Annotated in this window: 50 protein-coding genes (1 of these 50 only partly in view); 29 read left to right on the top strand and 21 right to left on the bottom strand. The window is 34.0% G+C overall.

Annotated elements, in window-relative coordinates; genetic code table 11:
- The first annotated feature begins 84 nt into the window (after positions 1 to 84).
- From lptB to CGC49_RS00725, 7 genes are all read left to right on the top strand, one after another.
- The gene (gene lptB, locus CGC49_RS00755; RefSeq protein WP_042006509.1) at positions 85 to 822 is read left to right on the top strand and encodes an LPS export ABC transporter ATP-binding protein; all 738 of its coding nucleotides are present in this window, start codon (positions 85 to 87) and stop codon (positions 820 to 822) included.
- 454 nt (positions 823 to 1,276) lie between these two features.
- Entirely contained in the window at positions 1,277 to 2,110 is an 834-nt protein-coding gene (gene prmA / locus CGC49_RS00750; protein WP_042006511.1) for a 50S ribosomal protein L11 methyltransferase, read from the top strand.
- Positions 2,111 to 2,120: 10 nt separating this feature from the next.
- A complete protein-coding gene (locus CGC49_RS00745; protein ID WP_042345277.1) occupies positions 2,121 to 2,411 on the top strand; it encodes an ATP-dependent Clp protease adaptor ClpS in 291 nt (96 codons plus the stop codon).
- 47 nt (positions 2,412 to 2,458) lie between these two features.
- Complete coding sequence (locus tag CGC49_RS00740) at positions 2,459 to 3,865, top strand: aromatic amino acid ammonia-lyase (RefSeq protein WP_095912648.1); 1,407 nt, start codon at positions 2,459 to 2,461, stop codon at positions 3,863 to 3,865.
- Positions 3,866 to 4,133: 268 nt separating this feature from the next.
- Complete coding sequence (locus CGC49_RS00735) at positions 4,134 to 5,804, top strand: murein L,D-transpeptidase (protein WP_095893152.1); 1,671 nt, start codon at positions 4,134 to 4,136, stop codon at positions 5,802 to 5,804.
- Between the two features lie 17 nt (positions 5,805 to 5,821).
- Positions 5,822 to 7,072 (top strand): ABC transporter permease, encoded by a 1,251-nt coding sequence (locus CGC49_RS00730; RefSeq protein ID WP_042345271.1) that lies wholly within the window; start codon positions 5,822 to 5,824, stop codon positions 7,070 to 7,072.
- Positions 7,065 to 7,457 (top strand): thiol-disulfide oxidoreductase DCC family protein, encoded by a 393-nt coding sequence (locus CGC49_RS00725; protein WP_095911636.1) that lies wholly within the window; start codon positions 7,065 to 7,067, stop codon positions 7,455 to 7,457. Before CGC49_RS00730 ends, CGC49_RS00725 begins: the two co-directional genes overlap by 8 nt.
- Positions 7,458 to 7,471: 14 nt before the next feature.
- On the opposite strand, the gene CGC49_RS00720 is transcribed toward CGC49_RS00725, so the two are convergent.
- The 3 genes from CGC49_RS00720 to CGC49_RS00710 form a co-directional block, all read right to left on the bottom strand.
- Complete coding sequence (locus tag CGC49_RS00720; RefSeq protein WP_095893150.1) at positions 7,472 to 8,479, bottom strand: lysylphosphatidylglycerol synthase transmembrane domain-containing protein; 1,008 nt, start codon at positions 8,477 to 8,479, stop codon at positions 7,472 to 7,474.
- An 18-nt stretch (positions 8,480 to 8,497) separates the two neighbouring features.
- Positions 8,498 to 8,848, bottom strand: a complete 351-nt coding sequence (gene panD, locus CGC49_RS00715; protein ID WP_042006632.1) for an aspartate 1-decarboxylase — start codon at positions 8,846 to 8,848, stop codon at positions 8,498 to 8,500.
- A gap of 1,000 nt (positions 8,849 to 9,848) precedes the next feature.
- The gene (locus CGC49_RS00710) at positions 9,849 to 10,355 is read right to left on the bottom strand and encodes a helix-turn-helix transcriptional regulator (protein WP_095911635.1); all 507 of its coding nucleotides are present in this window, start codon (positions 10,353 to 10,355) and stop codon (positions 9,849 to 9,851) included.
- Positions 10,356 to 10,722: 367 nt separating this feature from the next.
- Between CGC49_RS00710 and CGC49_RS00705 the strand changes: the two genes are divergently transcribed.
- The 10 genes from CGC49_RS00705 (at position 10,723) to CGC49_RS00655 (ending at position 23,004) form a co-directional block, all read left to right on the top strand.
- Positions 10,723 to 11,748, top strand: a complete 1,026-nt coding sequence (locus CGC49_RS00705; protein WP_369800761.1) for an aldose epimerase family protein — start codon at positions 10,723 to 10,725, stop codon at positions 11,746 to 11,748.
- Positions 11,749 to 11,783: 35 nt separating this feature from the next.
- Complete coding sequence (gene bioA, locus CGC49_RS00700; protein WP_095911634.1) at positions 11,784 to 13,064, top strand: adenosylmethionine--8-amino-7-oxononanoate transaminase; 1,281 nt, start codon at positions 11,784 to 11,786, stop codon at positions 13,062 to 13,064.
- A gap of 326 nt (positions 13,065 to 13,390) precedes the next feature.
- Positions 13,391 to 14,434 carry an endolytic transglycosylase MltG gene (gene mltG / locus CGC49_RS00695; protein ID WP_095893146.1) on the top strand — a complete coding sequence of 348 codons (1,044 nt, stop codon included), beginning with the start codon at positions 13,391 to 13,393 and terminating at the stop codon, positions 14,432 to 14,434.
- Between the two features lie 78 nt (positions 14,435 to 14,512).
- Positions 14,513 to 16,921 carry a thiamine pyrophosphate-dependent enzyme gene (locus CGC49_RS00690; RefSeq protein WP_095911633.1) on the top strand — a complete coding sequence of 803 codons (2,409 nt, stop codon included), beginning with the start codon at positions 14,513 to 14,515 and terminating at the stop codon, positions 16,919 to 16,921.
- Between the two features lie 659 nt (positions 16,922 to 17,580).
- Positions 17,581 to 18,408 (top strand): dihydropteroate synthase, encoded by an 828-nt coding sequence (gene folP, locus CGC49_RS00680; protein WP_042347908.1) that lies wholly within the window; start codon positions 17,581 to 17,583, stop codon positions 18,406 to 18,408.
- Entirely contained in the window at positions 18,401 to 18,994 is a 594-nt protein-coding gene (locus tag CGC49_RS00675; RefSeq protein ID WP_095911631.1) for a hypothetical protein, read from the top strand. Before folP ends, CGC49_RS00675 begins: the two co-directional genes overlap by 8 nt.
- Before the next feature lie 51 nt (positions 18,995 to 19,045).
- Positions 19,046 to 19,831: a diadenylate cyclase gene (locus tag CGC49_RS00670; RefSeq protein ID WP_042006574.1), complete on the top strand. Its 786-nt coding sequence runs from the start codon at positions 19,046 to 19,048 to the stop codon at positions 19,829 to 19,831.
- 184 nt (positions 19,832 to 20,015) lie between these two features.
- On the top strand, positions 20,016 to 21,287 hold the full coding sequence (locus CGC49_RS00665; RefSeq protein ID WP_095911630.1) for a DUF2851 family protein: 1,272 nt from the start codon (positions 20,016 to 20,018) through the stop codon (positions 21,285 to 21,287).
- Between the two features lie 92 nt (positions 21,288 to 21,379).
- Entirely contained in the window at positions 21,380 to 22,342 is a 963-nt protein-coding gene (locus tag CGC49_RS00660) for a Gfo/Idh/MocA family protein (RefSeq protein ID WP_042006576.1), read from the top strand.
- A 2-nt stretch (positions 22,343 to 22,344) separates the two neighbouring features.
- Positions 22,345 to 23,004 (top strand): YggS family pyridoxal phosphate-dependent enzyme, encoded by a 660-nt coding sequence (locus CGC49_RS00655; protein ID WP_095893142.1) that lies wholly within the window; start codon positions 22,345 to 22,347, stop codon positions 23,002 to 23,004.
- Positions 23,005 to 23,123: 119 nt separating this feature from the next.
- Here CGC49_RS00655 and CGC49_RS00650 read toward each other — a convergent pair whose 3' ends face one another.
- The 9 genes from CGC49_RS00650 to lpxD form a co-directional block, all read right to left on the bottom strand.
- Positions 23,124 to 24,470 carry a TlpA disulfide reductase family protein gene (locus CGC49_RS00650; protein WP_095911629.1) on the bottom strand — a complete coding sequence of 449 codons (1,347 nt, stop codon included), beginning with the start codon at positions 24,468 to 24,470 and terminating at the stop codon, positions 23,124 to 23,126.
- 192 nt (positions 24,471 to 24,662) lie between these two features.
- The gene (locus CGC49_RS00645) at positions 24,663 to 25,826 is read right to left on the bottom strand and encodes a class I SAM-dependent methyltransferase (protein ID WP_095911628.1); all 1,164 of its coding nucleotides are present in this window, start codon (positions 25,824 to 25,826) and stop codon (positions 24,663 to 24,665) included.
- Between the two features lie 86 nt (positions 25,827 to 25,912).
- Positions 25,913 to 26,305, bottom strand: coding sequence for an orotate phosphoribosyltransferase (locus CGC49_RS00640; RefSeq protein ID WP_095911627.1), 393 nt, complete (start codon positions 26,303 to 26,305; stop codon positions 25,913 to 25,915).
- 155 nt (positions 26,306 to 26,460) lie between these two features.
- Positions 26,461 to 27,489, bottom strand: a complete 1,029-nt coding sequence (hemE, locus tag CGC49_RS00635; RefSeq protein WP_095911626.1) for a uroporphyrinogen decarboxylase — start codon at positions 27,487 to 27,489, stop codon at positions 26,461 to 26,463.
- Positions 27,490 to 27,645: 156 nt separating this feature from the next.
- Positions 27,646 to 28,395 carry a triose-phosphate isomerase gene (gene tpiA / locus CGC49_RS00630; protein ID WP_013998166.1) on the bottom strand — a complete coding sequence of 250 codons (750 nt, stop codon included), beginning with the start codon at positions 28,393 to 28,395 and terminating at the stop codon, positions 27,646 to 27,648.
- A 179-nt stretch (positions 28,396 to 28,574) separates the two neighbouring features.
- Positions 28,575 to 29,141, bottom strand: a complete 567-nt coding sequence (gene efp, locus CGC49_RS00625; RefSeq protein WP_042006589.1) for an elongation factor P — start codon at positions 29,139 to 29,141, stop codon at positions 28,575 to 28,577.
- Between the two features lie 38 nt (positions 29,142 to 29,179).
- Positions 29,180 to 29,971 (bottom strand): acyl-ACP--UDP-N-acetylglucosamine O-acyltransferase, encoded by a 792-nt coding sequence (gene lpxA / locus CGC49_RS00620; RefSeq protein ID WP_042006642.1) that lies wholly within the window; start codon positions 29,969 to 29,971, stop codon positions 29,180 to 29,182.
- Between the two features lie 10 nt (positions 29,972 to 29,981).
- Positions 29,982 to 31,376: a bifunctional UDP-3-O-[3-hydroxymyristoyl] N-acetylglucosamine deacetylase/3-hydroxyacyl-ACP dehydratase gene (locus CGC49_RS00615; RefSeq protein WP_095911625.1), complete on the bottom strand. Its 1,395-nt coding sequence runs from the start codon at positions 31,374 to 31,376 to the stop codon at positions 29,982 to 29,984.
- Positions 31,377 to 31,390: 14 nt separating this feature from the next.
- Positions 31,391 to 32,410 (bottom strand): UDP-3-O-(3-hydroxymyristoyl)glucosamine N-acyltransferase, encoded by a 1,020-nt coding sequence (lpxD, locus tag CGC49_RS00610; protein WP_095911624.1) that lies wholly within the window; start codon positions 32,408 to 32,410, stop codon positions 31,391 to 31,393.
- 407 nt (positions 32,411 to 32,817) lie between these two features.
- On the opposite strand from lpxD, the gene CGC49_RS00605 reads away from it, so the two are divergent.
- From CGC49_RS00605 to CGC49_RS00590, 4 genes are all read left to right on the top strand, one after another.
- Positions 32,818 to 33,492, top strand: coding sequence for an alpha/beta hydrolase (locus CGC49_RS00605; RefSeq protein WP_042006644.1), 675 nt, complete (start codon positions 32,818 to 32,820; stop codon positions 33,490 to 33,492).
- Between the two features lie 36 nt (positions 33,493 to 33,528).
- On the top strand, positions 33,529 to 34,398 hold the full coding sequence (locus CGC49_RS00600; RefSeq protein ID WP_042006594.1) for an ion transporter: 870 nt from the start codon (positions 33,529 to 33,531) through the stop codon (positions 34,396 to 34,398).
- Complete coding sequence (gene miaA, locus CGC49_RS00595) at positions 34,391 to 35,296, top strand: tRNA (adenosine(37)-N6)-dimethylallyltransferase MiaA (RefSeq protein WP_095911623.1); 906 nt, start codon at positions 34,391 to 34,393, stop codon at positions 35,294 to 35,296. Before CGC49_RS00600 ends, miaA begins: the two co-directional genes overlap by 8 nt.
- 140 nt (positions 35,297 to 35,436) lie before the next feature.
- The gene (locus tag CGC49_RS00590; protein ID WP_206675634.1) at positions 35,437 to 36,444 is read left to right on the top strand and encodes a PTS transporter subunit IIC; all 1,008 of its coding nucleotides are present in this window, start codon (positions 35,437 to 35,439) and stop codon (positions 36,442 to 36,444) included.
- Between the two features lie 70 nt (positions 36,445 to 36,514).
- Here the strand turns inward: CGC49_RS00590 and CGC49_RS00585 are convergent, their stop codons facing one another.
- From CGC49_RS00585 to glyA, 3 genes are all read right to left on the bottom strand, one after another.
- On the bottom strand, positions 36,515 to 38,065 hold the full coding sequence (locus CGC49_RS00585; protein WP_095911622.1) for a DUF4301 family protein: 1,551 nt from the start codon (positions 38,063 to 38,065) through the stop codon (positions 36,515 to 36,517).
- A 254-nt stretch (positions 38,066 to 38,319) separates the two neighbouring features.
- Positions 38,320 to 41,718: a T9SS type B sorting domain-containing protein gene (locus CGC49_RS00580; RefSeq protein WP_095911621.1), complete on the bottom strand. Its 3,399-nt coding sequence runs from the start codon at positions 41,716 to 41,718 to the stop codon at positions 38,320 to 38,322.
- Positions 41,719 to 41,876: 158 nt separating this feature from the next.
- Complete coding sequence (glyA, locus tag CGC49_RS00575) at positions 41,877 to 43,151, bottom strand: serine hydroxymethyltransferase (RefSeq protein WP_095893132.1); 1,275 nt, start codon at positions 43,149 to 43,151, stop codon at positions 41,877 to 41,879.
- Positions 43,152 to 43,522: 371 nt separating this feature from the next.
- Here glyA and CGC49_RS00570 point away from each other — a divergent pair, with 371 nt between their 5' ends.
- Both CGC49_RS00570 and gmk read left to right on the top strand, forming a co-directional pair.
- Positions 43,523 to 44,377, top strand: coding sequence for a YicC/YloC family endoribonuclease (locus CGC49_RS00570; RefSeq protein WP_095893131.1), 855 nt, complete (start codon positions 43,523 to 43,525; stop codon positions 44,375 to 44,377).
- Between the two features lie 8 nt (positions 44,378 to 44,385).
- A complete protein-coding gene (gene gmk / locus CGC49_RS00565; protein ID WP_042006607.1) occupies positions 44,386 to 44,955 on the top strand; it encodes a guanylate kinase in 570 nt (189 codons plus the stop codon).
- Between the two features lie 103 nt (positions 44,956 to 45,058).
- Here gmk and alr read toward each other — a convergent pair whose 3' ends face one another.
- Entirely contained in the window at positions 45,059 to 46,180 is a 1,122-nt protein-coding gene (alr, locus tag CGC49_RS00560; protein ID WP_042006609.1) for an alanine racemase, read from the bottom strand.
- A gap of 278 nt (positions 46,181 to 46,458) precedes the next feature.
- On the opposite strand from alr, the gene mscL reads away from it, so the two are divergent.
- From mscL to CGC49_RS00545, 3 genes are all read left to right on the top strand, one after another.
- Positions 46,459 to 46,842: a large conductance mechanosensitive channel protein MscL gene (gene mscL / locus CGC49_RS00555; RefSeq protein ID WP_042006648.1), complete on the top strand. Its 384-nt coding sequence runs from the start codon at positions 46,459 to 46,461 to the stop codon at positions 46,840 to 46,842.
- 194 nt (positions 46,843 to 47,036) lie between these two features.
- Entirely contained in the window at positions 47,037 to 48,347 is a 1,311-nt protein-coding gene (locus tag CGC49_RS00550) for a methylmalonyl-CoA mutase family protein (RefSeq protein WP_095911620.1), read from the top strand.
- On the top strand, positions 48,311 to 49,045 hold the full coding sequence (locus CGC49_RS00545) for a hypothetical protein (RefSeq protein ID WP_095911619.1): 735 nt from the start codon (positions 48,311 to 48,313) through the stop codon (positions 49,043 to 49,045). Before CGC49_RS00550 ends, CGC49_RS00545 begins: the two co-directional genes overlap by 37 nt.
- A 14-nt stretch (positions 49,046 to 49,059) precedes the next feature.
- Here CGC49_RS00545 and CGC49_RS00540 read toward each other — a convergent pair whose 3' ends face one another.
- Entirely contained in the window at positions 49,060 to 51,627 is a 2,568-nt protein-coding gene (locus tag CGC49_RS00540; protein WP_232745188.1) for a BamA/TamA family outer membrane protein, read from the bottom strand.
- A 37-nt stretch (positions 51,628 to 51,664) separates the two neighbouring features.
- Here CGC49_RS00540 and CGC49_RS00535 point away from each other — a divergent pair, with 37 nt between their 5' ends.
- From CGC49_RS00535 to CGC49_RS00525, 3 genes are all read left to right on the top strand, one after another.
- A complete protein-coding gene (locus CGC49_RS00535) occupies positions 51,665 to 52,393 on the top strand; it encodes an RNA methyltransferase (protein ID WP_095911618.1) in 729 nt (242 codons plus the stop codon).
- 95 nt (positions 52,394 to 52,488) lie between these two features.
- Positions 52,489 to 53,472 (top strand): hypothetical protein, encoded by a 984-nt coding sequence (locus CGC49_RS00530; RefSeq protein ID WP_042006618.1) that lies wholly within the window; start codon positions 52,489 to 52,491, stop codon positions 53,470 to 53,472.
- A gap of 83 nt (positions 53,473 to 53,555) precedes the next feature.
- Positions 53,556 to 54,638: an anhydro-N-acetylmuramic acid kinase gene (locus CGC49_RS00525; RefSeq protein ID WP_095911617.1), complete on the top strand. Its 1,083-nt coding sequence runs from the start codon at positions 53,556 to 53,558 to the stop codon at positions 54,636 to 54,638.
- 18 nt (positions 54,639 to 54,656) lie between these two features.
- Here the strand turns inward: CGC49_RS00525 and CGC49_RS00520 are convergent, their stop codons facing one another.
- From CGC49_RS00520 to CGC49_RS00505, 4 genes are all read right to left on the bottom strand, one after another.
- On the bottom strand, positions 54,657 to 54,896 hold the full coding sequence (locus CGC49_RS00520; protein ID WP_095911616.1) for a hypothetical protein: 240 nt from the start codon (positions 54,894 to 54,896) through the stop codon (positions 54,657 to 54,659).
- A gap of 130 nt (positions 54,897 to 55,026) precedes the next feature.
- Positions 55,027 to 56,649 (bottom strand): ABC-F family ATP-binding cassette domain-containing protein, encoded by a 1,623-nt coding sequence (locus tag CGC49_RS00515; protein ID WP_095911615.1) that lies wholly within the window; start codon positions 56,647 to 56,649, stop codon positions 55,027 to 55,029.
- Between the two features lie 242 nt (positions 56,650 to 56,891).
- Positions 56,892 to 57,416, bottom strand: coding sequence for a hypothetical protein (locus CGC49_RS00510; protein WP_095893124.1), 525 nt, complete (start codon positions 57,414 to 57,416; stop codon positions 56,892 to 56,894).
- 4 nt (positions 57,417 to 57,420) lie between these two features.
- Positions 57,421 to 57,671, bottom strand: the 3' portion of a protein-coding gene (locus CGC49_RS00505) for a hypothetical protein (RefSeq protein ID WP_042345215.1). Its footprint extends 235 nt past the window's final position; only the last 251 of its 486 coding nucleotides appear in the window; its start codon lies off the right edge, out of view; it ends in the stop codon at positions 57,421 to 57,423.

The raw sequence follows: 57,671 nt of genomic DNA, 5'->3' as shown, positions 1-57,671 counted from the left end.
TGGTACTATTTGGAGTGTATTGTTCTAACAGATACCATTAGTATTGCTCGAAAAATTAAATTTATTGCATATTTTTTACATACGATGAAGTTAATAGTCAATGATATTATCAAAATCTATAAAGGAAGAAAAGTTGTTAAAGGCGTTTCTTTGGAGGTAAATCAAGGAGAAATTGTTGGGCTTTTAGGGCCTAATGGAGCGGGTAAAACAACATCTTTCTATATGATTGTGGGGTTGATTAAACCCAATGGAGGAACTATTTATCTTGATAGAGAGAATATTACTGACTATCCGATGTATAAAAGAGCTCAGCGAGGTATTGGGTACTTGGCACAAGAAGCCTCCGTTTTTCGTAAATTAAGTATTGAGGACAATATCAAAAGTGTGTTGCAATTGACCAAGTTATCTAAAAAAGAACAACAGATGAAAACCGATTCATTGATTGAAGAGTTTGGTTTGGGACATATTCGCAAAAACCGAGGTGATTTATTATCAGGAGGTGAGCGACGTCGTACTGAAATTGCACGAGCATTAGCAACAAGTCCAAAATTTATTCTATTGGATGAACCTTTTGCAGGAGTTGATCCTGTGGCTGTAGAAGATATTCAACGTATTGTTGCACAGCTTAAAAATAAAAATATTGGTATCCTAATCACCGACCATAACGTACAGGAAACTTTAGCGATTACTGATCGTACTTATCTTATGTTTGAGGGAGGAATTCTCAAAGCGGGAGTTCCTGAAGAGTTGGCAGAAGATCAAATGGTTAGAAAAGTTTATCTAGGACAAAATTTTGAATTGAGAAGAAAAAAGTTATTTTAGTAAGGAGTTCCCACTTGTATTTTTTTGAACTATTAGCGTTGTTGAAATAGTTAGGAATACAATGTTTATGTCTTCTTCATTTTCAATACTCGAAAGAGTTACTCCATAGGTCGTTTGTAAAATGTGATTAATCCAAATTAATTATGTTTCTGATTATTAGTAGATTGATGTATCATTTAACTTACTCTTAATTAGTTATACGTTGATTCGGTATATTTTTTCTGGGAAAAGCAATAGCAAGAATCTGATTTTTAGGGGTTTATTTTTTGTAAAATTAGAGCCTTTGTCCAAAATGTTTATGTGGAATGGGTAATCGAGTGTCAAATAAGTTCTAAAAATTTAAGACGAATTTGGTTTGTGTGTATTATTTTAAATATGAAATAGTTATATTAGAATGTTCTGCAAATCATATTTTCAAAATAGACTTGTATAAAATAGTAAAGAAGTATTACAAATGAATTATATAGAATATGATTTCAAAATAGAACCTCAGGGAGTTGCTTCTGAGATTCTGGTGGCTGAGTTAGCAGAATGGGGTTTTGAGAGTTTTGTTGATACCGAACGAGGGATTTTGGCCTATATTCAAGAAAGTTTGTGGAATGAACATATTTTAGATGAGATTTATATTTTAAAATCGGAGGAATTTCTCATAACTTATTCATTCCGAACTATTGAGCAAGTAAATTGGAATGAAGAGTGGGAAAAGAATTTTGATCCCATTTCAGTAGATGGTTTGTGTACGGTTCGGGCTCCTTTTCATCCAAAAACAGACACTAAATATGATATTATTATCGAACCCAAAATGAGTTTTGGAACAGGACATCATGAAACGACTTATATGATGTTGCAGTTTTTATTACAGACCGATTTTAGCGGAAAATCGGTACTTGATATGGGTTGTGGTACCAGTGTTTTGGCGATTATGAGTGAAAAACGAGGTGCGACCAAAATTACGGCAATAGATATTGACGATTGGTGTGTTGAAAATTCAATAGAGAATATACAACGAAATGATTGTAAGTGTATTGAAGTGAAGTTAGGTGATGCTTCTTTATTAAAAAACGAGCATTTTGATGTGGTAATAGCTAATATCAATCGAAATATTTTATTAAATGATCTCTCGTTGTACGCAGCGACTCTATCGCAAAATGGAATGGTGCTTCTCAGTGGATTTTACAAAAGTGATATGCCAGTAATCCTTGAGGAATGCAGTAAACATGGTCTTTCATTTGTTGAAAATTTAGAACGTAATGAATGGGTAGCAGTAAAATGTGTCAAAAAAGATTAATTTTTGTAATATGCTAATTTTCAATCATAAAGAGCAAACCCAAACTGAAACCGAAACGCTTGTTGAGGAATTATTGGATAGGGAATATCATCTTGTTTTATACAACGATGATGTAAACACCTTCGATCATGTGATTGATACATTGGTACGAGTTTGTGATCATACCTATGAACAAGCCGAACAATGTGCTATTATAGTGCATTACAAAGGAAAATGTGATGTAAAATCAGGAACCTACAAGACCTTAGAACCGATGTGTACTGCACTTTTAAATGCCGATTTAAGTGCTGAAATTGAGTGATTTGTATATTCTTGTCAAAAACTGATCGAATTAAACGAAAAATTGAAATGAATCACTATATATCTAACGATACATTATTTTTAGAAAATATTGAAAATCTCTTAATTGAGGATGTAAAACTCAAATTATCGGAGGAGGCAAAAATAAATATCCAAAAAAGCCAAGATTTTTTGAGTAGATGGTCTCTTGAGCATCAAAAACAAAATATTCCTAACGAAAATCCTGATTTTCAGTGTCGTTTATTGAAATCCTATGCCTGTGGTGTAGGTACTGCCATTCCTGATGAGGTGGTAAAATTGATGTTATTTTTAAAAATACAGTCTTTTTGCTACGGATTCAGCGGTATACGTCTAGAAATTATTGAACGATTTTTGGATTTTTTTAATTACAATGTATTGCCGGTTGTTTATTCAAAAGATACACCAGATGATCGTATTTCATTGGCTCACTTGTCTTTACCGCTTATTGGCGAGGGTGAGGTACGCATTAAAGGAAAGATTTTTTCCTCCTGTGAGCTGGAAGAAAAATTTGGTTGGAAACCGTTGCATCTGAAAGAAAAAGAAGCCGAAATCTTGTTAGGAGGTACACAATTGACAACTGCTTATGGAGCTTTTAATATGATCAAAGCTCTTAAATTGTGTGAGTTATCGGATTTTATAGCTTCGGTTTCTTCACAAGTTTTCGGAGTGAGTGACTTGTTCTTCTCAGAACAAGTCCAAATCGTTCGTCCACATAAAGGGCAAATTCAAACAGCAGAATCGCTACGCAAATTTCTGAAAAACAATGAAATAAATGTGGAACGTTCAGAGTTTGATACAGCTCCCGAGGCTTTTCGTGCTATTCCACAGGTGCATGGGGCTGTCAAAGATACGGTAGCCCATGTTCGAAAAGTTATTAAAACCGAAATTAATTCTGTAACGGATAATTTGTTGGTTTTTTCTAAAGAAAACCAACTGATTTCCAGTGGAAATTCACATACTTTACCCTTGTCATTAGGTTTAGATTTTCTTGCTATAGCATTGACAAGTTTGGGAAATATGTCAGAGAGACGTATTTTTCATCTTATTTCATCAAGAGAAGATGAAAAGGAGGATTTTTTCTTAGATTTATCTGTTTTTCAACGTATAACAGAGAGTATTTTAGCTGAAAATAAGCGGTTATCTACCCCTGTAAGTGTTGAGAGCCCTATTTTTACCGAAAAGACGACTGATATTAAAGGAATGGGAGGTAGTTCGGCTGTAAAATGCTTGCAGGTTATTGAAAATATTGAACAAATATTAGCTGTTGAGTTATTAGTCGCGGTACTATGGTCAATAAATCAAAAAATGACCTTCACATCTTCTGTTTTGAATGAGTATATTGACTATTTGGAGTTACGAGCTGAAAAAATATCCCTGAAAAAAAGTATCGAAAAAACCATACAATTTTTTAAAATAGAGAAGAATGAAAACTAAATGGTTGTGTTATAAAAAGTATGATGGTAGTTTTGATTGTCAGGCTGAGCGTAGTCGAAGCCTCGTAATTACAGGGCTTCGACTACGCTCAGCCTGACAGAAATATCCACTTTATTAAAAGTATCATACTTTTTACAACACTTCCAACTAAATTATTGAATTTAAACGCTTTGTAACTGAAAAACGTATCTCAGTATCGTGCTCAATATGAGTAATTTACTATCGGAAATGAAAAATAAAAACATTAAAACTTAAAAATAAATAATAGATGAATAAATGTTTGTTGGTTCTTTTAGCGGGTTTTCTGCTTTTTCAAAGTTGCAAAAATAACCCCAATCCAAAGGAATTAATTGATGAAATCAAATCACGTGAAGTATTTGAAAATAACGAAACAATCTCATTTTCAGATACAACACAACTGTCCTTTGAGAGAATAGCCATAAAAGATAAAGAGGTTTTGGCGGAATTGAAAAGTTTTTATTCCCAAAATGGCTACAATACACGTTGGCTTTACGAAAAAAAACCGACTCCGTTGTTTTATGGTTACATGAAAGTATTAGAAAAATCAGAAAATTACGGGCTGAATCCAGAAACGTATCGCCATAAGGCACTGAAATATTTGGTGGATAGTCTTTATTCCAAAACGATTGATTTTACGGAACTTGAACAAGCCGATAGAGAAATAACGGCTTCTTTTTTATTGTTAACGAAGCATTTAGGTAGCGGACGTGTATCTAAATTATCACATGGTCAACACATTTGGAAGCCAACCAAACGCAACCGAAACGATGTTGAAATTCTATTGAAATTGGAAGATACGGACGATTTGGTAACGGTGGTTGATGCCCTACATCCGAGTCATCTTCTCTACAAGCGAATGAGTGAAAAATACGCTGAATTGAGAGCTGATACTCAGCCGGATTCAATCATTAAAGTTGCTTTTGAGAATCCAAAGTTATTTGTTGATGGGTATAAGCATTCGGCAGTGGAGGCTATGCGGCATAATTTAAAACAGAAAGGTTATGAAGTCACTCCGTTGGTTTCGACAAATGTGGTTGATACCGTTTTGTTAAATGCCCTCAAAAAGTTTCAGGAAACCAAAGACATTACCCCTGATGGTGTTCCAGGGAAGACAACTCTCTATCACTTAAATATGACCAAGGCTCAAAAAGTGGAACTTCTAAAACTTAATATGGAGCGTATGCGTTGGTTAAACAATGATTTGGGTGATGATTATCTCATTGTGAATATTCCTGATTTTAAGTTATTTGTATATCATAAAGATTCAATGATTCATCAAATGAATGTGGTAGTAGGCAGGGAATATACCGCAACTCCTGTGTTCGTTGATTCAATTCGTCATGTGGAATTTCGACCTACTTGGACGGTACCACAGAGCATTATTCACAATGAAATGATTCCGCAAATGGTATCAGAAAATGATGCCGAAAAATACCAAAAACGGGGTTATACCATCTATGAAAATGGTGAAAAGGTTGATCCTAATAGTGTAGATTGGACAAACCCTGAAATCAGAAAACGTAAATTTCGTTTTGTAGAAGCTCCATCAGCTCGCAACTCGTTAGGGTTGGTAAAGTTTATATTAACCAACGATATGAGTATTTATTTACATGACACTCCTTCAACACGATTGTTTTCACGTGAAGAAAGAGCTTTTAGCCATGGTTGTGTGCGTGTGGAACAACCTGCCGAATTGGCGTATTTACTGCTTAAGAATCAAGATGAATGGACTCGTGAGAAGGTAGACCAAGCAATGCAATCGGGGCCCAATCAAAATCGTATTACTCTAAAAAACAGATACTTAATCAGTTTGTTGTATATTACCGCTTGGGTTGATGAAAATAATCAGCTTATTATCAAAAATGATATTTATGGTTTTGACCAACAGCAACTTAAAGAGTTGAAAGTATATGAATAGACTTAAAATTTCGTAGTATGGCAATCCGATTTACAGTTATTCGAGAAAATATAAAAATTGCTTTAGAGTCAATCAAAAGCCAGTTGTTGCGTACAATTCTTACGGTGCTAATCATTGCTATCGGTATAACGGCATTAGTCGGGATTTTGAGTGTTATCACAGCACTCCGCAACACTTTGGAAGGTAACTTTTCAAAAATGGGATCCAATACATTTTCTATTACACGCTATCAGTATACCCAACGAGTTCAAGGTAGCGGAGCTAATGAGAAGATAAATCCGCCCATTAGTTACCAAAATGCAATAGCGTTCAGAGAACAATTACAAAATCCGTTTGCACAAATCAGTATTTCATTGTTTTCATCTGCTTCGGTTGAAGTTAAATACGAAAATCAAAAAACCGATCCTTCATCAAAAGTGATTGGAGTGGATGAGTTCTATATTAAAAATTCGGGCTTAGAACTTGACAGTGGTCGGGATTTCAGTAAGTTAGATATTGAGAATAATGCAGAAGTTTGTATTATTGGAGCTGATTTTACAAAAAAATTATTAAAAGATGTCAATCCTATTGGTAAGGTTATTTCTATTAAAGGACATAAATTTACAATTATTGGCGTATTGGAGTCAAAAGGTTCTACATTTGGAAATAATGAAGATATGCAAGTGTTGATTCCATTAGGGATTGCTCGTTCGGTTTTTACGCTCCAAAATCCGAATTTTGCAATAAAAGTAAAGGTAAATGATAAAGGTAAGCTAGATGTCGTTATGGATGATGCACTTATTGTTATGCGTAACATTCGAAGCCTTAGACCATTGGATGAAGATAATTTTGGTATGGAACGCAGTGATGATTTATTGCATCGTATTGAAAGTATCACACAAGGCATTGGAATTGCAGGGTTTGTGATTGGATTGATTACTATTTTAGGATCGTCGATTGCTTTGTTGAATATTATGCTCGTTTCTGTAACTGAACGTACCAAAGAAATTGGTATTCGCAAGGCTTTAGGAGCTCATCGTAAGGCAATTACAATGCAATTTTTCACCGAAACAGTTATCATTGCACAATTGGGAGCCATGGCAGGAATTGTTTTAGGCATAACATTAGGTTACTTCATTTCACTCGTAGCAGATTTTGATTTTATAATTCCATGGGGAGTCATTTTTGTGGCCATTTTGATAGCCTTTGTAGTAGCCATTATTTCAGGGTTATACCCTGCGATGAAGGCTTCCAAGTTAGATCCTGTTGAAGCTCTTCGTTATGAATAATTCTTTTTTGATTTTTGATGGTGATTGCCTTTTTTGTAATCGGATAGCTTATCATTTAGCAAAATCCGACAAGCGGGATAGTTTTAAATTTGTGTCAAGCACCTCTGAAACGGGACAGTATTTTATCGTGAAATATCAATTGCAAAAGTTTGTAGATAAAACAGTTATAGTTCGAGTAGGGGAGGTGTTTTATATGAAATCAAAAGCCATTTATATGTTTTTGAAGGAAAGCAATATGTATCCATTGCTTCGATTTCTTATTTGGATAACTCCTACATTTATAGCTGATTTTGTGTATGACATTATTGGAAAACATCGTAGGAAACTCATTAAAAAAGAATGCCCCATACTGCCTCCTGAAATTCGTAAAAAGTTTTTGAATTAATTTGGTTCAAGGCTCTACGAGTTGCGTGTTTTCGGTATTTTTCTCATTCTTAGAAAGAAACATTTTTCATCTTCTCGATATCTATTTAATAACGGGAGTAAAATAAAAGAAATTCCTCCGAAAAAGAGAGTCATAAAGAACTGTGCTGTCCATACAATCCAACCAAAAGCGGTACCTGACACTAAAGGTATGCCAAAAAGTAGTAAAATTTCTGCTATAAAAAAGGGATATGAACCAAAGCCACCATTAGTAAAAGCTATGGCAAAACTGCCTACTACAAAGGATGTTAGTACCGTTCCTATGCTAACGTAGGAGGTCTCAGGTAGAGCAAGAAACGGAAGATAGAACATCAAAACGTACATTGTCCAAATGAAAATTGTATGCAATAAAAAAGCTCCTCGTCGCCGTAGTTTAAGTATGGAAAAAATACCTTCTTTAAGTCCTGCTACAAAATTGCGTACCTTTAAAGCAATGAAATGTGTTGATTTATAGACCCATATAGAAAATAATACTCCAAGAACTAATACAATTCCTAAAAGAAAAATCAATTTTTGGAAAGGAATTATAGACAGTAAAAACTCGCTAATTAAATTAAATTGAAGTAGAAAAGCAGTCAACGTGAACGATAGTAATAGGATTAGATCAACTACTCGTTCCGAAATTATGGTTCCTATACTTTTGTCAAAAGGAACACCATCATAACGATTTACTACCAAAGCTCTTGATATTTCCCCAGATCTTGGGATAGTAACGTTTACTAAATATCCGATAAAAACTGCCATTATCCGATTATAGCTACGAGTTTTGTATCCCATAGGGTTGAGTAATAATTCCCATCGTAAAGCACGTGAGACATTGCTCAAAAAACCGAGTAAAACTGATAATATAATATAAAAATAATCCGCTTTTAAGAATTTTTCTTTGATTTCATTCAGCTGCTCATCAGTGAATTGGCTGTAGGCATACCAGCACAGAAAAACACCTAAAAATAGCGGAAGGATAGTTTTTATTAACTTCATTATCAGTATTTTATGTTTTATTTATTCTATTTTATTTGTCTTTTCATTGGGGAAAATAATCCAAGGTTTAAAGGTCTTAGCTTCCTCAAAATCTAAAATTCCGTAGGAAATGATGATAATGATATCGCCTCGCTGTACCTTCCGAGCTGCAGGCCCGTTAAGAATTACCTCTCCCGAACCTCGTTTTCCTTTAATAATATAGGTCTCTAAACGTTCACCATTGTTTACGTTTACGATTGCAACTTTCTCTCCTTCAATCATATTGGCCGCTTCCATCAAATCTTCATCGATTGTGATGCTTCCTACATAATTTAGGTCAGCTCCAGTAACTGTAACTCGGTGAATTTTAGATTTTAATACTTCTATTTGCATTTTGTAAATCATTAAAAATCGGGCAAAGATACTAAAAAAAGAAATAATTAAAGTTTTCCATAAAAATTTTATCACAAATTTGAATTCGTATGATTGTTATTCCTTTTAAAGAGTAGGGGACAGCGATTATTCTTGTTAGATAGAACCTCTTCGATGAAAAATACATTGGATAATACAACCTCAGCAAAAAAATATTGACCAAAATAAAAAATAAAAATCCGTTAATGGAAGTCGTTTTTTCAGGATTTATTTTATAAAGCTGACTGCGAATATATCTGTAAAATTTTACAGTTTAAATAATTGGTAATAAGTAATTTATATATCAATATATAAATAATAACTTTAATATATATAAAAATATGTTTTTGAAGAAGTATTAATATAATTCAAACATCTGTAAATCAATTATTTAAAAATAAACATCAAAATAACTGCCAAAATGTCATATATTAATAAATTGTTACTAATATTAAAGTATTAATTTATAAATTAATATATAAGTGTTTTATAATCATTATTTTATATATAAAAAATTTTATTTCATTTTTTCATCTTATTTTATTAGGAAAAATAGTATATATTTCAAATGATTTTTATGAGGTAAAAAATAAACTTACGTTCGTAAAAACCATTTTTGGACGCTGAATTAGTATGGAAAATAACTTCTTACTATGTTATCTAGGAAAGAAAAAGCGAATAAAAAAAGGGAAGTAGATTTCTAATCTTGATATTTTCCTATTGTAGCAGTTCTGATGAGCAGACATCATCTGAGAATAGGAATTTTGTAAGATGAAACGTGAGGTGTTTATCACAGCATGACATATTTAGGAAAGCATAAAAAATTGATGTCAAGTGTTTGACCTGATGTAATACCACCTACAATTTGTTTTTACATGTACAGACTTTAGTACCAATAACACGAGAGAAAAGAGGTAGCACAGTAAATTGTCACCATCCCAATGAATTTAAGTGCAAAAAAAGATTTGTTTACAAAAGTAAATTAATTTTCGAAAACCTCAAAGCTATTATCGTCATAAAAAAAGATAATCTTCTTCAATTGTTTTTTATTGTTTACTTTTGTAACAAGTGTGTTTTCTACAACTTTGGAGATTGGTGAAATCTGTTGATAAGAAATTTCGCTTTCAGGTTCTTTTACTTTTGCTACGTTTTGAGGTGGGTTTTGTTTTCTTTTAGTAGTAGCAGATTGTTCGGGTTCATCACCAAAAAGATTTGTTTGCATAATAGACTTTTTTTCTTCAATTTTAGTTACAGAATTTTCTTTAGAAGGGAAATTACCTTTTCCTTGTGTTATCCAGTGAAAATTAACTTCAGGAAACTGCTCTATGAGCTTCATTATGAACTCTAAACTAGGTTTATTACGTTCAGACAATAAATGCGAAATACTTGATCGTTGTATGTCAAGTATATCAGCTAAAGAAGAAGCATTAAGGTCATAGTGTTCCATAATTTCTTGTAACCTTTTAACGAAATCAGGGGTGTTTATCATTGTAAAATCTTTTTTAAATTAAAGATGGCACAAATGTAAACTATTTTTTTGAAACATACAAACATTAAAAGTAATAAACAAAGTTTATTGCGAGTACCTTAATTTACAATTGTAACATAAAACTATCGATTGTATTTATGTATACGAATGTAAACAATGAATTAGATTTATTTAATAAGTACAATTTTGATAATTAATTTTCTTTCACAACTATCCTAAACTTTTTTCATAAAAATTGCCTGAGAATGCCTTATATTTGTAAAAATCTAACTCCCGTCCGAAAGTTTTTAATTTTGGGACGGGAGTATGTTTTTGTGTAAAATCTTTGCAAAATCCCAAAAAAAGGTGTACATTCGTCCGAAAAAATATAATGAAACAGATACATAAAAAAACTTTCGGAACATACGCAGGTAAAAACGTAACACTCATCACGTTAGAGAATAGTAAAGGTATGGAAGTCTCCATTATGAACTACGGAGGTATCATCACTTCTATAAAATATCCTGTGAATGGAAAAAAAATAGAAACAGTCTTAGGATTTGATACTTTTGAAGAATACTTAAGTGAGGCTTATCGCAAGGAATATCCTTATTTCGGGGCTATTATTGGACGAAATGCAGGGCGTATTAAAGGAGGAAAAACAACGCTTAATGGTAAAGAACTTCAGTTGACGGTGAACCATGGAGCAGCTCAATTGCACGGTGGTTTTCAAGGATTCGATAGTAAAGTTTGGGAAATTGTTGAAGTTGGTGATAGCCAGAATTTATTCGTAGTCTTAAAATACACTTCACCAGATGGAGAAGAAGGCTTTCCAGGCGAAGTCGTAGTAACCGTTACTTATTCACTCAACGATGATAATGAACTTCGTGTGGATTATCATGGAAAAACGGATAAACCAACTATTTTAAACCTGACACAGCATACGTATTTTAACTTTAATAGTGATTCAAAAAATATATTGAACCATCTTTTACAGGTCAATGGAAATCGCTACTCGCCATTGAATCCCGACTATTCTCCAACTGGTGAATTGCTTCTTGTAGAAAATACACATTTAGATTATAGAAAACCAGTAACTGTACATCCAGATATAGACAATGCTTTTCCTCGTCAAGTATCTGAAAATGAAGTTGTAGGTTCGTTGATATGTGAAGAAAGTAACATCCGAATGGACGTAAGAACCAATCAGCCTGTACTGCATATTTATGGAGGATACTACGTGCCAGAGCTACATCCAGAAGGCAGAAAATCAACAGGACAAAACGCAGGAATATGCTTTGAATGTCAAGGATTTGCTGATGCTCTGAACTATCCGCAGTTTCCGTCAACGCAATTGAATCCTGAGGATGAATATTCCTATTTTGCAACATTCCACTTTTTTGAAAATAAATAGGTCAAAATGCTACCTATATTTTACATATTTTTAAAATGAATTTACAACAACGAGACGAACGCCATCTATGGCATCCTTACACTCAACATAAAACAGCCATGTATCCCATCGGTATTGTTAAAGGAAAAGATGCCTTACTTTGGGATGAAAACGGTAAACAATATATAGATGCTATCGCCAGTTGGTGGGTAAATGTATTCGGACATGCTAATCCTCATTTAGCCGAGGCAGCTTTCAAACAACTCTCGCAACTGGAACATGTGCTCTTTGGTGGATTTACTCACGAACCAGCTGTAAAACTCGCCGAAAAACTAATTGAATTATTGCCTGAAAATCAACAAAAAATATTCTTTTCTGATAATGGTTCAACGGCAGTAGAAGTAGCTATAAAGATGGCTATTCAATATTTTTTTAACAAAGGACAAAAAAAGCATGTTATTGTAGCCTTTGAAAACGCATTTCATGGTGACACCTTCGGAGCAATGGCAGCTTCAGGGATTTCTTTTTTTACCGAATCTTTTAAAAATCAGTTACTTGAAGTGGTTCGTATTCCAATTCCTGAAAAAGGAAAAGAACAGGATTCGGAGAGAAAATTAGCTGAAGTCATAAAGAAATACAATCCTGCGGCTTTCATTTTTGAACCTTTAGTACAGGGAGCTGCGGGTATGCGAATGTATGCACCTGAAGCATTGGATAGATTAATTCAAATAGCTAAAAATGAAAAAGTTATCACAATAGCTGATGAAGTAATGACAGGATTTGGCAGAACAGGAAAAATATTTGCCTGTGATTATTTGAATGAAAAGCCAGATATCATTTGTTTGTCCAAAGCCTTAACAGGAGGTACGATTCCACTTGCAGTAACTTCAACTACTCAAGCTATTTTTGATGCTTTTTGTAGTGATGATGTTAATAAAGCATTTTTTCACGGGCATACCTATATGGCAAATCCTACAGGTTGTGCTATTGCTTTGGAAACCATTCGAATTTTGCAAACTAATGATTGTAGCCAAAACATACAGCGAATATCAGATTTGCATAAACAGTTTATAAATAAAATGAAAAGCAGCTCAAAGACAAGCGGTTGGCGTAGTTTGGGAGTAATTTTAGCTTTTGAAGTGAACACTAATGCAGGAAATGAATACTATGGCAGTATACGCAATCAGCTATATGATTTTTTTATTTCTAAAGGAATTATCTTGCGTCCTGTTGGAAATACAGTATATGTATTTCCTTCCTATGTTATTACAAATCAGCAGTTAACGCAGGTCTACGATGCTATTGAAGAAGCCATTGAAAAATTTGGAATTGAATAAATAGGGAAATACATATTTAGCACTTGTTTGAAACTATCAGTTTCGGTGGTTATTTTTCAATTTTCATTAATTTGTAATCACTCCCGTCCGAAAGTTTCTAATTTTCGGATAGATATTTTGCTATAATACTTTGATATTGTGCGTTTTATCTTCGGTAATATTGACCATTTCAGGCAGTCCAAATTGGTCGTTCTAAATGGGGAAATTTTGAGTTCGCCTAATGCTATATCCTTTATTTATCAATAAACCTTTGGTAAAGCCAAATATTCTTGTAAATTTGTGGCATATTATTTTTACGTAGAATATAAATTTCAATATATAACGACATGTATTTCAAGAAAATATTAATCGCTATTTCAATTATTGGTTTAATTATTTTAGGTTTCTTTTCCTACTCAATTTACAATCTTATTTTAGCTCCTAACACCAATTTTGAGGAGCGTGAAATTGAAATATTCATTCCAACAGGAGCTTATTTTAGCGATGTTACGCATGTGCTAAATCCATATTTGTCTGATATAGAATCATTTATACAGGTAGCCAAGCAGAAAAAATATGTTGATAACATCAAGGCGGGTCGTTATATCATCAAAAAAGGAAGTAGTAATAATGACATAATCAATGTATTACGCAGTAAAAATAGACCTATAAAATTGACTTTCAACAACCAAGAGACGTTAGAAAATTTAGCAGGACGGGTTGCACAGCAAATTGAAGCGGATAGCATTTCGCTGTTGAATGCTTTCTTAGATCCCCAATTTTTGACTGAAAATGAATTTACATCGAAAGATGTGTTAGGAATGTACTTACCCAACACGTATGAATTTTTTTGGAATACTTCAGCTACGCAGTTTAGAGATCGTATGCTCAAGGAGTACCGTCGTTTTTGGAATTCAGACAGAATAGAAAAAGCTAAAAATCAAAATCTTACGCCAAAGCAAGTGAGTGTTTTAGCTTCGATTGTGCAAAAAGAAACAGCGCAAGTATCGGAACAGAGTAGGGTAGCGGGGGTTTATATCAACCGTTTAAGAAATAATATGCTCCTTCAAGCCGATCCTACGGTTATTTATGCCATCAAGGAACACACTGGTAAGCATGATACTATCATAAAAAGGGTGTTAAATCGTGATTTGACAATCGACTCTCCGTATAACACCTATAAGCACGCAGGACTGCCACCAGCTCCTATTGCCATGTCGGATATTTCAGCAATTGAAGCTGTATTAAGCCCTGAAAATCATGATTTTTTCTATTTCGTAGCAGATGTTGAAAAACCTGGGTTTCACAAGTTTGCGTCTACCTACTCGCAGCATCTGATTAACAGTCGAGCTTATCACGAGTGGATTAATGCACAAGGAATTAGAAGATAAACGGATGAAGCATACCTCAAATTCTTTGCTTATATCATAAAATTATATTACCTTTGAGGTCGCTATATTTTCAGAATTATGACACGAAAAAATAAAATACAAACAACAATTCATTTATCGAAAGAAGATATTTTAACAGACTATAGAACAGCAGTAATTAGCCGTGAATGTAGTCTTCTGGGTAGGAGAGAAGTCCTTACCGGAAAGGCCAAATTTGGTATTTTCGGAGACGGAAAAGAAGTACCTCAGTTGGCAATGGCTAGAGCGTTCCAAGATGGTGATTTCAGAAGTGGGTACTACCGTGATCAAACTTTTATGATGGCTATTGGAGCATTTACTATTGAAAACTTCTTTGCAGGACTCTATGCTAATCCTGATATCGAAGCAGATCCAACCAGTGCAGGACGGCAAATGGGAGGGCATTTTGCCACTCACAGTTTGGACGAGAACGGCAATTGGAAAAATTTATTACAACAGAAAAATAGTAGTAGCGACATTTCTCCCACTGCTGGACAAATGCCACGTTTACTTGGATTAGCTCAGGCTTCAAAAATATTCAGGGAAGTACCCCAAACAGAAAAAGAAAAATTTTCAAACAACGGAAATGAAGTAGCTTGGGGAACTATCGGAAATGCCAGTACCAGTGAAGGTCATTTTTTTGAGACCCTCAACGCTGCAGGGGTGTTGCAAGTACCTATGGTAATTTCGGTTTGGGATGACAACTATGGAATTTCGGTACCTGCTAAATATCAAACTACTAAAGAGAATATTTCCGAAATATTGAAAGGATTCCAGCGTGATGAGAATAACAATGGTTATGAAATTTTCGTTGTGAACGGATGGGATTATCCTGCTTTGTTGGAAATTTTTGAAAAAGCTGGAAAAATTGCTCGTGAAGAACATGTCCCTGTACTGATTCACGTTCGGGAACTCACACAACCTCAAGGACATTCAACCTCTGGATCGCACGAACGTTACAAAAGTACTGAGCGACTGGAGTGGGAACGTGAATTTGACTGTAATCTGAAAATGCGTCAGTGGATTGTTGAGAGTGGCATTGCTACCGAAGAAGAAGTAGCATCCATTGATGCTGAGGCTAAGAAAATGGTTCGGGATGGGAAAAAACGAGCTTGGGAAGCTTATCAAAATCCTATTTTCAGGGAAAGAAACAGTTTAATTGAGATTATAGAATTATCTGTAAATGAATCATTTAAAAATTATAATGCTGTTCAAAGCATAAAAAACCATTTAGCTTCTATTTCTACCATTTCACGCCGAGATGTAGCAAGTGCCGCACGTAGAGTATTGCGATATGTTGCCACTGAAACGACAACTAACGCAGAAACCTTACGTAGTTGGATCAATGATTATTTTGCTGAAAATCAACCGAAATATAGCAGCCATTTGTATATTGAAAATGGAAAAAATCCAACATTGGTCACAGAGGTAAAACCTATCTACAAAGAAAATGCTGAACTGGTTGATGCTAGGGTAGTGCTACGCGAAAATTTTGACGGATTATTTGCTAAATATCCGAATTTACTCATTTTTGGGGAAGATACAGGAAACATCGGTGATGTAAATCAAGGATTGGAAGGTTTGCAAAAGAAATATGGAGAGCTGAGAGTTGCTGATACTGGTATTCGTGAAGCTACCATTATTGGACAGGGTATTGGTTTGGCTATGAGAGGGTTACGTCCAATTGCCGAGATTCAATATCTAGACTATATTTTATATGGATTACAAACGATGAGCGATGATTTAGCTACGGTACATTATCGAACCTTAGGTCGGCAGATGGCTCCGCTGATTGTCAGAACTCGTGGACACCGTTTGGAAGGAATTTGGCATGCAGGTTCGCATATGGGAGCTCTGTTGCATTTATTGCGTGGCGTACATATTCTGGTACCTCGAAATATGACCAAAGCGGCAGGTTTTTATAATACCTTATTAGAGTGTAACCAACCTGCAGTAGTCATCGAATGCCTGAATGGATATCGACTTAAAGAGCAGTTACCGAGTAACTTAACAGAATTTAAAACTCCTGTAGGAGTAGTAGAAACGGTACGTGAAGGAAAAGATATTACGATAGTTTCCTATGGTTCAACATTACGAATCGTCTGTCAGGTTGCTGAAGAGTTGTCTGAATTTGGAATTGACGCGGAAGTTATTGATATTCAGTCTTTATTGCCGTTTGATTTGAATCATGATATTGTAAAAAGCATAGCTAAAACGAATCGTTTGCTAATTATTGATGAAGATGTTCCAGGCGGAGCTTCGGCATACATCATGCAAAAAATATTAGAAGAGCAAAATGCGTATCAGTATTTGGATTCTGCACCTCAAACTCTTTGCTCAAAAGATCATCGACCTGCTTATGCTAGTGATGGAGATTATTTTTCAAAACCGAATGCAGAAGACATCTTCGAAAAAATTTATGAAATCATGAGAGAGTCAAATCCTGCAAAATTTCCAAAAATTCTTTAGTTCAGTAGGAAATTTAAAATAACGTTATTAAAATCTCCAAGGTTTATCATAAGGTAGAATTTAGGAGATTTTTCTTAATTTTAAAAATTCTATTTTACATAATGTAAATTATAATACAAAAATATGAAAAGAAAAAAATATTACAAAACAACGATAATCAGATAAAATTATATAAAATGAACTCGTCTTGACTTTTTATTTTGCTTAAATTACTATCTCAAAGTACCAAAAATATGAAAATCATTAAGTTAAATCTTCTTTTTATGGATTTTTAACGAAAGAATCATTATATTTACTTTTCAATGATTATTTTTTTCAAATAAGTCGAGATACCTTCAATGTTTAAAAAGAAATGTCACTTAAATTCCATTAGTAAGTACAATTTTTTGGGATCGTTTTTCTCTTTTTTCTTTGGGCTGGCTCAAAGAGCAAAATTCTTACAAAAACTTCAATCAATTTCAATGATTTTTATACGGAACTGCGGAGGAATCAGGTCTAAAATTTGTCCGATTACTGGTTTATTTGTACCTTTGCTTCGTTTGGATGGTACTATAATTGATAAAATTCGGGATTTTTTTAATATACAGTATTCTCAAGTAACTTTTATTTAGAAAGTTTCGGACGGTTATGAAAGTATTTATAAAAGAAAACATATACAAATGACAATCAATTGCAAAGGAATTTTAGTTTCATTAGAACGTCCGAAAGTGATGGGAATTTTGAATGCTACACCCGATTCATTCTATGAAAACAGTCGGATTACAGAAACAGAGGTGTTGAAAAAAGCTACGCAAATGCTGGTAGATGGTGCTGACTTTTTGGATGTTGGTGGATATAGCTCACGTCCAAATGCGGATGAAGTTTTAGAAATTACTGAATCACAACGCGTTGTTCCAATCATTCGTAGTCTAGTCAAAGAGTTTCCAAATTTGCCAATTTCCGTGGACACATTTCGTAGTGAAATCGCACGACAATGTTTGCTTGAAGGTGCGGCAATGGTAAATGACATTTCAGCAGGACAGTTGGATGAAAAGATGTGGGATGTTGTGGCTGAATTCCAAGTTCCTTACATTGCAATGCACTTGCGAGGTACTCCACAAACTATGAATCAATTTACTGATTATGAAAATATTGTCACTGAAATGATTCATTATTTTTCCAAAATAAAAGCTAAAGCACAGCTGTGGGGTATCAATGATTGCATCATTGATCCTGGTTTCGGTTTTTCAAAAACCTTAGATCAAAACTACGAAGTTTTACAAAAAATGGAATTATTCCAATCGTTGGACTCACCTATTCTGGTAGGATTTTCAAGAAAATCAATGCTATATAATCTTTTGGGAGTCGATTCTTCTAAGGCTTTGAATGCAACCACGGTAGTTAATACAATAGCTCTGATGAAAGGAGCTTCTATTTTGAGAGTTCACGATGTTAAGGAAGCGGTAGAATGTGTAAATATATTTAATAAAACATCTGAAAATGAATAGATTAATTATTTTAATACTTGCTCTTTTACTTTGGTCGTGTAACGAACGTAGCGTACAGTTACCCCAACTTTCACAGGCTCAACTTCCTACCGAGGTTACGGATTATTCACCCATCTATATCTTTTTTAATGAAAATTCTGGATTAGCCGACTTGAACAGAAAGAACATGATTTCAACAACCCATTGGGTATTTAACATTGATAAGCGATTGCCTCTGTCTGAAGTAGGAAAAACAATGTTAACAATGCAGAAAAAACGGGCTACGATGAGTTTTCACAGTAATCCTGATGCAAAAAACTATTTCACTATAGCCGATATGCATGATCATAAGTATAAATTTTTAGAGTTTACTACTACCCAATTTGAGGTAATTACTGAAATACAAAATCAAGATAAAATATTAAAAATAAGTGATTTAAAAAACATAAAACACCTTATAGAAACACTAAAATCTAATCCAAGTGAAACAATTTGCATGGATGGGAGTATATCGTTTCAAGATTTTGTTGTATTTTTACAGAAGATACAAGAAGTAGGTCTTTTTTTTAAGACAATAACCATTCTTGATATTGATAAAGTCAAATAAAGAAAGGTAAAAAAGGTTCTACTAAAAACCTAATCAGAAAGTAAAAAGGATATGAAATTATTTGAGATTTTAGATTTTTCAATAGCCGATGCTATTGATATTCTTTTAGTTGCGATGTTGCTTTACTATGTGTATCGGCTTATTCGTGGTACAGTGGCAATTAATATTTTTTTGGGAATTGTCATCATCTATTTAATTTGGAAAATAACGGAAGCCTTACAGATGCAATTGCTCAGTAGTATTTTAGGTCAATTCATTGGTGTGGGGGTTTTTGCTCTAATTGTTGTTTTTCAGCAAGAAATACGAAAATTCTTACTTACCATAGGTTCAACAAATATTACAGCACGAAACAAATTTCAAAAGTTTTTTGGCTTTTTGCGTCTGACAAAAAAAGAATCCGCATTGGATGTGAAAGGATTGATTGCCGTATGCCGAAAATTAGGGGCTAACAATACTGGAGCGTTAATTGTACTGGAACGGAACATGTCATTAGAATTCGTTCGAGAGACGGGCGATAAAATGAATATCGAATTTTCGCAACCCATAATTGAAAGTATCTTCTTTAAAAACAGTCCTTTACATGATGGTGCTATCATCATAAAGGGAAATTTTATAGTAGCAACCCGTGTCATTCTGCCTGTAGCAGGAGAAAATAAATTGCCTAAACATTTCGGATTACGACACCGAGCGGCTGTATCTATTTCGGAAAAAACGGATGCTTCAGCATTAATCGTTTCAGAAGAAACAGGACGTATTTCGTACGTAAAAGGAGGAGATTTTATCAAATATAAAAATGATGAAGAACTCTTCCTTTTGATTAATAAGGACTTAGGATAAAATCAAAATTTTCAGATTTGATACTTTGAATTTTTGATAACTAACCTCTGAGGATTGAATCTCTACTCCTGTTACTTTAAATATTTAAAATAATATACTGATTTACAACAACTTAGATTCATGTTTTTATTAATCCATAATTTAGGTTAGGAATTACTTGGATTTTGTTAATTAAGATTGCTCTATGAAAGAAGATTTTTTGCAGTACCTTTGGAAACATAAAATAGTTCCTCAAGTTTCTACGCTCACTTCTGGTCAAAATCTTGTTATACATTCTTTTGGAACACCAAACAGACTTTCAGGGGCTGATTTTTTTAATGCTCAATTACAAATTGATGAACAACTATGGGCAGGAAATGTGGAGTTACACGTAAAATCATCCTATTGGTATGCCCATCGACATGAGCAAGATCCTGCTTATCAAAACGTTATTCTACATGTGGTTTGGGAACATGATGTGGAAGTTTTTGATTGCAATCAACGTCCTATTCCTACTTTAGAACTTCGACACGTTATTGATCAAAATATCGTAAAACGATACGAAATCTTATTTTCTAAATCTCATACATTCATAAATTGTGATAAAAACTATAAAAAAGTACAAGAATATATCTCTTTTTCATGGAATGAGCGTCTTTTTGTTGAAAGATTAGAGCAAAAATCCTTTTTAATTGATAAATTATTGACAGAATCACATTCAGATTGGGAGAAGGTATTGTTCTTAATGCTTTTAAAAAGTTTTGGAGGGACTGTTAATGGAGAAAATTTCCTAAATATTGGGAAAACAATTGACTTTTCCATTATTCGGAAAGAGAAAAATAACCCGCTGTATGTAGAAGCTCTACTTTTTGGACAAAGTCAATTACTTTCAAAACCTACTGAAGGTACATATTTCCAAACACTATTGGCTAATTATGACTACCTAAAACGAAAATATAATCTGAAAAACAATAATTTGCATCTTGAATTTTCCAAACTCCGACCACAAGGTTTTCCAACCATTAGGCTTTCGCAATTGGGACAAGTATATGAAAAAAACGAAGGATTATTCTCAAAAATAATAGAAACTAAAAACATACAACAGCTCAAAACTGTACTTACTGTCGAAACATCGCCTTTCTGGGAAACACACTATACCTTTGGAAAAACGTCTAAAAAAGTAAAAAAGAAAATCAGCAATTCGTTGATTGAACTGATTTGGATAAACGTCATATTGCCTGTTAAATATATATACTTCAAATATTTAGGTAAAGACATTTCTGAAGAACTTATGGAAAGTCTACGGCAAATGAAACCTGAAAAAAATACGATTATTGACCATTTTGAAAATATAGGAGCATATCCAACTTCAGCATTTGATACTCAAATTTTATTACAACAATATAACCAATACTGCAAAGAGAAAAAATGCTTGAATTGTGCAGTAGGGATATCTTTATTAAAAGAAGAAAAATAGAGAATCTACTATTCTTCTGTTATAAAATTAATGATTGTCAATAAATATTTTACTAATATTTTTTATATCTTTGTAACTTTAAAACATAATAAATGAAACTAAAAGCAGGAGTTTTAGGAGCTGGACATTTAGGAAAAATACACCTACGATTGTTGAATCAATCTGAGAAATATGAATTAATGGGGTTTTATGACCCTGATAAAGAAAACGCTCAAAAGGTAAGTCAAGAGTTTGGTTATCACTGTTTTGATAGTATTGATTCGCTGATTGAATCTTGTGATATGGTCGATGTGGTTACCCCTACTTTGAATCATTTCGAATGTGCTGAGCGAATCATTACGAGGGGTAAGCACCTGTTTATAGAAAAACCAATAGCTAACACGGTTGAAGAAGCGGAACACATTATCGCTTTGGCAAAAAAACATAATGTTAAAGGTCAAGTCGGGCATGTAGAACGGTTCAATCCTGCTTTTTTAGCAGTGAAAAACAGTATTAACAATCCAATGTTTATTGAAGCACATCGTTTAGCTGAATTTAACCCTCGTGGTACAGATGTTCCCGTTGTGTTGGATTTAATGATTCACGACATTGATGTAATTCTAAGCATTGTACAATCAAAAGTAAAACATATTTCTGCAAGTGGAGCTTTAGTTATCAGTCAATCACCAGACATAGCCAACGCTCGTATTGAATTTGAAAATGGTTGTGTTGCAAATCTTACGGCAAGTCGTATTTCAATGAAAAATATGCGAAAATCACGATTTTTCCAGAAAGACGCCTATATATCAGTTGATTTTTTAGAGAAAAAGGTCGAAGTAGTCAAAATGAAAGACGCTCCCGAAATAGCAGGTGATTTCGATATGATTTTGCAAAATGCAGAGGGTGAAAAGAAACAAATATATTTTGAAGTCCCTGAAATTAAGGGAAATAATGCTATTCTAAACGAATTGGAAGTATTTGCCGATGCTATAAATAATAATACTACACCTGTTGTAACCCTAGAACAAGGTACGGAGGCTTTGCGAATAGCCAAACAAATCATCGAAAAATTGTAGATATGAATATTGCTGAGAATCTGAAAGGACTACAACAATCAATCCCTGAATGGGTTACGCTAGTTGCGGTCTCTAAATTCAAACCAATTGAAGATTTGCAAATAGCCTACGATGCTGGGCAGCGTATTTTTGGGGAAAGTAAAATTCAAGAAATGACCCAAAAAGAGGCTCTTATGCCAAAAGATGTACAATGGCATTTTATCGGGCATGTACAACGCAACAAAGTAAAATATATGGCACCTTATGTGAGCCTGATTCATGGTGTTGATAGCTTAAAACTGCTTGAAGAAATTAACAAACAAGCACTTAAACACAATAGAATTATTGATTGTCTGTTACAAATTCACATAGCTCAGGAGGAAAGTAAGTTTGGATTTGATCCTCAGGAAATTTTTAACCTTTTGGAAAATCCTACATTTGATAAATTACAAAATATACGTATAAAAGGTATCATGGGAATGGCTACCTTTACAGAAGATAAAAAACAAATAGCTTCTGAATTTCAATCACTTAAATCTGTTTTTGACTTACTAAAAAACAAACAACATCCTCTTTTGAATGTTGAAATTTTATCCATGGGGATGAGTGATGACTATCCAATAGCCATTGAGTGTGGGAGCACCATGATTCGTGTGGGGAGCAAAATTTTTGGATCTCGATAGAAAACTTTTACTCAGAAAATACTACTTCAGAAGTTACAAAATAGATTGATACATAAAAAACTGTCTACAGAAAATTTTCACTTCTATAGACAGTTTTTATTATTTTGTATGATATTGGATTATAAGTTTTTAACCAATAATTCTTTAATTTCAGGAGATGATGGTCTCGGTGCGTCTGCAGATATTATTTTACCTTCTTTATCTAATAGAATGAATCTTGGGATAGACGAAACGGAATAATCTTGTATAAAATTTTGCCCCTCTGTTGTCATTTCAGCATACAATTGGATACCTTGTAATTTGTTTTCTTTCATATATCCCAACCATTTATCTTTATCTTGGTCAATAGAAATGCTCACAAAAGCAATATCTTTCCCATGAAATTCTTTCTCAAGAGCTTGTAATGCAGGAATTTCATTGAGACAAGGCTTACACCAAGTTGCCCAAATATCGATATAGACTAATTTCCCCTTCAAATCATCCAATGAAGTCTTTCCTCCTTTAAAATTTTCGTATTCAAATTTTGGAGAAATAACTCCTGCTTTTAAACTTTTCAATTTTTCCAATTCGGCATAAAGTTGCTCAGCATGTTTCAAATAATCTTCTTTGGTAACATTATCTTTTATAACCTTGTAAATGAATTCATTAGTTTCAGAACCATTCTGTGGATTCAAGGTAAAAACCAATTGCTCAGCAAACACACTTCTAATTTTAGCCGGTTTCACAGCTTGAATTTCTTCAGCCATAGCTTTCCAATCAGGCTCTTGGTTCATCATGTATTTCCCGAAGAAATTTTCCATAACCAATGATTTGTATGTTTCAAACAACTCAAAATCAGTTTCGTTGGTGTAATCTACTTTATCTAATTCGGCTTTAAACTCAGCAGGCATCTCAATTTGTCTTCCACTGAATTGAGACTTAACACGTGGGTACAATGCTTTCAATTGCAAGTCAAAATAATGGTTTGATTTCTCTTCCAACTTAACAAATTCTTTTGGAAGCCCTTTATAGTTTGCTAAAAATTCATCATTTTGTTTTTTGATATCAGCAACTGTCGTTTTGAATCCATCCAGCTCCTCACTCAAGATTGTTTCTAAATTTTGTCGAGTTTCATTTATTTTTTTGTTTTTCTCACGTAAAAAGACTTGTATGATGGTGTCTTTTCCTGAGAAAGTTACTTTTTCAAGACTGATATTAATCCCTAATTCGTCTCCTTTTTGCAAATACAAAGGAACCATAGCCGTTTGTTGAACTAACAAATTGTAGTAGTTCGTACTGATTGTTAAAGTATCGGCAAACGTTCCATCAGATTTTACATTCAACGTATGACGTTCTGTTCCACCGATAAGTTCTACTGGCATTCCCATATAGCCATCTATTTTTCCTGAGAGAATTACATGGTCAGCCTTCTTTCCACACGCTACAAATCCGAGAGTAGCGAATGATACAATAAATAATTTTTTCATTTTCTGTATGTTACAATTAATATTAAAAAATCGGTGCAAGATACAATATTTTTCCGATGTATCTTATTTCTTTCCTAAGAAATTTTACTCCGAATCCGTATTAGAAAAATAAGCATTAAGAAACTCATTACCATAGAAGAAATAAAAAGTTGATATACAACAACGGTTATTGCATTATGAGATTATAGCTTATTAATAGTTACCTTCCTCTAATCTCCCTAAAATTATTTCTTTTCCTGCTACAGATTCTGTAAAAATTAAATAACGATTACCTCCTTCTTTAATTTTGTATTTTTTCTTGATTTCTTCCACTGAAAGAGGATAATTTTTGGAGATAATATTATATTTAGCTCCTTTTTCGATATTTTTTGCAGAAATTACTTCTGATTTAAGCGTACGACCTGGAAAATTAGGTGTTTTTATATCAGATGTATATAGATGTGTATTTGGGTGTAGCTTTTCTAGTCCAAAATGAACAGCTATATGACTAAAAGCTCCCGATTTGAGCAAAGCATTATTCGGAATATAGATAAAATTCTTCACTTTTGAGAAAGCAACATTTTTTTCATACTTTTCATCGAAGAAAAATGTAAAAATGGGATCTTCATTGCCTAAGTTTATACATCTACACTCTGTTTTTGCTTCTATCTTATACCTATTTTGTGTGATAAAAATTTCTTTAACTTCGTTTTTTACTGCAATAATATCTATTCGCTCCACGAAAGGAAGCGTTTGTATCAAATAGGTCAAGTCAATCAACGGGGAGAGCTTTACTAATATTTTATCGGAAATATTCCACAACTGTGGTTGCAACTCCAAAAGATTGGGAGAAAGATCTTCCAGCAAAAATTTCTTCTTGTTATGAATATCTCGACGAGCGGGATCAATATAAATAACATCATATTTTTGTTGGTTTTCAGCCAGAAAATCAGTTGCATTTTGCAGATGAAAATTTGCATTCCTACCTAATATTTGCCAATTGTGTTTAACCAAGGACAGAAGTTCTGGATTTTGTTCTACCAAATGCACTTCTTCAAATCTTTTTGATAGGAAAAAGGCATCAATTCCCAGCCCACAGGTGAGGTCTAAAAATCGTTTTCCTCTAAGATTCAAGGATTTAAATTCGGCTGTTTGTTGCGATGAAGCTTGTTCCAAATTCAGCTGTGGAGGAAAAATAATATTCTCATGGAGCAAAAAAGTAAATTTTCGCGAAGCCACGTTTCGTCCCACTATTTGCTGAGCTAATTCTTTATTGGTAACAGATTCAAAGATAGGCTTTTTGAGTAGTAGTTCTGAGATATTTATATCCTGATTAGTAAGAATGAAATTTTGAACTTTAGGATCTAAAATATTCATATATAACAAATTATACACAAACTTTATCCGATTTAGGAATGTTCTATTTTTAGGTTAATAATACTGTCAAATACTATTGTTTCTAATCAGAGTTCCTGCATTTTAGTAGCTAATGTTTCAATAAATTTTGAAATCGGATTTTTGACCATCATTGCCATCATTGGATTAAAACTTCCTTCAAATAGTAATTGAACTTCACTTTGATATTCAGCTATTTGAACAATGTTAGTAATCAGCGTAAAAGGTATTTTATCTCCTACAGCTCCCATAACAATTTGTGTATAAGGTGTTTTGCTTTTTTTCTGCAAAGCAATTTCAGGCATTCCTTTCAAAGCAAAAACAAATGAATTTTCATCAATAACTTCAAATTTACTGATAGATTCAGGCATTAATTTTTTAAAGTTACGAAGATCTTCCAACATCGTAAACAGTTCTTGAGGGTTTTTGGAAACCACTACTTTTGGGCTTTCTAAATTCATTTTATGACTTTTATAAATAGATATATATAAAACAAGATTTACAAAAAAAGTACTTTCATTGTAAATCTTATTATCATATTGAAAAACAATGTTTTACAAAAAGTTTCTTAAGTAATATCTTACCTAAGTTGTTCATAATCCCAGAAAAACTTGCTCTATTTTTCTCTGTAAGATTTTACCGCCTCCACAAAAGCTTTTGCGTTTTCAACAGGAATATTTGGCAGAATTCCGTGTCCTAAATTGACGATGTAGTTGTCTTTCCCAAAATCGTCAATCATTTGATGTACCATTCTTTTGATTTCCGAAGGCGGAGAGAGCAATCGTGAAGGGTCAAAATTTCCTTGCAACGTAATTTTACCTCCCGTAAGTTCTCGAGCTATTTTCGGAGTACACGTCCAATCCACACCAAGTGCGGAAGCTTTGGATTTTGCCATTTCAGGAAGGGCAAACCAACAACCTTTTCCAAAAACAATCACTTTGGTAAGTGGTGCTAACGCTTCCACAATCTGATTGATATATTTCCACGAAAACTCTTGATAATCAACGGGAGAAAGCACTCCCCCCCAACTATCAAAAATTTGTACCGCATCAACTCCTGCTTTAACTTTTTCTTTCAGATACAAAATGGTCGTGTCCGTAATTTTTTGTAACAATTTGTGTGCTGTTTGTGAATCTGTAAAACATAACTCCTTGGCAATGTTGAAGTCACGTGAACCCTTCCCTTCTACGGCATAACAGAAAATCGTCCAAGGAGACCCTGCAAACCCAATAAGAGGCACACGATTACCAAGCATTTGTTTGGTAAGCTTAATGCCCTCCATCACGTATCCTAAAGTTTCCTGAATATCGGGAACTATCACATTTTCAACATCTTTGGCAGAACGAATCGGATTAGGCAGCCAAGGTCCTACTCCTGATTTCATTTCCACTTCAATATTCATCGCTTGTGGAACAACCAAAATATCTGAAAATAAAATAGCAGCATCAGTTCCTACAATATCAATAGGTTGCACTGTAATTTCCGCAGCTAATTCAGGAACTCGGCAACGCGTAAAGAAATCATATTTATCGCGTAAAGCCCTAAATTCTGGCAAATATCTACCCGCTTGACGCATCATCCAAACCGGCGGACGCTCCACAGTTTCGCCATTCAAGGCTCTTAAAAATAAATCGTTTTGTAACATATTTAGGCAATAGGCAATAGGCAATAGGCAATAGGCTTTCCAAAATATTAAGATTTCAAATCCCAAAATCCAAGTATTTGAAAACTTAGCACTTGTATCTTGGTCTTGTTAACTTAAAACTATTGCCTATTACCTAATTACTTCTCCCTCAAAAAATTAAATTCCGTTAATAATTGCGATAAAATCATCGGCTTTGAGTGATGCTCCTCCAATAAGTCCGCCATCAACGTCTGCTTTTGCAAAAATTTCTTTGGCATTATCAGGTTTTACGCTACCTCCGTAAAGAATTGAAACGCTGTCAGCTACTTCTTTCCCGTATTTATCAGCAAGTGTCTTACGAATAAATGCGTGCATTTCCTGAGCTTGTTCAGGTGAAGCGGTTTCACCCGTTCCGATTGCCCAAACAGGTTCGTAGGCTAAAACGATATTTTTCCACGCATCAGCAGACAAGTGGAACAATCCATTTTTAATCTGATTTTCAACTACTTTAAAATGATTATTTGCTTTTCTATCTGCCAATTCTTCTCCGATACAAAATACCATTCGGATATTGTGTTTCAAGGCTGTGTCTGCCTTTTTAGCCAAAGACTCGTCAGTTTCGTTAAAATAAGCACGACGCTCCGAATGTCCTAAAATTACAGTTTTTACACCTATGCTTTTTAACATTTCAGCTGAAATTTCACCTGTGTAAGCTCCGTTTTCAGCAAAATGCATATTTTGAGCAATCACTTCAACAGCAGTTCCTTTTGCTGCTTCAGTTGCGGGAATTAAATTCACAAAAGTAGGAGCTACCATCACTTCTGCTTCTGTTTTAGGTAATTTTTTTAATAAATCAGCTATCAATTCTGTTGATTTTTTCAGGTCATTGTTCATTTTCCAATTTCCTGCTACAATTTTTTTTCTCATATCTTGTATTTTTACGATAAATAACTAATGTAAAATTAGCCACAAAAATACAATTTTTTATGAAATACATCAAGACATCCCGAAATTTATTTTGAAGCGGGAATGAATTGATATATTTGAAGAGAAATAAAAAAGCTACCCTTTTTGGATAGCTTTATCTTATAGACGATTTTAGGTATTTAATCTTTCATACGTTCAACATACGTACCTTTTTCGGTCTCTACCTTAATGCGGTCACCCTCATTAATAAAAAGAGGTACGTTTACGATAGCTCCTGTTTCAACTGTAGCTGGTTTTGTCGCGTTTGTTGCTGTATTTCCCTTTACACCCGGTTCTACATGAGTCACTGTAAGAATTACGTTTGCAGGCATTTCTACTGACAATGGAGATTCATCCTCAGCATTAAAAATAATCATTACAATTTCACCTTCTTTCAACAAATCAGGGCTTTCTAACATGTCTTTTCGAATATGTACTTGGTTGTAATCTTCGGTGTTCATAAACACAAAATTATCTCCCTCCTCATACAGATATTGGAATGAACGTGTCTCAACACGTACATCTTCAATTTTGTGTCCTGCTGAAAAGGTGTTATCCAAAATTTTTCCCGTAGTAACGCTTTTCAATTTCGTACGAACAAAAGCTGGTCCTTTTCCAGGTTTAACATGTAAAAACTCAATGATTTTGTAAATGTCATGATTGAAACGAATGCACAATCCTTTTTTGATGTCTGCTGTTGTTGCCATTTATTTTAGTTCTTGTTTCTATAAATTTTTAATATTTTTTAAAGTGTTGATACTCCCATGTATCCTTTCATAATCCCTCGTGATGAATTTCGGATAAAATCTAAAATTTCATCTCGTTCAGGAGTAGCCTCCATTTCAGCTTCCACGATGGATAAGGCTTGTCCGATGTTGTATTTTTTTTGGAAGATAATTCGGTAAATATTTTGGATTTCACGTATTTTTTCAGCGGTAAATCCTCGTCTGTGTAGCCCTACTGAATTAATACCAACATAGGACAACGGTTCACGAGCTGCCTTCACGTATGGAGGTACATCCTTTCGAACTAACGACCCTCCTGTTACAAAAGCATGATTACCGATGTTTGCAAATTGTTGAACAGCTACCATACCTGCCAGAACCACAAAATCGCCAACAGTAGTGTGTCCGGCCAATGTTGTGTTATTTGAAAAAATGCAATGATTTCCTACAAAACAGTCATGAGCAATATGGCTGTATGCCATAATCCAACAATTTTCACCTACCACTGTTTTCATTTTATCAGAAGTTCCTCGATTGATAGTCACACATTCGCGGATGGTAGTCCCATCACCGATGATGGCTACAGTTTCTTCATTCTGAAATTTTTTATCTTGTGGGATAGCCGAAATTACAGCACCAGGAAAGATCGAACAGTTTTTTCCGATACGAGCTCCTTCCATAATGGTTACATTTGAACCTATCCAAGTACCTTCACCAATTTCTACGTTATTATGAATAGTCGTAAAAGGTTCTATAACAACATTTTGAGCTATTTTTGCCCCTGGATGTACGTATGCTAAGGGTTGATTCATCGCTTTGAGATTAAGATTCTTTAACTTTAACAATTTGAGCCATTAGCTCTGCTTCGGTCGCTAATTTTCCATTTACATAAGCATATCCTTGCATATGACAAATACCTCTTCGGATTGGGGTAAGCAATTCCAACTTGAAAATTAAGGTATCTCCTGGCATTACTTGTATTTTGAACTTCACATTGTCAATTTTCATAAAATAAGTTAAGTAATTTTCAGGATCTGGCACAGTACTCAGAATTAAGACCCCACCAGCTTGAGCCATTGCCTCAATTTGCAATACTCCTGGCATGACAGGAGCTCCAGGGAAATGCCCTACAAAAAAAGGTTCATTCATTGTTACATTTTTCAAACCAACTACGTGCTTATCTGAAAGTTCATAAATTTTATCGACCAATAAAAACGGAGGACGATGTGGTAATAATTTTGATATATCATTGATATTCAGTAAAGGAGGTTGGTTGATATCAATTGTAGGAACATTGTTTCTACGTTCATTTTTGATAATTTTGGACATTTTCTTTGCAAACTGTGTGTTCGTAAAGTGTCCTGGCTTAGTAGCTATAACTTTTCCTCGGATGCGTGTCCCAACCAAAGCTAAATCACCAATAACATCTAATAGTTTGTGACGTGCTGCTTCATTGGAATAGTGCAAGGTTAAATTGTTCAAGATTCCATTTGGAGTCACAGAAATGTCCTCTCTATTAAAAACCTTTTTCAACTTTTCGATGGTCTCTTCTGAAATCTCTTTGTCTACATACACAATGGCATTGTTCAAATCACCACCTTTGATAAGCCCGTGATCAATAAGCATCTCCAATTCGTGCAAGAAACTGAAAGTACGTGCATTAGCGATAGTATCTTTAAATTCAGACAATCGATACAAATAAGCGTTCTGGGTTCCCAAAATTTTTGTACCGAAATCAACCATGGTTGTAACCTGATATTCATCGGCAGGAATTAAGGTTATTTCACTTCCTGTTTCTTCATTTACGTATGAAATAACTTCTTTGACAACATATTCCTGGCGAGGAGCATCTTGAGCTTCAATACCCGCTTTTTCAATGGCTTCCACAAAAAGACGAGACGAACCGTCCATAATAGGGGGTTCAGAAGCGTTTAGCTCAATGACAACATTATCCAAATCCATCCCTACTAAGGCTGCTAAAACGTGTTCACAGGTTTGAATTCGTACACCTTTTTTCTCTAAAACAGTACCTCTTTCGGTATTGGTTACGTAATTTACATCGGCTTCAATGACAGGATTTCCTTCCAAATCAACACGAACAAACGTAAATCCATTATCAATAGGAGCAGGTTTTAACGTCATTTTTACGTTTTGCCCTGTATGCAATCCAACTCCTTCTAAAAAAACTTCCTTAGATAAAGTATTTTGGTTTACCATACTTTCTTTATGTCTTATTTAATTTTACTTTCTAGTTGTTCTATTTTTTTTAAAATATCGGGGAGTTTTCGGAAAACCACGTACGCTTTATTGTACTCCGCATAGCTCAACGCGGGGGTTCCTTGCAAGGTTTCCTCATCCTTAACATTACGACCAATTCCTGTTTGAGCTTGAATTTTTACGTGATTTCCTATAGTCAAATGCCCAGCAATGCCCACTTGTCCGCCAATCATGCAACTCTCCCCTATCTTGGTTGAACCTGCTACCCCTGTTTGCGCGGCTATGACTGTGTTCTTTCCAATCTCAACATTATGAGCGATTTGCACTAAATTATCTATTTTTACTCCTTTTCCAATAACAGTAGATCCTAAAGTAGCTCTATCAACTGTTGCTCCTGCACCAATATCAACATAGTCTTTAATGATAACATTACCTATCTGTGGTACTTTGTTGTAGAATCCTTCTTGAACAGGGGCAAATCCGAATCCATCAGCACCCAAAACCACTCCGGCGTGTAGAGTGCAATGCTTTCCAATAACTGTTTCTGAGTAGATTTTACAACCAGCAAAAATAGTGGTATTATCATCAATAGTTACATTATCACCAATATAGGTGTTAGGATATATTTTTACATTGTTTCCAATTTGTACATTTTCCCCAATATAAACAAACGCACCTACATAAATATTTTCTCCCAAAGTTGCTGATGATGAAATGAATGAAGGATTTTCAATGCCCACTTTGTTAAGTTTAATTTGGTTGTAATATTCCAATAATTTTGAAAAAGCGGAATAGGCATCTTCTACTTTCACCAGCGTCACTTCAAGCGGACTATCTGGGTAAAATGACTTATTAACTATAGCAATAGATGCTTTGGTAGTATATATGTGGTGTTTGTATTTTGGATTTGCCAAAAAAGTGATACTCCCCTCCTCGCCTTCTTCAATTTTTGCAAGTTTATAAACTTCAACATTCGGATTTCCTTCAACCTCCCCGTTCAGTATATTGGCTATTTGTAAAGCTGTAAATTTCACCTTGATTTATATAATTAATTGACTATTAATTTTATACAAAGAAAAAGAACCGAAGAATTAGGATTCTTCCTCTTTAAAACACACGGTTTTCGCAACAAAAGTATAAAAATTATTTAAAAAAACAGCGTTTTAAAGAAACTTATTTACAAGTTTTCTTCCCGAGTGAAAATAAAACTAATAGGCTTTATAGTATGGTTCTAAAAAAATTTCTTCTTTGTTATGAGGCGTAGTCATGTATTCAAAATTACGACTTCTTTTGTTCTAAATGTATATTTTTTTCTGAATATCTATTCAAAAATATTTTTTACTACATATTTTTTCCTTACCTTTGTGTTTAGTTTTTTCCTCAGTGGACAACCGAAAAGATAAATACTAACTTAAAATAATAAAAATAAAAGGATAATATGATGAAGATGGAAAACCAACTTCCGTTGGAATATGTGATGCGAGAGCCTTTGAAAAAAGCAAGACGTTCGCCTGTGATTTTTATGCTACATGGATACGGAAGCAATGAAAAAGATCTATTCTCTTTTGCAGATGAATTGCCTGAAGAATATGCAATCATTTCTATTCGAGCACCTTATGAGCTATCTACGTTTGGCTATGCTTGGTTTTCGCTTTATTTTGATATTGAAAATACCCCACATGCTGATAACGAAGAAGCGATAAAATCACGTGATTTAATAATGCATTTCATTGAAGAGGCATGTAAATTACATAAATTGGATGCGAAAAATGTAACTTTAATCGGATTTAGCCAAGGGAGTATTTTGAGTATGGCTATTGCAATTTCTTATCCCCGAAAAATACGCAATGTTATTGCATTGAGCGGGTATTTGAACATGGATATTCTCAAAGAAAGTTATAAAAAACAAAAGCATTTTCCAATAAATTTCTACGTATCACATGGAACTAGTGATCAGGTAATTCCAATTGATTGGGCGAGAAAAATCCCTGAATTTTTAAAGAAAATCAAAGCTGATTTTGTGTATGAAGAATTTCCTGTGGGACATGGTGTGGCTCCACAAAATTTCTATTCATTCCGAGAATGGTTGAAAAAGCGAAGTGCTGCTGATAATTAACGGAATTAACTTACAAATAACATATTAAAACAAAAGATGCGAGGTGTTTTTAAATCTAAATACGACATTTTAAAGCAAAAAGCTTACGTAATTATCTACGGAACAAATACCCCTTTGGGGAAGCTTTTTGATATAGTACTGCTCATTCTCATTTTTTTGAGTGTGATCATGGTGATGTTGGAAAGTGTGAAAGATATTGACCATCAAGCACATGGCGTTTTAGTATTTTTGGAATGGGTAATCACCGTTTTTTTTACTTTGGAGTATATTTTACGAATTATCTCTAATAAAAAGCCTTTGCAATATATTTTTAGTTTTTATGGGATCATTGATTTGATTTCGATTCTCCCAATGTACTTGTCGTTTTTTATTCCAGGCTCAAAAGCACTTTCGGTAGTAAGGGCATTACGTTTGTTACGGGTGTTCCGTATTTTGGATCTGGTCAGCTTTACCAATCAGGGAAATGAGTTAAAAATGGCTTTGCGTACTAGTAGGAATAAGATTATTGTGTTTATTTATTTCGTATTAGTAATTTGTGTGTTATTGGGTTCAGTAATGTATGTTATTGAAAGTGAGGAAAGTGGTTTTACAAGTATCCCTAAAAGTATTTATTGGTGTATTGTAACTTTAACTACGGTAGGGTATGGCGACATTGCTCCTACCACCATTCTGGGACAAATGATAGCTTCGTTTGTAATGATTTTGGGGTATGGTGTCATTGCTGTTCCAACAGGGATTGTAACGGCTGAGTTTTCACGTACTAGGACTAAATTCAGAGCTACTATTTCTGAACAGAAAACCGATCAAGTTCAAAAAAAATGCCAATCTTGTGGACACACAAATCATCAGAGACAGGCGAAATTCTGTTGCCAATGTGGAACTTCGTTGAAAAATGCCGATGTTTAAAGAAAAGAAACTTATCACAGTTGTAGGGCCTACAGCCGTTGGAAAAACACGTTTAGCAATTACCTTGGCTAAACATTTTAACACTGAAATCATTTCGTGTGATTCTCGACAATTCTTCAAAGAGATGTCTATCGGGACGGCCGTTCCTAATTCATTTGAGTTGGAACAGGCTCCGCACCATTTCATCCAACATAAGAGTATCCACGAGCCTTATTCTGTAGGTGATTTTGAGCGTGATGCTATTGAACTACTCAATCAATTATTTGAAAAGCAAAATATTGTGATCATGGTTGGTGGCAGTGGCTTGTATGTCAATGCTGTTACACAAGGACTAGACGATTTTCCCGAAGTTTCGTCGACAATTCGTGAGGAACTCAATCAGAATTATGCACAGCAAGGAATTGGCTACTTGCAAGAGCTCCTTAAAAAATTAGACTTTCAGCAATATCAGAAAATGGATATTCAGAATCCACAACGAATGATACGTTCTCTAGAAGTTTGCTTGGCAAGTGGAAAACCATACTCTTCATTTTTGAAACAAACGGAAATAAAACGTAATTTTTCAGTCATCGAAATAGGGTTGACTGCCGACAGAGATATTGTTTATGATCGTATTAACCAACGCGTGGAATTAATGCTTGAACAAGGACTGCTATGTGAAGCTCAGGATTTATATCCGTACAAGCATCTAAACGCTTTGCAAACTGTAGGTTATCGTGAGTTGTTCGATTTTTTTGATCGTAAATGCTCTTTTGATTTTGCAGTTGAAGAGATTAAAAAAAATACCCGTCGATTTGCTAAACGACAATACACATGGTTTCGGAAAAATACAAATGTACAATGGTTTGATTATAAGGTAGATATAAGAGATGTTTTTGAATATTTACTTAACTATTAATTCAACAATGTATTTTCAAAATTGCTGAAATTTTTAAATTTAAACGTTATTTTACTGTTTTTCAGATAGAAATGTGAAAACTAAAATCGTCAAGTTATTTCATATTTGAGTTTAAATAGAATAAAGAGCCGATGTACAATATGATAGCAAAATTTTTAAAAGAAAAAAATATAGAAATCAGCTTGAAACGCTATGGCATTGATGCTCTTAATGCTATGGCATTAGGGCTTTTTGGATCGTTAATTATTGGTTTAATTCTCAAAAATATAGGAACTTGGACAGGTTTTGATTGGTTAGTTGGTGCAGGAAATCAAGCACAATCAGCAATGGGAGCTGCTATTGGTGTTTGCGTAGCTCATAGGTTATCGGCTTCAATTTTAGTTATTGGAGCTACTGCTGTGGTCGGATTGTCAGCTGCTTCGTTAGGTGGCCCTATGGGATGTTTTGTAGCTGTACTTTTTGCAGTAGAATTCGGAAAATTAGTTGATAAAACAACTAAAATTGATATTATAGTTACGCCCCTCACTACGATATGTATAGGGTTGGGAATATCACAACTTATTGGAGAGCCTATACAGTTGGTAATGAATAAAATAGCAGAGTTCATCACATGGTCAGTAGCTTTACATCCTGTAATAATGGGAGTTATAATTTCGGTGGTTATGGGAGTAATTTTAACCTTACCGATTTCGAGTGCAGCAGTAGCTATTTCTTTATCTCTCAGTGGCTTAGCTGCAGGGGCTGCTACTGTAGGATGTTGTGCTCAAATGGTAGGATTCGCCGTGATGGGCTATAAAGAAAATCGAATGGGTGGATTATTGAGTATAGGATTGGGAACGAGTATGTTACAGATGCCTAATATTATTCGAAATTGGAAAATATGGCTTCCTCCCATCATAACAAGTGCCATTTTAGGCCCTGTTGCTATACTTGTTTTTGGTATGCAAAACGTACCCTCAGGTGCAGGGATGGGTACAAGTGGGTTGGTAGGACAAATTGGCACTTTTGATGCAATGGGAAGTGGTTGGCAAGTAATTTTAGCTGTAGTGTTACTGCATTTCCTATTTCCTGCTTTAATATGTTGGTTATTAAGTGTTTGGTTTCGTAAAAAAGGATGGATCAAAGAGGGAGATTTATTGTTAAGATAGGAAAAAGAGACTTTTGGGTTAATAATAAATATCCAAAAATCTCTCTTTTCTATTAAGAATATTCGTTTTTTTATGCCTGATGCGTTTTCTTAAGTAAATCGTTGACTGTTTTCACAGGGTTAAATGTGATAAGTGGTACTTCAACAAAAATAGTAATCCAATTTGCCATCGAACCATTCCATAATCCAGGGCGTTCAAGGGCTTTTAGTGGTTTCCCCATATAGGTTTTGTTTGTAATAAAAGCTTGTTTGGGGTCCACGAACTGATGTAAGTCGAACTTTTCTCCTTTAAAGTTTTTTGTGCCACAAACCAAATCTACTGGATTAAAATGCGTAGCTTGTTGGAAAATTTCTTTCTGTTGCGGATTATTCAGGTCAACTTGAGCTGATTCAATAATTTGTAAACTTAAATTTCCATCCGAATTTCTAACCCAGAAAGGGCCACCTCCTGGCTCACCTTCGTTTTTTACCATTCCACATACACGAATCGGTCGGTTGAGTTGCTCTTCTATAAATTCTAAAGCGTAATGACGTTTAAATTTATACAGATAATCAGGCACATAGATATTTATTTCCTTTAAGAAATTTAGAATTTTAGTTACTTCTTTCTTCTTAACTTTGTTATTTTCAATACGCTTTAGAATGTGAAAGACATCGGACTGCACTTCCCGAAGTTTTCCTGCCAAAGCCTCTTTGTAGAAAACCGTTTCGTCTGTGTATTTTTTAACTACCACATTGTCAATATTTTTAATGAAAATAACATCAGCATCTACCTCATTGAGGTTGTCTAGTAATGCTCCATGCCCTGATGGACGGAATAATAGGTTTCCATTTTCATCTCTGAAATATTCATTGCTTTCCGTTACAGAAACCGTGTCTGTATTTGGTTTTTGGTAAGAAAAATTGACATCAAATTTGATATTATAGCGTTCTTCTAAATTGGGTTTGATGTCGCTCAGTTCTTTATTGAAAGCATCGGTATGCTGTTCGGTAATTGTAAAGTGAAGATGAGCTAATTCCTCACCTGAAGCATACATCACAGATTCCCTAAAATGCTCCTCAAAGGCGGTAGCTATTTTTTCAGAATGTTTATGAAAAGGAAGTAATCCTTTTGGAAGATTACCATAGTTCAATCCGTTTTCTCCAAGTAAGGTTGAAACTAAAATATGTTTTTGATTATCTTCGTTTTGGGAATGAAATTCTGGGATATTTTTTGCAATATAATCCATCAGAATGGGATAAAATGCAAATTTTTCCAATCCATTGAAAAAAACTTCCATTTCTTTATCACCTTTTCTTTTGATGTAGGCTTTAAAAGATTCTTTTTCAGGATCAAAATTATCTTTAAAAGCAAAAAGTGATTTAAACATTCGTGTAGCAGCTCCTGATGCGGGAACAAATTTTAAAATTGAAATACCTTTTTTCTTTTTTTGGTAAATAGCGGCATATTTAGCGGTTTCTTCCTTCGAAAAAGAGATAATTCCATTACCGATAGTGGCTGCAGATTCTAATTCAATTGGAGGGACACCCTCTTTAAAAAGTGCTATCTGTTTGTGAAGCATCTCCTCCGTAATTCCCTTTTGAGTTAATAGCTGTTGATCTTTTTGGGTAAGTTTGGTCATATTTTTAATTTTTTAATATTATTTTTTGTAAACGAATTATTTTATTTTTCTTCTTTCTGACAGAAGAATAAAAATAACCTCCTACAAAGTTACAAAAAATATTTAAAAATATTCAGAATCTGCTTGATTTTTTTTGAGAATTTACTCTTTGGGCAATGACAAAAAATACGTCAGATTATATATAATTTGTTGTAAATACAACCGTAGTTATAGTACTTCCACGGATTTTACTTTCTAAAGTTGAATTCTTACAATTAGCGATAAAGCGTTAAATTACCTCGATATAGCTCTGTTCCAAACCAATTGAGTCTCAGGATATACCAATAATCTCCTGAAGGCATTTTTTTTCCTTTGTAAGTACCATCCCAAGTTTCATTTCTACGCAGAATTTTCAATGTTCGTCCGTGTCGATCAATTATGTCTAACCTAAGTTTAGGATATCCACTTGCATTGCGAACTCCCCAAGTGTCGTTCACTCCATCTCCGTCGGGAGTAAAATAGTTCGGAAGTTCTATGTCTACGAATAAAGCCTCAAATTGCGATTCGAAATAACATCCCAAATCGTCCTCTATTCGTACATTTACTTTTTTTATACTATTCCCGTTAGCATCCGTATATCCAATATCTGTGGATTTGAAATAGTAAATATATTCATCGGAAGGAACTCCGTTGTAATATATGGTATGATTACCACTACCTCCATTCACATTAAACTCAATTGCCGAAAGTAATTTTGTAGGTTGTACTTGTGTAATATTTAAACTCGTAACTTTTTCAAAATCAATATTTTTAACTATCGAACATCCATCGTAATGTATCGTAATTTGTTGATTTGTTTCATTCGATAGATTTCTTTGGTGGATATATGCTCTGTTTTTTGAAAGCTTATCAAACGTTTGTGTGGCAATGCTTTCCCCAAGGCTGTAACTGAGTTTGTTTACGTCTAAATTTGTCGAAACGAAATCTAATATTAAATAAGAAATACTTTCATTATCTTCACAGGCTTGTTCTTGTGAGACAATAAAGTCTAAATTTGCAGCAGCTGTTACTGTAAAACTACGGGTTACGACACACGAAAGAGCATCTGTGACGCTCAACAAATAGTTTGCAGGGATTAAATGATCAAATGTTATGACACCTTCGGTCATGACAGACCTATTTTCAGTGTTTCCTGTGTTTTGATTAGTTAAAATTATCGTGTAAGAGGCTGTTCCTCCTTTAATTTGGAATGAGAACGATGCATCATTCTGCTCAAAGCAGGTTTCATTTGTAACCTTTTCCGATTCCAAATTGAGGTTTACATCCTTTATTATTACATTTGGAACTTCGATTGTACAGTCGGATGCTAATCGTTCTTTTTTACGAATATATACAGTATAATTTCCGTTTTTGGTAATCTCGAATGATGGATTTTCTTGATAATTCGTAGGATTAGTTCCCGATAAGGCTACAGCAAATTCGTAATTACCTGAAATTCCTAATACATTGATTTTTCCTGGATTACAGGAAATATTTTCAGTACTAACTGTAGGATTTATGGGAGAGGTATGCACTCTAAAAAAGTAGGGAGCGGTACATCCGTTTGTGAAAGTTAGGAGTACTTTATAAATACCCTCTTCCGCAATGGCTATGCTTTTTCCAATATGTATTTGTTGCCAATTTGAGTCTGTTGGTGGACAATTTTCAGTAATTTTTAGAGTTTCTCCTGTGTGTTTTTGCCATTCGATACTTGTTACATTCGAAACGGTGTTTAAATCAAAAGTAATGGATGCCGTCGCCCCACAAATAAATACTTGCGGAAAAGATATCTTAGAGGCTTCGCACTTGAAATTAGTAGTGGTATATGGAACAATAGGGTTGTATTCCTGTCGAATAGTAGTATTCATATCATATATTTCCTTACGAGGGAGACATCCCTTTTTAGTTTTAGCGACGGTGTATTGTCCGCCTTGTGTAATGATTAGTTTTTGTGAATTGCTAACCACTTGTCCACTACCATTTGTCCATACATATGAATCGTAACCACTCTCAGCAGTTAGTGTTTTATTTTCACCACAGAATAATTCTGTTTGTTGCATAGGAGTACATCCGCTTATATCAACATAAAAAATAGTTTCTTCAGGCACACCGATATTGCATGGATTTATTTCTGAATAACTTCCTAAATCGTTAATGATTTCGCTATTTTTCATTCCTTTATAAATGGAATAGGCTTTATTAACGACAGTTTCTGAACAAATCGTAGAAAAATCATTACAATTATTGCTCAATTTCACAGCAAAACGTATCTTCTGTTTAGCACTTCCTTCGGTAACTAAAGCGTTAGGAACGGTGAATATGAGTTGAGTTTCTCCGTTAGTTGTTGTGGTTAAAGAATAAGTGACTCCCACAGGAATCTCTACAGGAATGGTCGTATCAAAGGTTACATTTTTGGGCAATATATCCGTAATAGAATAGTCAATAGCATCGTCATTCCCTACATTTTGAAACTCCAATCCATAGTAAACGGTTGTTCCTAAGGGAATTATTTGTTTGTTTAGTACATTTTGGGAAACGTCTTCCACGGTTTTAAGCAAATTCATCTTCGGTTCGATAACTTCTACCTCGAAAGCACTGAAAAATACGTCAAATTTATCTCCTGTGGTCGAAGCCTTGAAATTTGCGGAAGTTTGGTTGTTACCAATCACTGAATTATTTGAATTTTCAATAGAAAAAAGGTCAATATCCCAACCCAAACTATTAGTTGAAGCAGGGCGACGGTCGTTCATATAACTATTTTCATAGCTTATTGAACTATTAAAAAAATTATTTGTAGGATTAACATCATTGGACAATCCCATGTAAGAGCCATTGGGTCGTAAGATTGAGAGTCTATCACCCTTGATCTGTTTATCGCCTTCCAAAGCAGCTATTCCAAAACGAGCTTTTACGGGTAACGGAGCAGGTAAGGTTTTAAATCCAGAAAAGGTGAAGGTCATCTCCATAGGTATGTTGTTGTTGGTTTCTATACTTGCGTATCCATCAAAAGTTGAGATATTTTTAGTAGTTTGTGAAGGATCTTCGTAGATGATTACCAAAAGCCATCCTGCCGAAGTACCTCCAAATTTTTCTGTCAGCAAAGTTTCCGTAGCTCTGACGTTCGCTACTACGTACTCCCCTATCGGATTTTCATCTGTTAAAATGTGAGTAATGTCTTTGTAGCATACATAAGGATTGTAGGCGATGGTTTGTGTAGCCGTAAAACTGTCGTAGATATAAGTATCAGCCTCTAAATCAATGTATGTTTCTTTTGAAGGAATTTTGATTTTTATGTTATTTTTTGTGCTATCTTTCGTATCATACATTCCTCCCCAATAAAGTCCCGCGTATTTCACCTTAGAGCAAGTGCTGGACAAATTCAAAGAAGCGGCACTCGAACTGAAAGTTGTAGCATCGTTATCCACATCAATATATGACATTCGTAATCTATCATTAGTTTCATCTCCATGATACGCCATATTTGAAGGTTGATTATTAACCACATTATTCCCAATCATGCGAAGCCCTCCTCTTAAGTTTTCTTGTTTACGCAACTTAAAAGGAATTATTTCTTGAGCAAAAATCGCTGAATTTATTGTTAATAATAACAGTAGTATGCCTCTCTTAATTGTCATTTTGTTATTTTACTGTATTAAATGTTTTGAAGTTAAGTACAAAGGTATAAAAAATATTAAATTCTCTAAATATAAAGTTAGATGTTTTACATAAACTAAAAAACACCCTCACGAAAAAAGTGAAAGGTGTTTCCAAGAGTAATTTAAACAATATTTTTTTAGTACGCGAACAATGGTCTTTCTTCCATAAAATCATAAACGCGTTCGGCGATAGCTTCCAAAGCCTCATCGTTAGTGTGATTTGTAATTGCTTCATCAATGAAACCAGCGATTGTTTCCATATCGGCTTCTTTCAATCCACGAGTGGTGATTGCTGCTACTCCCACACGAATACCACTGGTAACAAAAGGAGAACGTGTATCAAAAGGTACCATATTTTTATTCACTGTGATGTCGGCTTTTCCAAGAGCCTCTTCCGCTTCCTTACCACTGATGTTTTTATTTCTTAAATCTATGAGCATCATGTGGTTATCAGTTCCCTTAGAGATAATATCATACCCTTTTTCAATCAAAAGAGAAGCTAATTTTTTCGCGTTTTTCTGAACTTGGATAGCATAATGTAGAAATTCATCGCTCAATGCTTCGCCAAAAGCAACCGCCTTAGCAGCGATTATATGTTCCAGTGGTCCTCCTTGGTTTCCAGGGAAAACAGCACTATCAATCAACGATGACATCATTCTTATCTCTCCTTTTGGAGTTTTCAATCCGAACGGATTCTCAAAATCTTTTCCCATTAGGATAAGTCCCCCACGAGGCCCACGCAAGGTCTTATGCGTAGTTGTTGTTACAATATGGCAGTGTGGTATCGGGTCGTTTAGTAATCCTTTGGCAATCAATCCTGCAGGATGCGAAATATCTGCAAAGAGAATAGCACCTACTTTATCTGCGATTTCACGAAATTTTTTGAAATCAATGTCTCGAGAGTAGGCGGATGCACCAGCAATGATGAGTCGTGGACGCTCTTTTTCTGCAATTTCAAGAATTTTGTCATAGTTTAGAAGCCCCGTTTCTTTTTCCACTCCATAGAACACAGGTGTGTACAATTTTCCTGAAAAGTTCACGGGTGATCCGTGTGTTAGATGTCCGCCATGTGAAAGGTCGAATCCTAAAATTTTATCTCCTGGTTTTAAGCAAGCTGCATATACCGCAGTATTAGCTTGTGAACCACTATGTGGTTGAACATTAGCATATTCAGCTCCGAAAAGAGTCTTTGCACGATCAATGGCTATTTGCTCAATTTCATCAACCACCTCACAACCACCGTAGTATCTACGTCCTGGGTAGCCTTCTGCATATTTATTCGTCAAAATGGATCCAGCAGCTTCTAATACTTGATCACTGACAAAATTTTCAGAGGCAATTAGCTCAATCCCATGGATTTGTCTTGCTTCCTCATCATCAATAAGGTCAAAAATTTCGTTATCACGTTGCATATTTCCTGTTGTTTTTAATTTTTTCCCAAATGTACGTATTTTAAAAATATAAAGGAATCATCTGCTCAAAAAAGTTTTTAACATATGTATCTATCTGTTTGATTTATAAATAAATATAATGTTAATATCTATACCTTAAAAAATATTTTGAAAGAAAATTTTTATATCTATTTATAAAATAATACCTTTGTTAGCTGTTTTTAAATGCGTTATAAAGCCCATACAGATTATTTTCATCCCCTAAATGAAGGAAGTATAGGACGAAAAATTTGCTTACTTTACCCAATATTTAAAACAAATCGGTTTGTAACTGCGTTTTCACATGTGTGTGCTAATAAGAACTAAAAATTAAACTTAAATTAATTATCTGAATGATACAATCAATGACAGGCTTCGGCAAAAGTACCATTTCTCTTGCTGATAAACATATCAACATAGAAATTAAATCACTCAATAGCAAGAGTATAGATATCAGTACTCGCATTCCATTAGCTTATCGTGAGAAGGAGTTGGAGTTTCGTAAAATAATCGCCGAGCAACTGCAACGAGGCAAAGTTGATTTTAACATCTCTATGGAAAATACCAGTATGCAAACCTCAGTGAAAATCAATGAAAATGCAGTGAAGGCGTACATGGGACAGATGAAAAATATCGTAGATGGCGATCCTGTGGAATTATTGAAAATGGCGGTTCGTATGCCTGATGCTTTACAAACGACTTCTGAGAGTATTTCGGAAGATGATTTTCAATTGATTGTCAATTTATTACATACAGCGATAGATGACTTACAGAAATTCAGAATTGAGGAAGGTAAAGTTTTAGAAGCGGATTTTATATTGCGAATCCATAATATTCAATCGCTACTTCAAGAGGTGGAGAAGTTAGATCCTGAGCGGTTAATTTTAGTGCGTGAACGGTTAGAAAAAGCGGTGGCTGAAGTCCAAAATGTAGACGAAAATCGATTTGAACAGGAATTAATTTTTTATTTAGAAAAATTCGATATTACTGAAGAAAAAATACGTCTTAAAAACCACTTGGATTATTTTATAGAAACGCTAAACTCTTCTGAATCAAATGGACGAAAATTGAGTTTTATAGCACAAGAAATTGGTCGAGAAATCAACACTTTGGGATCGAAGGCTAATTTTTCTCCAATGCAACAAATAGTGGTGCAGATGAAAGATGAATTGGAAAAAATCAAAGAACAAGTATTAAACGTATTATAGTATTGGTAATGAATAAATTAATTATATTTTCAGCACCTTCCGGAAGTGGAAAAAGTACCATTGTTCGTCATTTATTGGGGAAGGAATCTCTCAACTTAGCTTTCTCAATATCAGCTACTTCAAGAGCTCCACGAGGAGAAGAACAACATGGTAAAGAATATTACTTCCTTTCGGTGGAAGAGTTCAGAAAACGCATTGAGAATAATGATTTTCTAGAATGGGAGGAGGTTTATGCAGGGAATTTTTATGGTACTCTAAAATCAGAAGTAGAACGATTGTGGGGGTTAGGCAAAACAGTTGTTTTTGATATTGATGTTGTTGGAGGATTGCGAATCAAAGAGCAGTTTCCGGAGCAAAGTTTAGCTATTTTTGTGAAACCGCCGAGTATTAAAGAACTGGAAAAACGTCTTCGAGCAAGACAAACAGAAACTGAAGAAAAGATTAAAATGCGATTAGGTAAGGCAGCTATTGAATTGGAAGCTGCTCCAAAATTTGATGTAATTATTGAGAATGATATATTAGAGAAAGCTCTACAAGATACTGAAAATGTGATTGTTAATTTCATAAATAAGCAATGATTGAGTTTTTTTACCAAAAAAAACTCAATCATTAAACGAATGCATTTCCTTTTACAAAGCCTTTTTTGTTAGATTATAGTGCGTTTAAAAACCAAAAATATTGTTATTCTACATATATGCGTTTAATGCGTCGCGAAAGAGAGGTAATCAGTTCGTACGAAATCGTCTGTGCATTTTCTGCCAATATTTCGGCAGTATATTTTTCATCAAAGACAGTAACTTCTTCGCCTTCCTGACAGTCGATATCAGTGACATCAACCATTAGCATATCCATACAAACATTCCCCAAAATAGGAGCTTTTTTGCCTTTGATGTACACAAAACCAATCCCTTTTCCATAGATTCGATTCAATCCATCGGCGTGTCCTACGGCAATAGTTGCTGAACGTGTGACTTTATCTGCTTGAAAACCAAAATTATAACCAACATATCCTCCCACAGGAATTTCATTGATTTGTGAGATAAAACTCTTTAGAATGGTTATCGGACGAAAATCGGACTGATATTCACTATCATTAGCAAAACCATACATTCCAATACCACTTCGAACCATATCAAAATGAGCATGTGGATAATTTAATATTCCGGAAGTATTACAAGTGTGGAAAAGTATTTTATGAGAGAAGTGTTTTTTTATAACATTTTGAAATTCAATAAATAAACTTATTTGCTTTTCCATAAATTCAGAAGCATTTTTATCTTCCGAAGCGAATAAATGAGAAAATGCTGTCTTTACGAAAATTGTCTTTTGCCTACCCAAAATTTGACATACATCCGTTATTTGATCCAACAAAAAGCCCAAACGATTCATGCCAGAATTACATTTCAAATGTACGGGATATGCTGTTTTTCCTTTATTTTCAACAAACTCAATAAAATGAGATAAAATTCGTTTTGAGTACAGCGTAGGTTCTAATTCATACTTTATAATTTCTTCAAAATCTGATATTTGAGGATGAAGCACCAAAATAGGTTTTCTTATTCCTGCTTCACGTAATTCCACACCTTCGCTAACACAAGCAACTGCAAAGTAATCAACTAAATTTTTCCTTTGTAAAAAGGAAGCAATTTCACAGTGATTATTTCCATAAGAAAACGCTTTAACAACAGCCATAAACAAAGTGTTTTCATTCAGTTTACTTCTTAGAAAACGAACATTATGCTCCAAATTATCTAATCGAATTATCAGATGAGTCGAACCTATTTGAGATGTGTTATATGTCATTTTTATGTATTTACTGCAAAAGAAATACATTTCCATTTTTTGTGCAAATACTTTATTATTTAATTTCTTATGTTTTTTTTAAAGTATTGAATGATAATTATTTAATTCTATTTTCAAAGTGTACTTATCAAGTGTTTGTTTTGTTTTTTTAAATAACATAAGAATTACAAAGGGTTAAAGTTTTATTAAAAAGAAGTACATCACTTTTTTGTGATATAAATTTGACTACTTTTGCACGTGAAAAATATACTATTTTAATAACAAAAAGTCAAAAGATTATGGGATTTTTAAAAGAATTTAAAGAATTTGCTGTAAAGGGCAATGTAGTTGATTTAGCAGTCGGTGTTATTATCGGGGGTGCTTTCGGAGCTATTGTAACTTCATTGGTATCTGATGTTATTACTCCTCTGTTATTGACTCCTGCACTGGAAGCCACTGGAGCTAAAAACTTGGAGGGATTAGTATGGAACGGGGTTGCCTATGGTAAGTTCTTAGCAGCTGTGATTAACTTTTTGTGTATTGCTTTTGTTTTGTTTATGTTGATCAAAGGTATTAACAAAATGAAAAAAGAAAAAACAGTTGAACCTGAAGCTCCTGCTGCACCAGCTGGTCCAACACAAGAGGAATTACTTGCTGAAATCAGAGATTTATTAAAAAAATAAAAAAGTCTGTATAGCATCTTCGTGCTATGGTGTATTTCAATTAATAGATTTAAAAATTAGTATAAAACTGCTTGAATATAATATTTTTCAAGCAGTTTTTTTATGTAGATAGCCCTACTTGTGATATACTGTAAGTGTCAAGGAGCTGTCCGAAAATATGGTACTTTTTTGTATATTTGCAAAAATAAAATGAAATGAATAACTTTCATGCGACCTCCTTCAAACAATGGAAGCAACAGGTTCAGTTTGAGTTAGAAGGAGCTGACTACAATAAAACTTTAGTGTTTAAAACGCTTCAAGAGGTGGATATATTACCTATCTACACTTCTGAAAATAATCACCTTTATTATGACATAAATGATAAAAAAACTGAAATTATGATTCCAGTGGAATGTTTTAGTGTCATTCCTGTAGTTAAAAAAATTAATTTCTTTAAAAAACATCATTTTTCAAATTTCTTTTTATCAATACATCCTCATATCGACATAGCTGATTTACTAAACACTTTACCCAAAGAGAATAGGTATTTCATTAATAATAAGCATATTACAGATGAAGTCATCAATAAACTGAAAAAATGCATTGAGGAATGTAAATTGGATATAGTCGTCTGTAACGACTATATTCATCGCTATATAGAAAAAGGCATGTGGTTTAGAAGTCAATTTAATGATTTTGAGTGTTTTACAAAAACATTCAATATTAAAAAGCCTGTTTTATTCGTGGATACAACACTCTACCAAAATGCAGGAGCTTCCATAATACAACAGATTGCTTATGGATTTTCTCATGCTTTGGAATACAGCAAACATATAGAAAAAACACTGAACATCAATAGATTAACAATCTACTTTAAAATAGCTGTTGGAAGTCATTTTCTGTTAGAAATAGCTAAATTGAGGGCTTTTCATCAAATCGCGATGAGTATTTTTGATGTATTTCCGTTTAAAATAGAGTGTATGTTTATGGTAGAGCCATCTGATAGGGAACTTTCTTTATCAACTTCGAATTACAATGAACAATACATTAAAATGGCACACGAAAGTGCTATTTTGGGAGGAGCTGATTTTTTATTTCCGAAATATCCTATCATATACCATAAAAAAAAGGAATATCAGCAAGAGTTTAAAAGTATCATGACGGCTTCTGATTCTTTAGGAAATAAAGCTTCTATCATAAATAAAAGTGACTGTTTTCAATCTTTATCGTATCAATTTGCTAAAAAATCATTATTATTATTACAAAATATTGAAAAAAATGGAGGATTATTGGAAGTATTCAAAAATGGTAGCTTACAAAAAAGTATTCGCGAAAAAGCCTTAGAAGAACAAGAGCAATTTGATGCTTTAGTTATCTCAAATAATATTGATTTTAAAGATATTGCTCAAAAAGAGCTATGGGAAACATATCCTTTTTTAAAACGAAACAATACCAAAACTTCTGTTGAACCATTAATACCCAAACGTTTATGGGAACATCTAGAAAAGAAACACCTAAGCAAGTAGCCACCAGATTTGATACTATTTCACTAAAAGGCTACTCCCCCACTCTCTCAAAGACAGAAATTATGCCAGGTTTCCCTCCGTACGTGCGAGGGTATCGTACTATGGGCAATATTTGGCAAAATCCTGTATACGAACCAATTATGTTCTGGGGTAGTTATGAAATTGATGAAATATTTAAACAAGAAATCATGTTTTTGTTTTATGATATTTCCGAATTAATCAAAGCTACTGATGTGAAAAAGAAATCACTTTTTATCTATAAAAAGTCTGATTTTGAATCTATTATGTATCATCAGAAAGATATACAATACCTCTATGTGGTTTGCATAGGAAAGAATTATGAATTAAATAATTTGAATTTTTTAAACAATTTAGATAAAGAATTACTTGATAAAGTACGTTTTTTCTTCAATTTTAGTCAAACAAGTATGAAAGTAATTGAGAAAATAAGACAAATACGAGCTTTAAGTCATCTTTTCGTTAGTGAAAATAATTTAAACTTTTATTTACCTATAGTTTGTTATGTAAACAGTGTAACAGAGCAAATCTATTCCTTATCTGCTCACTGTGATTATATTATTTATAACGCAAAAAATAATCAATTTAACACGAGTTACAATACGTTTCTGATTGAAAACTCAATGATTTCAAAAACAATAGACCCTTTTTGGAACAATGATGAGTCGATTCAATTTTGAGAGTAAACTAAGCATTAGAACGGATAGTTGATACCTATGTTGAATATAATATTTTTGAAACTTACATCCGTAAACCAACGCTCTGACATTGCTTTGGCAGGATTGTAAATTTTGTTTCCTAAATCCAAGCGGAAAACAAAAAATCCGAAATCGTAACGAAGTCCAACTCCTGAACTCACTCCAACATCTTTTAGAGAAGAAATATCCTTGAATTTATTTTGTTCAAATGAGGTGTTATCAAGCACGTTCCAGATATTACCTGCATCGGCGAACAGAGCCCCTTTAAAAGCTCCTGAAATTGGAAATCGATACTCTAAATTGAGGGTTAATTTCATATTAGCTTCGTTAAAGTCCAATAAGGAACCGCTTTGTCCTGGGCCTAAGCTATATGCTCTCCAACCTCGATTGTCACTTGAACCTCCTGCAAAATAACTTTGGGTGAAAGGAATATTTTTTGAATTGCCATACGGAACTGCTAAACCAAAGAAACTTCTGAAAGCTAGATAGTTACCTCTTCCTAATGGAAAATGCTTAATATAGTCCAATTCCATTTTTACGTACTGAGCAAACTCTACATCTAAGAATTTTGTACTCTTGTTATTTGAATCAACTACTTTATAGGCATTTGATAACAAACTTAAAAAACTACCAGCCGACTCTAATTTCACTCGAAATTGGTAAAAATCTTCTTGATTAAACTGAAAATTATTATTCAGTATAAAAGTGTAACTTGTTGATAGGATAAAGTCATCATATGTGAGTCGATTAGCTCTTTCTAACACACTGATAGTAGAACGCAAATCGGTTTCCGTAATGTTTGGAATTCCTCCCCAAAGAGCTAACCCCATAAATTGATTGGTTCCTTCTGGAATTGTTAAATCACCATTGTTATCTAATAATGAGCTATCTACTGAATATTTTTTAGATATTTCGTTCAATCGGCTGTAAGTGGAACGATAGACATTGAAAAAGTTGTCTACGTTCAAATTATGTATATATTGCAAATTGAACAAATCAAGTATAACGCGATTTTTTTTCGGATTCCAAGTATAGCGAAGAGCTCCCGAAAGAGTTTGTTTGTCTAATCCAATATTTTTTTGCTTACTAACACCAAACTGAAACATCGTCTGTGGTGTCATTGAGTAAGGTATGATGTTCGTGGTATTAAACAAAAACACAATCTCTGGAAAGATAAGACGAACATCGGCTCCTAATTCCGACATATTAAACCATGGTTCTCCTTGGTCTCTATCGAATTGAGAAGCAATAGTTCCTTGTAAATTCAATTCTAATACCTCACTTCTTCTGAACAGATTTCGTGCAGAAACTGAGGTTCCTAACGAAATACCAAATTGTTCAATTTCAGAGCGTTTTAATTCATTAGTAAGTCGCAATGAAAATTTGTCCATCGGCAAGAGATAGATATTAGCGTCCAATTTAGTTTGTAAAGAATCATTTTCAGCATATTTTAAGTCAATATTCGGATATTTGAATATACGCAAGTTATTGATTTGCTTGTAAGTAAGACTTCTATTTTCATCCGAATAAATAGCTCCTTTTTTAAAGGCTGTTGCCATCTCTAAAATACGAGGTCTGTAACGTAGTTTATTCTTGTAAAATACTGTTACATTCTTATAATCAATAGAATCTAATTCTGATTTATCACTTCCCATTTCATAATCGGTGAAAATACGAATTTTATTGAAACGATGTACTCGATAGGGTTTCACTGTTACTTCATCGCCATCACGCTCAATCAAATCGTCAATGACGGTAACCACATCCATTTTTTGGTCGTTATTAGTAGCTATGGTATCTCGTGTGATTTCAAAATTAATAGAACTCTGTTGAAAAGTATAGAAACCATTATTGCGAAACAAATTCGTTAAACGGCTACGTTCTGCATTAAAATCTGCTAATAAATATGGTTTTTGTGATTTCAGCAGACTCTCATGCCGATGTAAGTGATACACCGAATCAACTTGAGAAGAACTAATTGAGGTTTTCAAATCATCAATAAAATACTGCTCACCTGTTTTTATAATATAAGAAACATCTGCGAGTTGTTTTTTTCGTTTCGTATCCTTTAAAAATACACTATCTCGTACAGTGGCATTGAAATAACCGATACTTCTATAATAAGCCTTCAAATAGTTTACGGTTGATTTTGTTTTTGAGTTATCTAAAATCACAGGAGCTTCACCAATTTTTTTCAATTGATTGTGAATTCCCGATACAAAAAAAGATTTTTGTAAGCGTCCCACTTGCTTTTGTGATAGTAATCTATCCAAGGTTTTATGTGTTTTGGGATGCTCTTCCAGCCAATCTACAAAATCTTGTTCAGGGTTTTCTTTGGCTAAGTTATAGATATACAATCCCAAAGGCATCCCTAACAAACTCCCATTTGGTTTTTGTAATATAAAATTGTCTATCTTTGCATCTTCAGTCTTTACATCATTGACTAAAACTTTAGTTTTATCCAGTAAATAGGCATTGTCAGGTACTCTCTTTGTAGCGTTACAAGCTGATAATAAAATTGTTATGCAAAAAATAGATGCTATTTTTAAAGTAATTAATCTCACGAAATATCTTTTTTAGGGTCAAAAATACATTTTTTTTATGGTAACTAAAAATCAAATTAAACTAATTCAGAGTTTACAACAAAAAAAATATCGTTCAAAACACCAAATGTTTGTTGTTGAAGGTCGGAAAAGCATCCTAGAGTTTTTGATACAAAACTTTCAAGTGGAATCCATTTTTGCTACGGATTATTTCTCAGAATTATTGCCAAAATCAAAAACCATACTGACTACCAAAGATGTCTTAGAAAAGATGAGTAGTTTTAAAAACCCAGACGAAGGAGTAGCTATCTTCAAAATACCACTCCCCCAACCTATTGTTGATGAAGGTATTATCGTCGCTACTGACGATATTCGCGACCCTGGAAATTTAGGTACCATTATCCGTCTGTGTGATTGGTTTGGAGTGCAGCATTTGGTATGTAGCTACCAAACGGTTGATTGCTACAATCCTAAAGTAGTACAAGCCTCCATGGGGTCATTAGGACGTGTAAATATACACTACGAAGATTTACATATTTTTCTAAAAAACAGTAAGTTACCAATTTTAGCAACTGCCATGGATGGTGAAAATATATACCAAACCTCATTTCCAAAAGAGGGAATTTTGGTTTTAGGAAACGAAGCTAATGGAATTTCTAAATTGAATTTGGAAATTGCTCATCAAATTTTAACAATTCCAAAATTTGGCAGTTTACAACAAGCAGAAAGTCTTAACGTAGCTACCGCTACCGCTATTTTATTAAGTGAATTGAAACGAAATTCTTAATTTTTTGTAAAATTTAAAAATATCTCCTATTTCGATTATGATTGAATCAAAAATAATAATTACATTTGCAGTATAAACAAAAAAAGAAAAAAATTATGGCAAATCAAACAGACAATACGCCTCCTATTTTTGTAGATCCAAATTCAACAGAAATGCCAAATAAAACAGAATCTTTTTATGGAGATGAAGGCGAAGAACCTAAAAAATCAAGTGGAATTGTCTCAAAAGTTATTATTGGAATTTTAGTGGTTTTGGCTGGTGGTTTAGGTTATTTTTCTTATAACTTGAATGAGGAAAAAAAGAGAAATGAAGCAGAACTTAATCAACAAAAAGAACAGATTATCAAAGAATTAAGTGTTCTCAAAACAAGTTATGATAAAGCGGTGGAGGACAATAAAGCGGTAAATCAAGATTTGGTAGATGCTCGTGACAAAATTACGCTTTATATTGATTCTTTACAAAAAATGAAAGTTTCTATATCTTCATTGGTAAAGTATAAAAACCAAGTAATTACTTTGAAAAAAGAGCGGGAGCGTTTGCTATCTATCAACGATTCACTACGTCGTTCTAATGCTTTAATGAAACAACAACGTGACAGTATTTCTGTAGCCTTGCAAAATGTATCTTCTTATTTAGATTCACTTGTCCAGCAAAATACAAAACTCAAAGAAGTTGTTGAAAGTGGTGAAGATTTGCAAATCAGCAAATTAACTACTGAAGGAGTTAAAGTGCGTTCAAGTGGTAAGTTGGTTCAGACAGCTCGTGCAAGAGCCACTGACAGAATCAAAATATGTTTCACAGTCGTAGCTAATAAAATAGCAAAAAGTGGTGGCAGAACATTTTACGTTCAAGTGATTTCTCCTGACGGAGTTACTTTAGGAAAAAACAGTACCGAGTCCAATGAACAAACTACCGTTAATTATAGCCTTGCAACCAAGTTTATCTATGATAATAGAAATATTGATGTTTGTGATTTCTTATCAGCTCCTAAAAATGATTTTGATAAGGGTAAGTACCGAGTGGTTGTTTTTGACGACAAATTAAGTGCTGTTGGAGAAACAGAGTTCATATTGAAATAACATATTACTTATAAAATTTAAAATTAATATTTGAAAAAGGTTATTTCTTAAGGGAGTAGCCTTTTTTGTAAGAACTGTAATTCATGGAAATCTATAATGTCATCGGACTGATGTCTGGCACTTCGTTAGATGGATTAGATATTGCTTATTGTCAATTTTCGTACAACGGACAGTGGCGTTTTAAAATACTTAAAACCAAGCATGTAGTATATGAAGATAAACAAAAAAATGAATTAAAAGAGGCTGTAAAGCTATCTGCAATTGATTTATTAGCTTTACACCATTCCTACGGGCAATGGCTTGGCGAACAAGTCAAACAGTTCATAGATGAAGAGCAATTAATCGTAGATTTTATCGCAAGTCATGGACATACGGTTCATCATCAACCACAGCGAGGTATTTCTTGTCAAATTGGTTGTGGACAATATCTGAGTAATATTTCTGGTTTACCTGTTGTCAATGATTTTCGTTCCGGAGATTTGGCTCTAGGTGGGCAAGGAGCCCCGTTGGTACCTATTGGGGACAGATATTTATTCGGGGAATACGATTTTTGCTTAAATTTGGGTGGTATTTCAAATATTTCATTCGAAGATAATGGTCTACGTATTGCTTACGACATTGGGATTGCGAATATGTTATTGAATTATCTTTCGCAAAAAATTGGCAAACCATATGATAAAAACGGAGAAATAGCTCGTCATGGAACCGTAAATAAAGTAATTTTTGAACAATTAAATTCGCTAGAATATTACAAATTAACTTATCCAAAATCAACAGGTTACGAATGGTTTCAAGCTAAAATACGTCCTGTAATAGACAGTTCTGATGATAGTATTGAAAATCTACTATGTACCTCGGTTCATCATATTGCGTATTCTATATGCCAAGAGGTAACCTCTTATTCAAAAAACACTGATAATCAACGTTTATTAGTTACAGGAGGAGGTGCTCTAAACACCTTTTTGATAGAAACCATGCGTGACTATATGAACAAATCTGTTCTAATTGTGATTCCTGAACGTGCTATTATCGACTATAAAGAAGCTTTGATTTTTGGCTTTTTGGGAGTTCTAAGAAAACGACATGAAATTAACATTCTCCGTTCAGTAACAGGAGCTACAGATGATTCTTGTGGAGGCGTTTTCTACTTTCCAAATAAGAAATAAAATTTAACCCGTAAAGCCTTATCCCATCAAATAGAATATAATCATAACCACACCAGAAGCCCCTAATGCTAAAGGTAATATATTTTTACTATATTTAATATTTTTCCGTTTTTTCAAATATATCCAAAAACTTACAAGGATCATGGCTCCAAGCGCACTCATTTTATACTCCCAAGCTATTTGGCTTTTATAGATGAAAAAATAGTAAAATATCAACAAAATAAACGGAAATGAATTTAATAATTTTTTGTTTGCCATAACGTTGATTTTATGTCATCACAAAGATATTATTTTATTTTATATTCTCAAAATAAAACAAAACAACTCCGAACACAAAAAATGTATTCGGAGTTGTTTATTGTACTTATTTTTTAGCTTCTGAAAACGTTTATTTTCTTTCGTACATCGTTTTGCGAAGCTCTTGAATGTTTTTATCGTCCATATATTCGTCAAAAGTCATATAGCGGTCGATAACTCCGTTGGGAGTAAGCTCAATAATTCGGTTTGCAACGGTTTGAGCAAATTCGTGGTCGTGTGTGGTAAACAAAACATTCCCTTTAAAATTCTTCAACGAATTGTTGAAAGCCGTGATACTCTCCAAATCCAAATGGTTCGTTGGTTCGTTAAGCATCAGTACGTTAGCACGAAGCATCATCATACGGCTAAGCATACAACGTACCTTTTCTCCTCCCGATAACACCGATGATTTTTTCAAGGCTTCCTCACCGCTGAACAACATTTTGCCCAAAAATCCACGTATATAGACTTCCTCGCGTTCCTCTTCCGTTTTTGCCCACTGACGAAGCCAATCCACCAGCGAATAATCGTTATTGAAATATTCCGAATTGTCCACAGGAAGATACGATTGCGATGTGGTTACTCCCCATTGGAATTTTCCGCTATCGGGTTGTTGTTTTTCATTCAGAATTTGATAAAAAGCCGTTGTAGCTCGTGAATCTTTTGAAATGACAGCCACTTTATCGTCTTTTGCCAAGTTAATATCCACATTTTGAAACAAAATTTCACCATCGATAGACGCTGAGAGGTTTTCCACGTGCAAAATTTGGTCACCTGCTTCTCGTTCTTTGTCAAAAATAATAGCAGGATAACGACGCGATGAAGGTCGGATTTCTTCGATATTCAATTTTTCCAACATCTTTTTACGAGAAGTTGCCTGTTTTGATTTTGCCACGTTGGCACTAAAACGAGCGATAAATTCTTGCAACTCTTTGGCTTTTTCCTCTGCCTTTTTGTTTTGTTGTGCACGTTGACGGGCAGCTAATTGACTACTTTCGTACCAGAAGGTATAGTTTCCGGAATAATGGTTAATTTTCCCGAAATCAATGTCAGAAATGTGCGTACACACCGCATCCAAGAAGTGACGGTCGTGCGAAACGACAATTACCGTGTTATCGTAATTTGCCAAGAAGTTTTCCAGCCAACCGATAGTTTCAAAATCGAGGTCGTTGGTAGGCTCGTCCATAATAAGCACGTCAGGATTTCCGAAAAGAGCCTGAGCCAAAAGTACACGAACCTTTAACTTTCCGTCCATTTCGCTCATTAAAGTGTAATGATCGCTTTCTGAAATACCAAGGTTAGAAAGTAAAGTAGCGGCATCACTTTCAGCGTTCCACCCATTCATTTCGTCAAATTGATGTTGCAACTCACCAATACGGTCGGCTTTTTCATCCGTATAGTCGGCATACAGTGCATCCATCTCCTGCTTAATCGCAGAAAGCACTTTATTTCCAAGAATAACGGTTTCCAAAACCGTAAATTCATCATAAGCATAGTGGTCTTGCTCCAAAACGGACATTCGTTTGCCAGGTTCAAGGATAACACGCCCACTGGTAGGCTCTATTTTTCCAGAAAGGATTTTTAAAAAAGTGGATTTTCCTGCTCCGTTTGCTCCGATAATCCCGTAGCAATTGCCCTGTGTAAAGGTTACATTTACCTCATCGAACAAAACTCTTTTCCCAAACTGAACCGATAAATTTGAAACTGTTAGCATTGTCTTTAAAAATTAAATCGGGTGCAAAGATATTACTAAAAATTGAATCTTTACTTGAAAAATGATATAAAATTTCGTGTTTTTCCATCGTTGAGATATGGTGCTTCCTGCAAAAAAATAATTAGAATTTATAAAAAATAACCTACCAATATATCTTTCATATCCTAAATTCAAAATATATTCACAGCTTATATTTTTATTTTTTCTATAAAAACACAAAATGTATATTATTAAAGAGGAATTTATTGTGCAAAAATAGTAAATAAATTATCTCTTAACAAGTTTATTTTCTTTTGACTCAAAGAAGTCGTACGAAAACTATGAGTCGTGTTGTTTTCTTCGGTAATGTTTAATGTCCAAGCATTATTTGTGAAAATTTCTTTCAGATGTGGAGTTTCTAGTTCAAACGAAAAACGTGATTCAAATTTGTCTTTCTTTTTTTCGATAAACATAAATTCTTTATTTGTCAAAGAAAAATTATTTCCATTTACAACTATTTGACAATTAATGATTTTGTGTATAGGTTTATCAGTATGAAAGCTAATATTTACTCGAGTATTTCCCTCTAAAGTTTGTTTACTTTTGAATGTAAAATCCATGAAGGCTTTTTCTTCGTTTCCTGTTAATTCAATGGGTTTTATAAAGTATAAAATTCCTTGTTCAGCAAAGAAAGATGCGTACAAATTTTTCCCTCCTTTACCCAAAGAGGAACAGCTAACCATCAGAATTACAGAAAAAAAGGCAAGAATGATTTTTTTTCTTTGCATAGCTTTATTGGTTTATGAGTATTTTTTTATCAATGTTATTTTTCTCGGCTTCTTTTCGAAAAGACTCTTCTTCTTGTCCCGACACGATAATACAAAAAGTATTATTTTGGAGTTTTCTCAAATAAATAGCTGTGTAGGTTTTGTCACATCTGTAAGCAATGTATTTTACGTCTGTCGTTTCTTGAGTTTGCAGAATTTCACAATTTTCCGGAGTATCAATAAGTTTTTTTTCATCAAAAACAATTCCCGTAGGAA

Origin of the sequence: Capnocytophaga sp. H4358 (genome assembly GCF_002302515.1) — a bacterium.
In the GTDB taxonomy this organism is placed as follows: Bacteria; Bacteroidota; Bacteroidia; order Flavobacteriales; family Flavobacteriaceae; genus Capnocytophaga; species Capnocytophaga canis.
This window is presented reverse-complemented; position numbering and strand designations above follow the sequence as displayed.

Bases quoted from the DNA above. Each gene is read 5' to 3' on its own strand.
- lptB (WP_042006509.1), top strand. From the start codon at position 85: ATGAAGTTAATAGTCAATGATATTATCAAAATCTATAAAGGAAGAAAA.
- prmA (WP_042006511.1), top strand. From the start codon at position 1,277: ATGAATTATATAGAATATGATTTCAAAATAGAACCTCAGGGAGTTGCT.
- CGC49_RS00745 (WP_042345277.1), top strand. From the start codon at position 2,121: ATGCTAATTTTCAATCATAAAGAGCAAACCCAAACTGAAACCGAAACG.
- CGC49_RS00740 (WP_095912648.1), top strand. From the start codon at position 2,459: ATGAATCACTATATATCTAACGATACATTATTTTTAGAAAATATTGAA.
- CGC49_RS00735 (WP_095893152.1), top strand. From the start codon at position 4,134: ATGAATAAATGTTTGTTGGTTCTTTTAGCGGGTTTTCTGCTTTTTCAA.
- CGC49_RS00730 (WP_042345271.1), top strand. From the start codon at position 5,822: ATGGCAATCCGATTTACAGTTATTCGAGAAAATATAAAAATTGCTTTA.
- CGC49_RS00725 (WP_095911636.1), top strand. From the start codon at position 7,065: ATGAATAATTCTTTTTTGATTTTTGATGGTGATTGCCTTTTTTGTAAT.
- panD (WP_042006632.1), bottom strand. From the start codon at position 8,848: ATGCAAATAGAAGTATTAAAATCTAAAATTCACCGAGTTACAGTTACT.
- CGC49_RS00710 (WP_095911635.1), bottom strand. From the start codon at position 10,355: ATGATAAACACCCCTGATTTCGTTAAAAGGTTACAAGAAATTATGGAA.
- bioA (WP_095911634.1), top strand. From the start codon at position 11,784: ATGAATTTACAACAACGAGACGAACGCCATCTATGGCATCCTTACACT.
- mltG (WP_095893146.1), top strand. From the start codon at position 13,391: ATGTATTTCAAGAAAATATTAATCGCTATTTCAATTATTGGTTTAATT.
- CGC49_RS00690 (WP_095911633.1), top strand. From the start codon at position 14,513: ATGACACGAAAAAATAAAATACAAACAACAATTCATTTATCGAAAGAA.
- folP (WP_042347908.1), top strand. From the start codon at position 17,581: ATGACAATCAATTGCAAAGGAATTTTAGTTTCATTAGAACGTCCGAAA.
- CGC49_RS00675 (WP_095911631.1), top strand. From the start codon at position 18,401: ATGAATAGATTAATTATTTTAATACTTGCTCTTTTACTTTGGTCGTGT.
- CGC49_RS00670 (WP_042006574.1), top strand. From the start codon at position 19,046: ATGAAATTATTTGAGATTTTAGATTTTTCAATAGCCGATGCTATTGAT.
- CGC49_RS00665 (WP_095911630.1), top strand. From the start codon at position 20,016: ATGAAAGAAGATTTTTTGCAGTACCTTTGGAAACATAAAATAGTTCCT.
- CGC49_RS00660 (WP_042006576.1), top strand. From the start codon at position 21,380: ATGAAACTAAAAGCAGGAGTTTTAGGAGCTGGACATTTAGGAAAAATA.
- CGC49_RS00655 (WP_095893142.1), top strand. From the start codon at position 22,345: ATGAATATTGCTGAGAATCTGAAAGGACTACAACAATCAATCCCTGAA.
- CGC49_RS00650 (WP_095911629.1), bottom strand. From the start codon at position 24,470: ATGAAAAAATTATTTATTGTATCATTCGCTACTCTCGGATTTGTAGCG.
- CGC49_RS00645 (WP_095911628.1), bottom strand. From the start codon at position 25,826: ATGAATATTTTAGATCCTAAAGTTCAAAATTTCATTCTTACTAATCAG.
- CGC49_RS00640 (WP_095911627.1), bottom strand. From the start codon at position 26,305: ATGAATTTAGAAAGCCCAAAAGTAGTGGTTTCCAAAAACCCTCAAGAA.
- hemE (WP_095911626.1), bottom strand. From the start codon at position 27,489: ATGTTACAAAACGATTTATTTTTAAGAGCCTTGAATGGCGAAACTGTG.
- tpiA (WP_013998166.1), bottom strand. From the start codon at position 28,395: ATGAGAAAAAAAATTGTAGCAGGAAATTGGAAAATGAACAATGACCTG.
- efp (WP_042006589.1), bottom strand. From the start codon at position 29,141: ATGGCAACAACAGCAGACATCAAAAAAGGATTGTGCATTCGTTTCAAT.
- lpxA (WP_042006642.1), bottom strand. From the start codon at position 29,971: ATGAATCAACCCTTAGCATACGTACATCCAGGGGCAAAAATAGCTCAA.
- CGC49_RS00615 (WP_095911625.1), bottom strand. From the start codon at position 31,376: ATGGTAAACCAAAATACTTTATCTAAGGAAGTTTTTTTAGAAGGAGTT.
- CGC49_RS00605 (WP_042006644.1), top strand. From the start codon at position 32,818: ATGAAGATGGAAAACCAACTTCCGTTGGAATATGTGATGCGAGAGCCT.
- CGC49_RS00600 (WP_042006594.1), top strand. From the start codon at position 33,529: ATGCGAGGTGTTTTTAAATCTAAATACGACATTTTAAAGCAAAAAGCT.
- miaA (WP_095911623.1), top strand. From the start codon at position 34,391: ATGTTTAAAGAAAAGAAACTTATCACAGTTGTAGGGCCTACAGCCGTT.
- CGC49_RS00590 (WP_206675634.1), top strand. From the start codon at position 35,437: ATGATAGCAAAATTTTTAAAAGAAAAAAATATAGAAATCAGCTTGAAA.
- CGC49_RS00585 (WP_095911622.1), bottom strand. From the start codon at position 38,065: ATGACCAAACTTACCCAAAAAGATCAACAGCTATTAACTCAAAAGGGA.
- CGC49_RS00580 (WP_095911621.1), bottom strand. From the start codon at position 41,718: ATGACAATTAAGAGAGGCATACTACTGTTATTATTAACAATAAATTCA.
- glyA (WP_095893132.1), bottom strand. From the start codon at position 43,151: ATGCAACGTGATAACGAAATTTTTGACCTTATTGATGATGAGGAAGCA.
- CGC49_RS00570 (WP_095893131.1), top strand. From the start codon at position 43,523: ATGATACAATCAATGACAGGCTTCGGCAAAAGTACCATTTCTCTTGCT.
- gmk (WP_042006607.1), top strand. From the start codon at position 44,386: ATGAATAAATTAATTATATTTTCAGCACCTTCCGGAAGTGGAAAAAGT.
- alr (WP_042006609.1), bottom strand. From the start codon at position 46,180: ATGACATATAACACATCTCAAATAGGTTCGACTCATCTGATAATTCGA.
- mscL (WP_042006648.1), top strand. From the start codon at position 46,459: ATGGGATTTTTAAAAGAATTTAAAGAATTTGCTGTAAAGGGCAATGTA.
- CGC49_RS00550 (WP_095911620.1), top strand. From the start codon at position 47,037: ATGAATAACTTTCATGCGACCTCCTTCAAACAATGGAAGCAACAGGTT.
- CGC49_RS00545 (WP_095911619.1), top strand. From the start codon at position 48,311: ATGGGAACATCTAGAAAAGAAACACCTAAGCAAGTAGCCACCAGATTT.
- CGC49_RS00535 (WP_095911618.1), top strand. From the start codon at position 51,665: ATGGTAACTAAAAATCAAATTAAACTAATTCAGAGTTTACAACAAAAA.
- CGC49_RS00530 (WP_042006618.1), top strand. From the start codon at position 52,489: ATGGCAAATCAAACAGACAATACGCCTCCTATTTTTGTAGATCCAAAT.
- CGC49_RS00525 (WP_095911617.1), top strand. From the start codon at position 53,556: ATGGAAATCTATAATGTCATCGGACTGATGTCTGGCACTTCGTTAGAT.
- CGC49_RS00520 (WP_095911616.1), bottom strand. From the start codon at position 54,896: ATGGCAAACAAAAAATTATTAAATTCATTTCCGTTTATTTTGTTGATA.
- CGC49_RS00515 (WP_095911615.1), bottom strand. From the start codon at position 56,649: ATGCTAACAGTTTCAAATTTATCGGTTCAGTTTGGGAAAAGAGTTTTG.
- CGC49_RS00510 (WP_095893124.1), bottom strand. From the start codon at position 57,416: ATGCAAAGAAAAAAAATCATTCTTGCCTTTTTTTCTGTAATTCTGATG.